The 57671-nt window shown below is 44.1% G+C and carries 56 protein-coding genes and 3 pseudogenes (1 of these 59 only partly in view); 15 read left to right on the forward strand and 44 right to left on the reverse strand.

The window, feature by feature from the left end; all coding sequences use genetic code 11:
- The 11 genes and pseudogenes from C1T29_RS21545 to C1T29_RS21595 all read right to left on the reverse strand — a co-directional run.
- A pseudogene (locus C1T29_RS21545) lies at positions 1 to 201 on the reverse strand (hypothetical protein); the annotation flags it as partial.
- 5 nt (positions 202 to 206) lie between these two features.
- A complete protein-coding gene (locus C1T29_RS21550; RefSeq protein WP_103749279.1) occupies positions 207 to 2024 on the reverse strand; it encodes a T7SS effector LXG polymorphic toxin in 1818 nt (605 codons plus the stop codon).
- A gap of 18 nt (positions 2025 to 2042) precedes the next feature.
- Positions 2043 to 2303 (reverse strand): YwqI/YxiC family protein, encoded by a 261-nt coding sequence (locus C1T29_RS21555; protein ID WP_003227825.1) that lies wholly within the window; start codon positions 2301 to 2303, stop codon positions 2043 to 2045.
- A gap of 8 nt (positions 2304 to 2311) precedes the next feature.
- On the reverse strand, positions 2312 to 2734 hold the full coding sequence (locus C1T29_RS21560) for a YwqH-like family protein (RefSeq protein ID WP_040081594.1): 423 nt from the start codon (positions 2732 to 2734) through the stop codon (positions 2312 to 2314).
- A 219-nt stretch (positions 2735 to 2953) separates the two neighbouring features.
- A pseudogene (locus C1T29_RS21565) lies at positions 2954 to 3058 on the reverse strand (hypothetical protein); the annotation flags it as partial.
- A gap of 58 nt (positions 3059 to 3116) precedes the next feature.
- A complete protein-coding gene (locus C1T29_RS21570; protein WP_040081592.1) occupies positions 3117 to 3902 on the reverse strand; it encodes a YwqG family protein in 786 nt (261 codons plus the stop codon).
- Between the two features lie 213 nt (positions 3903 to 4115).
- Positions 4116 to 5438 (reverse strand): UDP-glucose 6-dehydrogenase UglF, encoded by a 1323-nt coding sequence (gene uglF, locus C1T29_RS21575; protein ID WP_095432210.1) that lies wholly within the window; start codon positions 5436 to 5438, stop codon positions 4116 to 4118.
- 194 nt (positions 5439 to 5632) lie between these two features.
- Complete coding sequence (locus tag C1T29_RS21580; protein WP_095432211.1) at positions 5633 to 6397, reverse strand: tyrosine-protein phosphatase; 765 nt, start codon at positions 6395 to 6397, stop codon at positions 5633 to 5635.
- A 47-nt stretch (positions 6398 to 6444) separates the two neighbouring features.
- Positions 6445 to 7161, reverse strand: coding sequence for a tyrosine-protein kinase PtkA (ptkA, locus tag C1T29_RS21585; RefSeq protein ID WP_103749278.1), 717 nt, complete (start codon positions 7159 to 7161; stop codon positions 6445 to 6447).
- On the reverse strand, positions 7151 to 7897 hold the full coding sequence (gene tkmA, locus C1T29_RS21590; RefSeq protein ID WP_014665652.1) for a protein-tyrosine kinase activator TkmA: 747 nt from the start codon (positions 7895 to 7897) through the stop codon (positions 7151 to 7153). Before tkmA ends, ptkA begins: the two co-directional genes overlap by 11 nt.
- 233 nt (positions 7898 to 8130) lie before the next feature.
- Entirely contained in the window at positions 8131 to 8274 is a 144-nt protein-coding gene (locus C1T29_RS21595) for a YwzD family small protein (protein WP_003242876.1), read from the reverse strand.
- Positions 8275 to 8476: 202 nt separating this feature from the next.
- On the opposite strand from C1T29_RS21595, the gene C1T29_RS21600 reads away from it, so the two are divergent.
- Both C1T29_RS21600 and C1T29_RS21605 read left to right on the forward strand, forming a co-directional pair.
- A complete protein-coding gene (locus C1T29_RS21600; RefSeq protein WP_095432213.1) occupies positions 8477 to 10087 on the forward strand; it encodes an SWIM zinc finger family protein in 1611 nt (536 codons plus the stop codon).
- The gene (locus C1T29_RS21605; RefSeq protein ID WP_095432214.1) at positions 10074 to 12842 is read left to right on the forward strand and encodes a DEAD/DEAH box helicase; all 2769 of its coding nucleotides are present in this window, start codon (positions 10074 to 10076) and stop codon (positions 12840 to 12842) included. Before C1T29_RS21600 ends, C1T29_RS21605 begins: the two co-directional genes overlap by 14 nt.
- A 123-nt stretch (positions 12843 to 12965) precedes the next feature.
- Here C1T29_RS21605 and ywpJ read toward each other — a convergent pair whose 3' ends face one another.
- The 4 genes from ywpJ to ywpG all read right to left on the reverse strand — a co-directional run bounded on the left by ywpJ (position 12966) and on the right by ywpG (position 15629).
- Positions 12966 to 13823, reverse strand: a complete 858-nt coding sequence (gene ywpJ / locus C1T29_RS21610; RefSeq protein ID WP_014665655.1) for a phosphatase YwpJ — start codon at positions 13821 to 13823, stop codon at positions 12966 to 12968.
- A gap of 5 nt (positions 13824 to 13828) precedes the next feature.
- Positions 13829 to 14605 carry a transcriptional regulator GlcR gene (glcR, locus tag C1T29_RS21615; RefSeq protein WP_040081586.1) on the reverse strand — a complete coding sequence of 259 codons (777 nt, stop codon included), beginning with the start codon at positions 14603 to 14605 and terminating at the stop codon, positions 13829 to 13831.
- Positions 14606 to 14827: 222 nt separating this feature from the next.
- Positions 14828 to 15169, reverse strand: coding sequence for a single-stranded DNA-binding protein SsbB (gene ssbB, locus C1T29_RS21620; RefSeq protein WP_014665657.1), 342 nt, complete (start codon positions 15167 to 15169; stop codon positions 14828 to 14830).
- Positions 15170 to 15245: 76 nt separating this feature from the next.
- Complete coding sequence (gene ywpG, locus C1T29_RS21625; protein ID WP_014665658.1) at positions 15246 to 15629, reverse strand: DynA interaction protein YwpG; 384 nt, start codon at positions 15627 to 15629, stop codon at positions 15246 to 15248.
- Between the two features lie 174 nt (positions 15630 to 15803).
- Here ywpG and C1T29_RS21630 point away from each other — a divergent pair, with 174 nt between their 5' ends.
- The gene (locus C1T29_RS21630) at positions 15804 to 16214 is read left to right on the forward strand and encodes a YwpF-like family protein (RefSeq protein WP_014665659.1); all 411 of its coding nucleotides are present in this window, start codon (positions 15804 to 15806) and stop codon (positions 16212 to 16214) included.
- A gap of 57 nt (positions 16215 to 16271) precedes the next feature.
- Here C1T29_RS21630 and C1T29_RS21635 read toward each other — a convergent pair whose 3' ends face one another.
- The 3 genes from C1T29_RS21635 to C1T29_RS21645 all read right to left on the reverse strand — a co-directional run bounded on the left by C1T29_RS21635 (position 16272) and on the right by C1T29_RS21645 (position 24362).
- Entirely contained in the window at positions 16272 to 16910 is a 639-nt protein-coding gene (locus tag C1T29_RS21635) for a class A sortase (protein ID WP_103749277.1), read from the reverse strand.
- A gap of 102 nt (positions 16911 to 17012) precedes the next feature.
- A complete protein-coding gene (locus tag C1T29_RS21640; RefSeq protein ID WP_103749276.1) occupies positions 17013 to 22964 on the reverse strand; it encodes a SpaA isopeptide-forming pilin-related protein in 5952 nt (1983 codons plus the stop codon).
- Between the two features lie 321 nt (positions 22965 to 23285).
- Complete coding sequence (locus tag C1T29_RS21645; protein WP_103749275.1) at positions 23286 to 24362, reverse strand: response regulator; 1077 nt, start codon at positions 24360 to 24362, stop codon at positions 23286 to 23288.
- Between the two features lie 811 nt (positions 24363 to 25173).
- Here C1T29_RS21645 and C1T29_RS24940 point away from each other — a divergent pair.
- Both C1T29_RS24940 and C1T29_RS24945 read left to right on the forward strand, forming a co-directional pair.
- A pseudogene (locus tag C1T29_RS24940) lies at positions 25174 to 26487 on the forward strand (ATP-binding protein); the annotation flags it as partial.
- Positions 26488 to 26664: 177 nt separating this feature from the next.
- The gene (locus C1T29_RS24945; RefSeq protein WP_231516587.1) at positions 26665 to 27636 is read left to right on the forward strand and encodes a histidine kinase; all 972 of its coding nucleotides are present in this window, start codon (positions 26665 to 26667) and stop codon (positions 27634 to 27636) included.
- A 43-nt stretch (positions 27637 to 27679) separates the two neighbouring features.
- Here C1T29_RS24945 and mscL read toward each other — a convergent pair whose 3' ends face one another.
- Together mscL and fabZ are read right to left on the reverse strand one after the other, a co-directional pair.
- Entirely contained in the window at positions 27680 to 28075 is a 396-nt protein-coding gene (gene mscL / locus C1T29_RS21655) for a large conductance mechanosensitive channel protein MscL (protein WP_014665664.1), read from the reverse strand.
- 70 nt (positions 28076 to 28145) lie between these two features.
- Complete coding sequence (gene fabZ, locus C1T29_RS21660; protein WP_003221796.1) at positions 28146 to 28571, reverse strand: 3-hydroxyacyl-ACP dehydratase FabZ; 426 nt, start codon at positions 28569 to 28571, stop codon at positions 28146 to 28148.
- Positions 28572 to 28763: 192 nt separating this feature from the next.
- On the opposite strand from fabZ, the gene rapD reads away from it, so the two are divergent.
- The gene (gene rapD / locus C1T29_RS21665; RefSeq protein WP_103749273.1) at positions 28764 to 29828 is read left to right on the forward strand and encodes an aspartate phosphatase RapD; all 1065 of its coding nucleotides are present in this window, start codon (positions 28764 to 28766) and stop codon (positions 29826 to 29828) included.
- A gap of 21 nt (positions 29829 to 29849) precedes the next feature.
- Here rapD and flhP read toward each other — a convergent pair whose 3' ends face one another.
- The 5 genes from flhP to C1T29_RS21690 form a co-directional block, all read right to left on the reverse strand.
- Positions 29850 to 30659 carry a flagellar hook-basal body complex protein FlhP gene (flhP, locus tag C1T29_RS21670; RefSeq protein ID WP_069150466.1) on the reverse strand — a complete coding sequence of 270 codons (810 nt, stop codon included), beginning with the start codon at positions 30657 to 30659 and terminating at the stop codon, positions 29850 to 29852.
- 33 nt (positions 30660 to 30692) lie between these two features.
- Entirely contained in the window at positions 30693 to 31505 is an 813-nt protein-coding gene (gene flhO, locus C1T29_RS21675) for a flagellar hook-basal body complex protein FlhO (RefSeq protein WP_069838548.1), read from the reverse strand.
- 160 nt (positions 31506 to 31665) lie between these two features.
- Positions 31666 to 32667, reverse strand: coding sequence for a cell shape-determining protein Mbl (gene mbl / locus C1T29_RS21680; RefSeq protein ID WP_014665668.1), 1002 nt, complete (start codon positions 32665 to 32667; stop codon positions 31666 to 31668).
- A 165-nt stretch (positions 32668 to 32832) separates the two neighbouring features.
- Positions 32833 to 33114: a sporulation transcriptional regulator SpoIIID gene (spoIIID, locus tag C1T29_RS21685; protein ID WP_003221804.1), complete on the reverse strand. Its 282-nt coding sequence runs from the start codon at positions 33112 to 33114 to the stop codon at positions 32833 to 32835.
- A gap of 14 nt (positions 33115 to 33128) precedes the next feature.
- Positions 33129 to 33239 (reverse strand): protein usd, encoded by a 111-nt coding sequence (locus C1T29_RS21690; RefSeq protein WP_080478284.1) that lies wholly within the window; start codon positions 33237 to 33239, stop codon positions 33129 to 33131.
- Between the two features lie 224 nt (positions 33240 to 33463).
- Between C1T29_RS21690 and C1T29_RS21695 the strand changes: the two genes are divergently transcribed.
- Positions 33464 to 33877 carry a MarR family winged helix-turn-helix transcriptional regulator gene (locus tag C1T29_RS21695; protein ID WP_003235672.1) on the forward strand — a complete coding sequence of 138 codons (414 nt, stop codon included), beginning with the start codon at positions 33464 to 33466 and terminating at the stop codon, positions 33875 to 33877.
- Positions 33878 to 33898: 21 nt separating this feature from the next.
- The gene (locus C1T29_RS21700) at positions 33899 to 35089 is read left to right on the forward strand and encodes an MFS transporter (protein WP_014665669.1); all 1191 of its coding nucleotides are present in this window, start codon (positions 33899 to 33901) and stop codon (positions 35087 to 35089) included.
- A gap of 93 nt (positions 35090 to 35182) precedes the next feature.
- On the opposite strand, the gene C1T29_RS21705 is transcribed toward C1T29_RS21700, so the two are convergent.
- The 5 genes from C1T29_RS21705 to C1T29_RS21725 all read right to left on the reverse strand — a co-directional run bounded on the left by C1T29_RS21705 (position 35183) and on the right by C1T29_RS21725 (position 40924).
- Entirely contained in the window at positions 35183 to 36589 is a 1407-nt protein-coding gene (locus C1T29_RS21705; RefSeq protein WP_103749376.1) for a right-handed parallel beta-helix repeat-containing protein, read from the reverse strand.
- Between the two features lie 105 nt (positions 36590 to 36694).
- Positions 36695 to 38167: an allantoin permease gene (gene pucI / locus C1T29_RS21710; protein WP_103749375.1), complete on the reverse strand. Its 1473-nt coding sequence runs from the start codon at positions 38165 to 38167 to the stop codon at positions 36695 to 36697.
- 181 nt (positions 38168 to 38348) lie between these two features.
- Complete coding sequence (locus C1T29_RS21715; protein ID WP_103749374.1) at positions 38349 to 39707, reverse strand: MFS transporter; 1359 nt, start codon at positions 39705 to 39707, stop codon at positions 38349 to 38351.
- Positions 39707 to 40276, reverse strand: a complete 570-nt coding sequence (locus C1T29_RS21720) for a hydrolase (protein ID WP_095432218.1) — start codon at positions 40274 to 40276, stop codon at positions 39707 to 39709. The genes C1T29_RS21715 and C1T29_RS21720 overlap by 1 nt, the downstream gene beginning before the upstream one ends.
- A gap of 186 nt (positions 40277 to 40462) precedes the next feature.
- Positions 40463 to 40924, reverse strand: coding sequence for a hypothetical protein (locus tag C1T29_RS21725; RefSeq protein ID WP_095432219.1), 462 nt, complete (start codon positions 40922 to 40924; stop codon positions 40463 to 40465).
- A gap of 283 nt (positions 40925 to 41207) precedes the next feature.
- On the opposite strand from C1T29_RS21725, the gene amtB reads away from it, so the two are divergent.
- The 3 genes from amtB (at position 41208) to bcrC (ending at position 43533) form a co-directional block, all read left to right on the forward strand.
- Positions 41208 to 42422: an ammonium transporter AmtB gene (amtB, locus tag C1T29_RS21730; protein WP_014665677.1), complete on the forward strand. Its 1215-nt coding sequence runs from the start codon at positions 41208 to 41210 to the stop codon at positions 42420 to 42422.
- An 11-nt stretch (positions 42423 to 42433) separates the two neighbouring features.
- Positions 42434 to 42784, forward strand: coding sequence for a P-II family nitrogen regulator (locus C1T29_RS21735; protein WP_014665678.1), 351 nt, complete (start codon positions 42434 to 42436; stop codon positions 42782 to 42784).
- Positions 42785 to 42951: 167 nt separating this feature from the next.
- Positions 42952 to 43533, forward strand: a complete 582-nt coding sequence (gene bcrC / locus C1T29_RS21740) for an undecaprenyl-diphosphate phosphatase BcrC (RefSeq protein ID WP_014665679.1) — start codon at positions 42952 to 42954, stop codon at positions 43531 to 43533.
- A gap of 39 nt (positions 43534 to 43572) precedes the next feature.
- Here the strand turns inward: bcrC and C1T29_RS21745 are convergent, their stop codons facing one another.
- On the reverse strand, positions 43573 to 43995 hold the full coding sequence (locus C1T29_RS21745) for a VanZ family protein (RefSeq protein WP_069150471.1): 423 nt from the start codon (positions 43993 to 43995) through the stop codon (positions 43573 to 43575).
- Positions 43996 to 44104: 109 nt separating this feature from the next.
- Positions 44105 to 44977: a stage II sporulation protein SpoIIQ gene (gene spoIIQ / locus C1T29_RS21750; RefSeq protein WP_014481160.1), complete on the reverse strand. Its 873-nt coding sequence runs from the start codon at positions 44975 to 44977 to the stop codon at positions 44105 to 44107.
- A 142-nt stretch (positions 44978 to 45119) separates the two neighbouring features.
- Between spoIIQ and C1T29_RS21755 the strand changes: the two genes are divergently transcribed.
- Together C1T29_RS21755 and C1T29_RS21760 are read left to right on the forward strand one after the other, a co-directional pair.
- The gene (locus C1T29_RS21755) at positions 45120 to 45611 is read left to right on the forward strand and encodes a GNAT family N-acetyltransferase (protein ID WP_080488051.1); all 492 of its coding nucleotides are present in this window, start codon (positions 45120 to 45122) and stop codon (positions 45609 to 45611) included.
- Positions 45608 to 46126: a DUF5362 family protein gene (locus C1T29_RS21760; RefSeq protein ID WP_014665683.1), complete on the forward strand. Its 519-nt coding sequence runs from the start codon at positions 45608 to 45610 to the stop codon at positions 46124 to 46126. The genes C1T29_RS21755 and C1T29_RS21760 overlap by 4 nt, the downstream gene beginning before the upstream one ends.
- 257 nt (positions 46127 to 46383) lie before the next feature.
- Here C1T29_RS21760 and C1T29_RS21765 read toward each other — a convergent pair whose 3' ends face one another.
- Positions 46384 to 46821, reverse strand: a complete 438-nt coding sequence (locus C1T29_RS21765; protein ID WP_103749272.1) for a DUF5392 family protein — start codon at positions 46819 to 46821, stop codon at positions 46384 to 46386.
- 242 nt (positions 46822 to 47063) lie between these two features.
- On the opposite strand from C1T29_RS21765, the gene cls reads away from it, so the two are divergent.
- Entirely contained in the window at positions 47064 to 48512 is a 1449-nt protein-coding gene (cls, locus tag C1T29_RS21770) for a cardiolipin synthase (RefSeq protein WP_095432220.1), read from the forward strand.
- A 22-nt stretch (positions 48513 to 48534) separates the two neighbouring features.
- On the opposite strand, the gene mta is transcribed toward cls, so the two are convergent.
- Positions 48535 to 49308 (reverse strand): transcriptional activator Mta, encoded by a 774-nt coding sequence (mta, locus tag C1T29_RS21775; protein ID WP_103749271.1) that lies wholly within the window; start codon positions 49306 to 49308, stop codon positions 48535 to 48537.
- Positions 49309 to 49451: 143 nt separating this feature from the next.
- Between mta and C1T29_RS21780 the strand changes: the two genes are divergently transcribed.
- Complete coding sequence (locus C1T29_RS21780) at positions 49452 to 49835, forward strand: DUF5362 family protein (protein ID WP_040081566.1); 384 nt, start codon at positions 49452 to 49454, stop codon at positions 49833 to 49835.
- A 35-nt stretch (positions 49836 to 49870) separates the two neighbouring features.
- Here C1T29_RS21780 and C1T29_RS21785 read toward each other — a convergent pair whose 3' ends face one another.
- The 10 genes from C1T29_RS21785 to urtA form a co-directional block, all read right to left on the reverse strand.
- The gene (locus C1T29_RS21785) at positions 49871 to 50512 is read right to left on the reverse strand and encodes an NAD(P)-dependent oxidoreductase (RefSeq protein WP_103749270.1); all 642 of its coding nucleotides are present in this window, start codon (positions 50510 to 50512) and stop codon (positions 49871 to 49873) included.
- A gap of 67 nt (positions 50513 to 50579) precedes the next feature.
- On the reverse strand, positions 50580 to 50981 hold the full coding sequence (locus C1T29_RS21790) for an Rrf2 family transcriptional regulator (protein WP_014665691.1): 402 nt from the start codon (positions 50979 to 50981) through the stop codon (positions 50580 to 50582).
- A gap of 134 nt (positions 50982 to 51115) precedes the next feature.
- Positions 51116 to 52825, reverse strand: a complete 1710-nt coding sequence (gene ureC / locus C1T29_RS21795) for an urease subunit alpha (protein WP_095432223.1) — start codon at positions 52823 to 52825, stop codon at positions 51116 to 51118.
- Entirely contained in the window at positions 52822 to 53196 is a 375-nt protein-coding gene (gene ureB, locus C1T29_RS21800; RefSeq protein WP_040081563.1) for an urease subunit beta, read from the reverse strand. The genes ureC and ureB overlap by 4 nt, the downstream gene beginning before the upstream one ends.
- On the reverse strand, positions 53193 to 53510 hold the full coding sequence (gene ureA / locus C1T29_RS21805) for an urease subunit gamma (RefSeq protein WP_095432224.1): 318 nt from the start codon (positions 53508 to 53510) through the stop codon (positions 53193 to 53195). Before ureA ends, ureB begins: the two co-directional genes overlap by 4 nt.
- Positions 53511 to 53609: 99 nt before the next feature.
- On the reverse strand, positions 53610 to 54311 hold the full coding sequence (urtE, locus tag C1T29_RS21810; protein WP_095432225.1) for an urea ABC transporter ATP-binding subunit UrtE: 702 nt from the start codon (positions 54309 to 54311) through the stop codon (positions 53610 to 53612).
- Entirely contained in the window at positions 54308 to 55057 is a 750-nt protein-coding gene (gene urtD, locus C1T29_RS21815) for an urea ABC transporter ATP-binding protein UrtD (RefSeq protein ID WP_095432226.1), read from the reverse strand. Before urtD ends, urtE begins: the two co-directional genes overlap by 4 nt.
- Positions 55032 to 56102 carry an urea ABC transporter permease subunit UrtC gene (gene urtC, locus C1T29_RS21820; protein ID WP_095432227.1) on the reverse strand — a complete coding sequence of 357 codons (1071 nt, stop codon included), beginning with the start codon at positions 56100 to 56102 and terminating at the stop codon, positions 55032 to 55034. Before urtC ends, urtD begins: the two co-directional genes overlap by 26 nt.
- 11 nt (positions 56103 to 56113) lie before the next feature.
- Positions 56114 to 57016: an urea ABC transporter permease subunit UrtB gene (urtB, locus tag C1T29_RS21825; protein WP_095432228.1), complete on the reverse strand. Its 903-nt coding sequence runs from the start codon at positions 57014 to 57016 to the stop codon at positions 56114 to 56116.
- Between the two features lie 32 nt (positions 57017 to 57048).
- On the reverse strand, positions 57049 to 57671 hold the end of the coding sequence (gene urtA / locus C1T29_RS21830; protein WP_095432229.1) for an urea ABC transporter substrate-binding protein. 634 nt of this gene lie beyond the right edge of the window; 623 of the gene's 1257 nt are visible here — the last part of the coding sequence; its start codon lies beyond the right edge, outside the window; it ends in the stop codon at positions 57049 to 57051.

Here is a 57671-nt window from a genome sequence, read left to right on the forward strand (position 1 = left end):
ATCAATTTCTCCTGAAGGATTGTTTAAATCTCTAACTTCAATTTTTTTCAAACCTTTTATTTGATTAAATTCATCAGGTACTTTTATTTTCTCTGCGCATTTGCTCTTGTACCATTCGTCTAATTCCCTATTTACAAATAGACGATGAAGCAACTCACCGATTTCAGGGTATTCATTAATAAATCTGATTCCATGTTCCATATTTTTTAACCATCCCATCTTCTTGAAGGCTCGCCTTTTTTCGTCTGCTTACCAGTTACAGGATCAAACTCTCCTAAATGCTCTGTTCTTCTGCGGTTCCACTTTTCTAATTTGCCATGCTGGGAATCCCATTGCCAATTAAATCCATCTCTATCTGTCCAAGATTTTCTTTTTAATCTTTCTTTTATTTGTATCATACCTCTATCTTCCATCCAGTTAGTTGGTTCCTTTAAACGATATCCATTTGAATTGTCTCCAACTATCTTCTCTCTATCAGCTATCGCAGCATTGTATTCTTCAGTCCGTTTCTTTTTACTGTAGTTAGTACCATTATGAGCAACGTAATCATTTTGAGTCATCCCCTCAGGTTTTTCCAACCATTGGGGTTTTTTAGACTGGCTACTCGCCATCTTCACAATCCCAAGATCCTTAACAGCCGTCTTTTCCACATTGACACGGACTGTCGGGATTCCGAATGTGAAGCCGTCAGGAGTTACTGGGCGTTCTGCGTATACACGGACGTTTGTTGGGACTTTAAATTGTTTTACTTTTTCTAGGGTTTTGTTAGCTTTTTGAACTTTTGAATGGGTTGCAAGCGGGATGCCTTTATCAATGTGTTTCGCCAATGCACCAGCACCAACCAAACTCAATGCCGCTTCGAGCGCCCCCTGTTTCCGCTTCTCCTCAGACACTTTGTTTCCGAACATATCCCGGCCTGTGACGGCTTCTGAGAATCCGTTTGACGCTACAAGGCCGTATGCACCCATTTCTGTCATTTTGAGAATGTCTAAGGATTTGCCTGTTTTGTAGGCGTCTAAAGCGTGTTCAGCAGCGATAGCTGCTTTTCCGGTTTTGTAGATGGCTTTTCCGCCTTTGAAGGCGCGGCCTGCCCAGCCGACGACTGGTATAAATCCGGCTGCGGCCATAGCTCCTGCTGTCACACGTTCTGCGGTGGAGAGTTTTTCTCCGGTAACCGGATCAACGCCTTCGGTTGCTCTTTTATAATCATAATAGCCAGTGACTTCTCCAGTAAAGTTGCAAACTCCATCCCATGTTTTTTCGTACCATGGTTTGTTTGCTTCTTCCTCGGCTTTTTCCTGGAGACGTCTTGCTTCTGCTTGCTGGGCTTTTGCATCGATATAGGTGGTTCCTTGATTTTCTACTTCAATGACGCTTTTGTAGACTTCATTGCTGTGGAAGGCTTTTTTGTCATAGTACATAGGGGATGCGCTCTTCCCATTGCTGGTGGCCTGCATGAGAACAGAATATTTGGTGAGCACTGCGTTGTCCAGAGATTCTAAATTTTGATATTCAGTGGTCAGGGATTCATCAAGCTTATCGACAGCTGTGATCGTGTCACGTCTGATTTTTTGGGCATCGCCCATTTTATCTGCATAGTCGTCAAGCGTATACATATCGAGATCAATAATATTGCTGATGCCTGACAAAATAGAATCGATTTCTTCTTTATGAGCGGAGACAATCTCTGAGGCTTTCAGGTCTCCATTGGGCAGCTCATGATCCAAAAATGAAGTTTCCACATATGAATCATTCAGTTCTTGATCTTTAATATCGCCTGAAATGCCATTTAAAAACGCAATTTGAGCAGAGACAAGCGTCAGCCAGCTTTCGACGATTTCCGCCTGTCCCTGAAAGAAATCTTTAATATTGTCCGCGCCTTTTCCTTTAAAATTATCGCCTAAATCTGCAACTCCCTGAAACGCTTTTTTCAGCGTGTTCAGCTGCTCTTCAAGCGTCTCATATTGCTTTTTTCTGCTCTTCGCTTCTTCGATTAAAGATTTTGATTCAAATACTTTACTCATCGCACTGCCCTTTCTGTTCTATTTTACCGCTATCGCCTCGTCCTGCTCTTTGAGTGAATCTACGTTATCCTTTGTATCCTCAATATTTTTCTGTACCGCTTTTTTGTAATCTCCGAGCATGGTTTTGATGTTCTCCTCACGCTCATGATATTTTTTCGTATAATCGAGTTTGTTTTTTCCATTGGATCCCGCGGCGCCGATTGATACGTCAGCAAGCGCATCTTTGACAGAATCTAATGTTTTGATTACAGTATCGTATTTCAATTTAATTTCTGACATAAAAAAGATCACCACAATTTAATAGATTTAATTTGATTAACAGCATCCTCCAAGAATTCTTCACCCTTAGCAAGAGTATGACCAGCAAAATTCGCTAGCTTTAATTCTTTGTCATAGAGAAATTTCTTAGATTCCAAATGAATAATCTCCATCTGAATCGAAGCCATATACTCGTTATATTTATCATTCACAATCTTGGATGCTTCCGATTTCGCCTCTTCTCTTCCCTTGTCGAAATCATCCGCTTTTGTTCCCGTCCAGTGCTTGCCCAATTCTGGTTTGACAATTTCTTTGATTTCAGTGATTGCCTCTTCTTGCAGTGTGTCTATGTCCTTTTTTGCTTTTTTCAGCTTTTCGATCTTGTCTTCCACGTCGGAAATTTTTCCGTTAAGCGAACTTTTGATATCCGCCAGCATACTTTCATAACCCATCTGAATCACCTCTTAATACTCAAAAAGTCGTATGGAGGGGCTGATGAAGATAGACTTTTCCATACTTTATTTCCATATATTATATTTTAAAATAGCCAGAAGGCGGCTTAAATAGGGTAAACGGCTTAATTTAGGCTTATAACACTCTTAAAACATAGGTATATGCTCTTGTTTTTGTTCGTTATACAGCTAATAAAAGCGTTTTACAAAATGGAAATACCTAAAGTCATAGTAATAAAGGCACTTGAAAGAGGCAGATGTTGTTGATCTGCCTCTGTTCATGTTTATGTTCTTCATCGGTTCGGCCACGTCTGATTTTGTCATTTGGCTTATATTATTTCCGCTTCTGATCAGGTATGACCCTTTGGATCAAAAGCTTGTATTAGCTGCAGTCCCAGTTGTACAGAACGTTTGAAAAGTCTTTTTTTCTTAAATCGTCAGGTGTGATGAAAAAATTGGCGATGCCGACGTCTCCCCACATTGAATCGATATCATCGTCTGAATCAATTTGCAAAAGCATGATGGTGTGTTCTTTATATGCGTATTCCCGCGGATCATGCTGGGTAAAAGAAGCGTAGCCGCCAATTTTATGGCCAAATCCGTTTTCAGCCAGTTCATTATAAACGTCTTCTTCATCCTCGCCGAACTGGCCAAAGAACTCCATTGTTTCCATGCCCGTATACTGCTCAAATTGAAAATCTGTCGGCAGGACCCATTCCGAAGATTTCACAGGCTCAACTGCTGCTTCTGATAAAATCGGAAAATCACATTCGCCTGTGCCAATAAATGAAAAATCAGAAACAAGCTCGTCTTCGTTTTCTATGATATTTTCAAAATAGATTACTCTGAAATCCTTTTGTTCACATCGATCGTCAAAATTCAATCCATAGACATCATCATGAACAGAAATGTAGAACTGCAGGATACCCGAAGAAGGATAGCCGTCAAGCTGGGGAATGTGCGAGAAATTAATCTGCGCCAGAAGCTTCATCGGCTGTCCATTTTCATCAGTCGGGTATGTTTCATGCTTGGGGAAATAGGGATCACCGGCAATTTTACTGTCATATCGTCCTGTTTTCCCTTTTCGGACATTCAATTTTACGTATTCTTTCGCTGATTTCTCCAGCAATTCGCGGTACGGTCTCATTTTTTCAGGCAGATGATTCATCAGATGACTCTCCTTTTCCGGCCTCTCCAATAATTTTTGAAAGATTTTATTTTCTGGTTTTCTTCGTTTCTTCTAATGTTTTATCAAACGATTGTGTAAAGAAGCCCTAATTCTGCATACTTTTCCAAACAATAGTTAAATAGTAGCAAATGTATTCAGCACCCCGCAATAGACGAAAAAAAGACTGGTGCGCAACCAGCCTTTCTTTTTCAATTATTGAATTAAACCTGACGGCACAACCGCCTTTCGTCCGACAGAATAATACTCCACTCCTGCAGCCAAAGCTTCATCCAATGTGTAGCAGTTTCTGCCGTCAAATATGAGCGGCGTTTCCATCAAATCCTGATAAGCCTCTAACGGGAATTGTTTAATGTCAGCCCAGTCGGTTAAAATCATGACGGCGTCGGACCCTTTGACAGCTTCCTCGATCGTCTCTTTATATTCAACAGCTTGCGGGAGAACATGCTTTGCATGGCTAACTGCAATGGGATCGTAGGCTCTAATACGGGCGTCGAGCGCAGCGAGACGGTCTGCAATGACAATTGACGGCGCTTCCCTCATATCGTCCGTATTCGGTTTAAATGACAGGCCTAAAAGGGCAATCGTTTTTCCCGTCACCCCGCCAAGCCTGTTCAGCGCTTTATCAACCAGCATCGCCTGCTGATTGTTGTTGACTTTGATAACCGATTTCAGCAGTTCAAAATCATGCTCGACATTGCCGGCAATTTGCACGAGGGCGTTTGTGTCCTTTGGAAAACAAGAACCGCCGTAGCCAATGCCCGCTTTTAAAAACTGGCTCCCGATCCGCTTATCCTGTCCCATCCCGTAGGCGACCGCTTCGATATCGGCGCCGACCTTTTCACATATATTCGAAATTTCGTTTATAAAACTGATCTTAGTGGCCAGAAAAGCATTTGAGGCATATTTGATCATCTCGGCGCTTCTGATATCCGTTTTGTAAATCGGGATTTGAAACGGACGGAAGAGCTCCTCAAGCGTATCGGCTGTTTTCTTATCGGCTGTTCCGATCACGATCCTGTCTCCATGAAACGTGTCAAAGATCGCCGACCCCTCACGCAAAAATTCCGGATTGGATGCGACCGATATACTGATAGGCTCAGCTAGATGTTCAGTGATCAGTCCATTAATCAAATCGTTTGTCCCGACGGGCACTGTGCTTTTCGTTACCACAATGGCATCTCGTTTGACATGCTGTGCGATGCGTTTGGCCGCATCTGTAATTTGCTCCAGATTGGCGTGTCCATCGCTTTTCTGCGGAGTGCCGACCGCTATAAAAATGATGTCTGCCTGTGCCAAGCCTTTCTCATAGCTTGTTTCAAAGTTCAGCCGTCCATCAGCCGTATTTTTTCTCATCAGCTCTTCAAGACCAGGTTCAAATATGGGGGAAATGCCCTTTCTCATTTCATCAATCTTGTGAGCGTCAATATCAATGCAGGTTACATGATGTCCAATCTCAGAAAGAGAAACACCTGTCACAAGACCGACATAGCCTGTTCCGATGACTGTAATATTCATTGTTTCCCTCCAACAGTTAAATTGCTGCTTTGCAGCTTTCGTAATATCGTATGAGAACATCCTATCATGAATGCGAATGATCTCCCGCATAGCCTGTCGGGTACAGCCTGTACAGATTTCTGAAATGTGATTCAATCATACAATACACTATTATATCGCTCTCAAAAAGAAAGTGGTGAAATGAGAATCGGCTGTTAAAAGAGACCAAACAATTTTCTTCTTTTGACCGGCTGCGGAGGCTGTCTGAAGATGGTCTGATTCCGCAGGAGAAGCTCAGCATTTTCCGTCAGCATGTAAGGAAGGTCCGGACCGAATTCTTTCTGTAAAACATAAAGGGCCTCTTGAGTGTGAAAATTTCTCGTTTTCACATTATGGGCATCTGAGGCTACGAAATGGATCAAATTGGCTTCAGCCAGCCGGAGAGAAAATGCTTTCAGCTGCTTGCCGAAGGTCCCCGCAAGACTCCCTGAAGTAACCTGAGATGCTGCTCCTTTTTCCACAAGATGATACAGCAAGGAGGGGTTTTCGCGAATTTCCCTGTTGCGTTCAGGATGGGCGATAACCGGAATATATCCTTTCAGCTGCAAATCATAAAAAAGCTGCTCCGCATATCGGGGAACGTGATCAAACGGAAACTCAATCAAGATGTATTTTGTGTCATTCAGCGAAAGAAGCTGCCGTTTCGCAAGGTCTTGTTCCACATCGCCGTAGATTCTGATTTCCTGCCCCGGAAGCACATGTAAAGGGATGTTTTCTTTGATTAAACGTTTGTTTAACTGGTCTGCTGCTTCTTTGACTGCGGCTGGCTCGTTTTCATACACACCGTTTTTATGATGAGGTGTCGCAATGATCGTCCGGATCCCCTGACGAACAGCGGCCTTTGCCATTTCTATGCTGTCAGCTGAATCACCTGCCCCGTCATCCATTGCCGAAAGAATGTGACAGTGAATATCGATCATGTCCTAGCCCCCTTTTTCACAAAAATAAATAACGGGCACGATGCACGTTATTTATTTTGCATGAAATTGTCTTTGTTTCCGTAATAACCGTATTCAGAGTGCTTTGAAAGCTTTTTGCCGTTCATAATCGCTCCAAGGAGCTTGCTATTGCACGATTCAAGTGCTTCTTTCGCTTTTGCGGCTTGTTCTTTTTCTGTTTTCCCGCTTGAAATAACCAAAACAGAACCGTCTGCCACGTTGCCTAAAATCTGTGCATCTGCTACGGCAAGAATAGGCGGCGTATCAAAAATCACCATATCATATGCCACTCTCGCTTCGTCAGCAAGCTCCTTCATCCACTTCGAGGAGAGAAGCTCGGCCGGGTTTGGCGGGATCGGGCCGCTCGTCAGCACGTCAAGATGTTTTTCATTTGAGGCTTGCACAGCTTGCTCCATTGAACTTTTCTTTAATAAAACAGATGTTAAGCCAACCGTGTTTTCAAGAAAAAAGGCCGTATGTACTGTAGGCTTCCGCAAATCAGCATCAATCAGGAGCACTTTTTTTCCCTGTTGGGCAAATACGACAGCCAAATTGGCGGCCGTTGTTGATTTCCCTTCCCCCGGACAAGCCGATGTGATCATGACTGATTTCATTTGCCGGTCCACTGAAGCAAATTCGATATTCGTGCGAATCGTCCGATATTGTTCAGAGTTCAAGGATTTCGGTTCTGTCATTGCAATGACATTCCTGCGCATCCAAGAGCCTCTGCTTTTTCTAAGCGCCAAAATGTCCACTCCCCGCTTTTTCAGATTGGAAACCCTGTATGGCCTTTGCTGTTTTCTGCTCATTCGCAATGGTGGAAACCGTCCCTAAAACAGGTATGTCCAGCAGGGATTCGAGCTGCTCTTCCGATTTGATCGTATTATCCAAATGCTCAAGCAGGAAGGCCAGTCCGATGCTTCCCGCCAATCCGGCCGCAAACGCGATGGCAATGTTTAAAAGCGGCTTTGGCGATACAGGCGACGGATGTTCTGATACCTCGGCTTTTGACAAAATGCTGACATTATCAACATTCATAATGGATGTGATTTTGTCTTGAAAGACAGACGCGATGGTATTGGCAATATGAGCCGCTGTTTCCGCGTTTTCATCCCTGACCGATATGTTGACCACTTGAGAGTCCTGTTCGCTGGATACAGTAATTTTGTCATTCAGTTCTTGGGATGTCATCGACAGGCCCATTTCTTTAATGACTTCATCTAAGATGGCAGGGCTCTTAATGATGACATTGTACGTATTGATTAACTGAAGATTGGTTTGAACATCGTTAAATTGGACTTCTTTTCGGTCGTTTTTCGATTGATTGACCAGAATCTGAGTTGAATTTTCATAGATGGGTGTAAGTGCGAAGAAACTAATGAGTCCGCCTGCAGCAGTGGCAGCTGCGGTTACAATCATAATCAAAAGTATGCGTTTTGTTAACGTTGATAATATCTCTTTTAAGCTAGTAGATTCTCCCATGATACCTCCAAATCTCTTATAACATCCTTTTCCATCTACGATTATACAACGTTGAAACCGCATTTCTAAAGCTTTTCACGTGACATAATTCGACATTATTTTACAAAACGTTATGTTCCTTCATTTTATGTAAGCGCTTCACCAACTGTCTTGACACTGCTGCCTCTTTTTCTCTTATTCAGACAGTCACGTCATCTCGCATAAAAAAATCCCGCAAAAGGCGTGCGGGATTTTTATGTTGCATATCCATTTTTAATATGAGAAATCAAATTTTCAAGCATTTCCTTCGTCGTCATTTCAGATGACTGCTCACCAATTTCATGTGCATGCATCAAAATTTTCAGAAATTCTTCTTGATTCAATTTCTTTTCACTCATCTTTTTTTTCCTTTCAGCTTCCATAAGTTGAAAACACGATTATTATATGATGCCGGTTATCAATTTGCAATCTCTAATACATCATTCGACACATCCCATTTTTTATGTCCTTTTTTAGGAAAAACTTTTTAAGGCCGATGTGTTGCGATATAATAGAGAAATTGGATCTTTTTATTACGTGACTCGGTTAGGAGCGATAATCATGCTTCAGAATATGATTTCCAAAGACGATGTGCTGGCATCTGCTGAACAGTTAAAGGAACTTCTTCCTTACAATGAGGAAAATGTTCAGCTGATCAAAAAAGCCCTTATTTTATATCGGCAGGATTCAGTCTATCGTTTACAAGCAGTGAGTCCGACGGAAATTACGGCTTACGTGCAGGATGTTGTGCCTGTGCGGGTCACATTGAACTTGTTTGTCATAGTCAAAAGCGGCTGTTCATGTCCGTCCGGAAGAATCTGCCGCCATATGCTGGCTGTGTTTTTATATGTATATGCAATGTTCGAGCGAGTGGGTACTTTTACAGAGTATTGGCTGGAGAGGGAAAAGCTTGAGGAAAGCAAGGAGCTCGTCCGCCGCCAGTTTCAGGAAAAGGTGCTGCCGAATGAAGAATCGCTTTCAAGCTGGCTCACTTTTTTTGATTCAGAGTTTTCTCTCTGGCAGGCACGCACGCCAGAAGGCAGCCAAAACATGCAGGGCCTCTATTACGGCTACCTGTCCGCATTAAAAAAACATGCGCCGAACAAACCGGAGCTGAAAAGCCTGTATCAGATTCATTCTGCGATTGCGGTTTGGCTTCGCATGTTCACATTGATCGAAGCAGGCAAGCTGAACCCCGAACAAGATTTTTATTCCCTCAATCCGTACGTTGAACAGCTGATGGATACAATCTACAGCTCTATTGATAAATTAAAAACGTACGCACTGTCTTTTGCGCTCGATCCATTTTTGGATAAAACACCGGATGTTATCCGGCATTTGCTGTTGAAAGAAGAAATTTTCCAATATGAACGCATCCGTGTCTTTGGTGAAATTTGGAGTGCGCTGCTTTCGCGTCCAAAATGGGTGACACGCGAACAGGAGATATTGAAAAAAGAAGCAGGACGGCGTTTTTCTCCTGAATTGCAATTCGGGCGCCTGCATTTGGAGTTCCTGCAAAAGAATGATGACGTTATTTTTGCGGAAGTTGATCAATTCCCGCCGGAAGCGCTCCCTTATACGTTCCAATGGCTGAGTGAAATGACTGCCAAGAAGGACTGGAAACGGCTTAAAACATGGTACCAGCAAATTGAACCGATTGCGATGGGTTATACGAAGCTGGATAAGCCGTTTAAAGAGATTCGCGATGTGATCGGCGAGCTGTTCCTTCTGCTGAATGCCTATGTGAAGCAAACCAATGATCAAGCGCTGTTTGAACGCTATGCCGCGGGCTGTCTGCCGTATACGTTCACAGAATACAGCCATCATTTATATGAAAAAAAACGCTATGCCGAGTGGATTGAAATTCACAGCCTTGTCGGCTTTTCCATCAATGAAATGGATAAAATCATGCTGAAGGAAATTGGAGCGAGCGACCCAGAGGCGCTTATACCCGCTTACCATAGAGAAGTGTCCTTTTTTATCGATCAGAAGAACCGCAGCTCGTACAAGGAAGCCGCACGGTATTTGAAAAAACTGCGCACCCTGTACAGAAAAGCGAAGAGGCTGAAGGTGTGGGAGCGGTATATTCAGCAGCTGAGCTCACATTACAAGCGCCTGCGCGCGCTTCAAGAAGAACTGCAGAAAGGAAAGTTGATTGATGGCGAGTCTTAAAGAAATTCTCATCCACGTCGAACAAATGGAAGATGGATCATTTACGCTCTCGGCCTTTGATGAGAATGAGCAGCCTCTTCCCTACAGCCATATGAAAAAGCATTTGTTCCAGTGGCATGAATCCTCATTTTACGGAACCTTTCTTGAGGATGTCAGCTTCATCGGGACGACTGCTGTTCTGCTATCTCCATGGATGACTGTAGAGCTTCTCGGCAAAAACTCGTTCAACTCATTCAGCTCCGTGCAGCTTACAAAAGAAACGGAGCCGCTGATCGAGGCGGCATCGACCATCTATGAATTTATCGCAGACGGCGATTTTATGCCTGACTATGAAGCATGGACAAACGGTGTTTTTCGCTGGAAGGACCGCGACGATATATTGGAAGGCTTTACCGCGGAATGGTTTTCCGCTGCCGTTCAGGATTACATCCAATATGACGATGACCTGCGGGAAAAATGGGAACACATCAAGGAGAAATCGCCTGCGGTTACGACATTCCGCGGCCATTTTCTTGATGAAGAGGATTTTTTGGAGGGGATTGGCTGGATTGACGATCAATCTCCATTTACAGTCGGCTTGCGCTTAAATGAACCGGACTTTGACGGGGACGATTGGAAAATCGAAGTGTTTTTACGTGATAAAAAGAGCGGCGCTGTAGAATTTTTTGATGGGCTGAAGAGCCTCAAAAAATCGTGGCAGGCGTACAGCGATAAAATTGCGCGTGAGCAGGACCGCTTTCACAGAACGGTTCCGTGGCTGTCATTTGATTCCGGGACGACCCTGATCTCTGAGGAAGAAGCCTGGATCTTCCTATCAGAAGCAAGTGAGACGCTTGTCGATATGGGCGTTGAAATTCTGCTCCCATCCTGGTGGCAGATCGTCAGAGACAGCAACATGATGCTGAAGGCAAAAGTGTCGTCGGCCCCGCGCGGCGAGTCATTTGTCGGCATGAATGCGCTGCTTGATTTCAATTGGCGGTTTGCGACAAATGGAATTGAGCTGACTGAGGCTGAATTTAATGAGCTTGTCGCCAGCAACAGGCGCCTCGTTAATATACGCGGGCAATGGGTAAAAATCGATCCACAGTTTATCAAACAAATGAAACGCCTGATGGAAAAAGCGGAATCGGAAGGACTCCACATGTCCGATATTCTGGCGCGCGAACTAATGGATCAGGGGGAAGGCGGGCTTGAGGATTCAGATCTGATTGATACATCCGCTTTTGCCGGTATTCAATTTGATCTGTCCAAACAGCTCAGGTCACTGATTCGAAAGCTCACTGCCGCAGAAAACCTGCCGGAGCACGAAGTCAGCCCTTCTTTCCAAGGGACACTCCGCCCTTATCAGAAATATGGCATGAACTGGCTGCTATTTCTGCGGGAAAGCGGTTTTGGCGCCTGTCTGGCTGACGATATGGGGCTTGGGAAAACGATTCAAATGATCGCCTATTTCCTGCACGTGAAGGAAAGCGGCCGGCAAAAAACGCCTCATTTGATTATCGCGCCGACATCCGTACTCGGCAACTGGCAGCGGGAGCTTCAAACCTTTGCACCTGATCTCTCTGTCGCGCTCCATTATGGGCCGCGCCGTATAAAGGGTGATGATTTCGCCGCTCATTACGAAAACGCAGACGTGGTGCTCACTTCATACGGGCTGTCACATGCTGATTCGGAAGAGCTTTCTTCTGTGACTTGGAACACGATTTGCCTTGATGAAGCGCAAAATATTAAAAACGCGCATACAAAGCAATCACGCGCAATCAGAAAGCTGAAGGGGCTTCATCATATTGCGCTGAGCGGCACGCCGATGGAAAACCGTCTGACTGAGCTGTGGTCCATTTTTGACTTCATGAATAAAGGCTACCTCGGCAGTTTGACAGGCTTCCACAAACGCTATGTGCTGCCGATTGAAAAAGACCGGGACGAAAAGAGAATCGGACAGCTTCAGCAGTTAATCCGGCCATTCCTTCTGCGGCGGACAAAACGGGATGAAGAGGTCGCGCTTAACCTTCCTGAGAAGCTGGAAGAAAAAGAATTTATCCCGCTGTCAGCCGAACAGGCATCACTTTATGAGCAGCTTGTCAAAGACACTTTTGACCATATGACATCACTGACCGGCATGCAGCGAAAAGCGCTGATCCTCAGCATGCTCGGACGGCTTAAGCAAATATGCGATCATCCCGCGCTCTATTTAAAGGAAGAGCAAACCGAGCTGCTGGCTGGCAGATCAGTCAAGCTCGAAAAATTGCTGGAACTGATGACAGCGATCCGCGCCCAAAACGAAAGCTGCCTGATTTTCACGCAATACATTCAGATGGGGAACATGATGAAGCGGCTGCTTGAAAAAACGTTCGGGGAACCTGTGCAATTTTTAAACGGGAGTCTCTCCAAGCAGGAGCGGGATACACTCGTTGAGAAATTCCAGAGGAAAGAATATCCGACACTGATTCTTTCACTCAAAGCTGGAGGTACGGGACTTAATTTGACCGCCGCCAATCATGTCATCCATTATGACAGATGGTGGAACCCAGCGGTTGAAAATCAAGCGACTGACCGTGCATACCGCATAGGCCAAGAGCGCTTTGTCCACGTTCATAAAATGATTACGACTGGAACAATCGAAGAAAAAATTGATGCCATGCTCGAATCGAAGCAAACCTTGAACGATCAAATTATCCAAAGTGAACACTGGATTACCGAGCTTTCCACACAGGAGCTCGAAGAACTGTTTACATTAAGCGCAACAGCGCAATGATCATGACTAAAAAAGCTGGCTCTATAGAGCCAGCTTTTTTCCGTTCATAGCCGTCACGCCGAATTTCCAAGAATCCGTTACGCCGGTTATCAACAGGATACACTTTTGGTGCAGCACCTATACCTACAGCAAATGCTTAATCATATGTGCAACACCATGTTCGTCATTGGTCAAGGTGACAGCGTCGGCTATCGCTTTAATATCTTTCCGGGCATTGCCCATCGCTACCCCTTTTCCCGCAGCCTCAAGCATCGATTTGTCATTTAAACTGTCACCTACAGCCGCGGTTTCCTCGAGCGGAATGCTCAGCCGTTCCGCAAGCCTCTTCAGCGCCTGCCCCTTGGAAGCTTTGCGGGAAGAAAGCTCAAAGTTGTGCTCAGCCGAACTGACAAGCGTCAAATCTTCAGCGTGCTCATATCTTTTCCAGCCTGCCTCAAGCTTTTCTTTAAAGAAAGAAAAGCCGAGAATATTATAAAAATCGATTGGCTGATCCGCTTCAAACAGCTCTTGAAAGGAATTAATGTAAGCAAAGCCCGATTGGCTGTATTGCACCTCGGCCGCCTGCATAAGGACAGAAAGATCTGCTTCCGGATTTGCGCTTCTGAATCGGTCCAGTTCAACGTCTAGAAGTTCTCTGCCGTTTTGCGGTGTATAAATGGCTGAACCTGAGAATACCTCGTAATAATAGTTTTCTGATTCAAGCCATGAGAGAATGTCATACGCCCTTTGCTTATCAATGGTTTCGTGATGATAAAGCCTGCCGTCGGGATCGTGAATGACGGCGCCGTTTGCGCTGATGACCCACGTTTTGATCCCCAGCGGTTCAAAAATTGACCTGACATCAAAATGAGCGCGCCCAGTTGACACCACCACTTCAATGCCGTCCCGCTGCGCCTGCCGCAGTGCGTTTTCATTTTCCAAGCTCACCTGATGCTTGCTGTTGAGTAAGGTTCCATCTAAGTCAATCGCAATTAATTTCATGTTTGTCAGCCCTTTCCTTCATCCTGCTCTGTCACGAGAAGCTCCACGCCGTTGCGGTCAAGCAAGTCACAAAATGCCTGATTCGGCAGCCTGTCTGTGATCAAGAGATCGATTTCATTCAGCTCTGCATACTGATAAAAACTGGTGCTGCCCAGCTTCGAATGGTCTGCAAGCGCGATTACCTGCTTTGCCTGCTGAATCATTTTCCGCTTCACCATGCCATCTTCTTCATGCGCAATGGTAATGCCATGTTCGGAAATACCGACCACACCGATCACCGCTTTATCGACGTGGTAGCTTGAGAGCTTTTCAATCACAGAGGCGCCGTACAGAAAGCGGTGCTCCTTTTCCAGCTTGCCTCCCAGCAGATAAATTTCAATTCCTTCTTTATCGGACAGCACATCCGCAAGATTAATTGAGTTGGTGATTACGGTACAATCAACCGCTTGCAAATGCTTTGCACAGGCCTGAACGGTTGTCGAAGCATCTAAAATCACCCGGTCACCATCATGAATAAGCGATGCTGCAAGCCTGCCGATCTTGTTTTTTTCCTCTGATACTGTTTTCAAGCGGCCGGAATAGCTTTGAATTTTCTGATGAACAGTCGGCAAAATGGCGCCGCCTCTAGTGCGGATGATGACATTCTGTTCCTCCAGCTTTACTAGATCGCGTCTCGCTGTATCCCTTGACACTTTCAAGAGCGTACAGATTTGCTCTGTTGTAATTCGGTTATGCTGTTTTAAAAAATCCAAAATCGCTACTAATCTTTCTTCTTGATACACGCCCTCATTCCTTTTCTTAGCAATCATCTTTAAGTAATTATAAGTTTTTTATTAATTTTATTCAACATTATTAAGTGTTTTTAAGCAAAAATGCATCATAGGAACCAATTTTTCCTAAGTAAACAAAAAGAAAGAACCAGTCTGGTCGACTGGTCATTTTTGAGGGGATGATGCGGAGATCCGAATGAGTGAATGGATAGAAAACGGGAGGAGCGGGGGTTGTCAATCAGCAGCTTTTTCCCGGGGTTTAGGGTCCATAAAACGAACAGTGTCAGCCAATACTTCTGTTACATACACGTTAACCCCTTCTGCGTTTTCATAGCTTCTTGTCTGAATCCGTCCGCTTACGCCGACAAGAGAACCTTTTTGGCAATACAACGCGGTGTTTTCAGCTGTCTTTCTCCAAAGTGTGCAATTGACGTAATCAGCTTCGATTTCACCTGAAGCATTTTTGAAGCTGCGGTTCACCGCGAGCGTAACGTGGGCGACTGCCGCACCGGCGGAAGTGTAGCGAAGCTCGGGATCTTTTGTAAGACGTCCGACAAGCATGACCTGATTGAACATGCGATTCCTCCTCTCCTTGCGGTTGTATGTATTGTAAATGATGCAACAAGAAAAGAAAAACGCTTAAAAATGGCTTTCAGCCTCTGTTTTTATCTTTCGTTTTCATTTTCCCTTCAGCTAAAAACATCTTTTGCTTTTTCCCTTTAAAGAAATATGTACTTTTTAAAAAACGGAAAAAGATTTGCTTCGTCAGCCAATTTTGCGTATTCATGCGCACATAGGAAGAACCATCCCACGCAAACCACTGAAAGCTCAACTTTTTTTCCGGCATTGACAGCTTGATTTTATACTGCTCCATGCCATCTTGTGTTTCGTATAAAAAACTTATCCTTCCTTTTTTGTTCAGATGGACCTCAAACACTTCCTTACGGCTTAACATATATGTTACTTCCTTTTGAATCAAATGGTTTTCAGAAGGAGCGCCGTCAATATAAATTTCCTTTAAACGAAATTGATTCATACCACATCTCTCCGTAATCCATAGTCAGTTACAGTATAATGAAAAAATAGAAATTATTAAATGTTTCACTCATACAAAATTCTTTAGCCCCAGCATTGCAGCATTTTTTCCTCGAAAACGTTTATGTTATAATGGAAGGCAAGAAATCTTTGGAAGTAATCGGGGTGAGAAGAAATGAAAACCTTTAAACTGGTTGACCTGAATGTGGAACGAGTGGACAAGGAAGAACAATCAATTGAACAGTTTCCTCTTATTGACGGACTGATTATCAATAAAGAAGACGGTGAAAATCACTGGCTGATTGAAGCGCTTGTACAGAAAGAACATCTGTCTTTTTTTGAACAGCTTCAAAACAGCCAATCTGAAGCCAAAGTATTTGTAACGATTACGAAAAAAAGCAATCGCCCCGCCCAGCTGACAGCAGCAGTGAAAAATATCGTCAAGCTGGAAGAAAGCATACAGGTTTTACTCTACGGACAAATGGTCACAAGAAAACAACAGGGCACTGAGACCATACTCGAATCCCTTGTAAAAGAGGGCTATACAGGAACAAAACTTATTGAGGCATTTAAGCAAAAAATATAAAAAAGAAGCGAAAAAGCCGCCGTTCTAAAACGGCAGCTTTTTTTCACTCTTGCATAATTAATTGGTATGGCCAAAAGAATCAACCAATTCCCCTTTCACAACGAGGCGCCCTTCGGTTTTGACCGCCTTGTCACATGTGATTAACGTAATCTCCTTTTTGTTTGTCTCCTCAATTACATCTGCATCCATTTCCGATATGATGTCTTTAGATGTCACAGAATAGATATAATCCTTTTTAAAATCCGTGATAACAATTTGGGCACCTGTTTTTACGCTTTCCAGAGGTCCGAACAGAAGACTCTTTTGCTTCAAATGATGGCCCGCCAACGGATAATTCCCCTCGCCCATTTTTTGATCCGGGCGCATTGTTGCCGCTCCTATCAATAGATTTTCGTTGGTTGTTCCTTTTACGATCGGAAGCTCCAGATCGACGCTTTTAATCGTTATCCGTCCAATAACCGCTTTTTGATCGTGTTCAAAGCCGGCCTTTATGGCATCCATCAACTCAGGCGGTTCGATTGAATCAAATTCAAATTCCGCTTCTCTCTCATTATTTTTTTTCAGCTGCTCTACAGTTAAGGCCGACTCACTTTGGCTTTTGCTAAGATAGGCTATGATTCCTCCTTTGATATAAGGAGAAGAGATCAGCAGCAGTCCTAAAAGAATGAACACCGTAATGATCATTTTTTTGTACATGCAAAAAACCCTTTCTTATGCTTCCTTCTAAAAATGCGCCTTGTCAGTTTCACTTTTAAAAAAGCACCTGATCGGTTCTTCAATGATCAGGTGCCTTCCTATTTATCCTTTTCTTTGCTTCTTTCTTGAGGCAACAGCTAAGCCTCCGCCTGCCATAAGCAACAGGATGCCAATCATGGCCGTCAGCATGCTGTCTGTATCTCCGGTTTTCGGAAGGGTTTTGTCTGTGTTCGTCTGACCATTCGAGCTGCCATCTGTACCATTGGTTTTCGAATGATCTCCATCTTCTTTACCATTTCCGTCCGGTGTAGGTTTATCAGGATGATCATGTTTATCTGGCGTTGGTGTTTTCACTTTTTGATTAGAAACAACGATCTCAACAGCTTTTGACTGTCCTTTTTCAATTGTGAATTCAATCGGTGTTTCATCAAGTTTGTAACCTTCGGGAGCCTTTGTTTCAATCAACTGATAGCTTCCAGGCGCAAGGCCTTTTACAGTGAACTGTCCATCGTGATCCGTTTTCCAGAGTTCAGAAAGCTCTTTTCCATATCCGTCAGTTTTTACAGGCTTGCCGCTTTCATCCAATAACTTGAATTCAGCGCCTTCCAAAACGGTGATTTTATCATCTTGATCCACTTTTTTCACATTTACGTCACCTGGTGCCAATATGTTTTCCGCGGTGATTTCGACTGTTTTTGTGTCTGTGTTTGTGATCTTGAACGATATAGGAGTTTGGTTCAACTCATAATCTTTAGGCGCTTTTGTTTCCACAAACTGATATTCGCCAGCTTTAAGGCCGTGCACCGTGATTTGTCCTTTGTCATCGGTAACCAAACCGGACTTCAGCACTTTGCCATTGGCATCTGCCAAATTGAACTCCGCGCCTTGCAGAACTTTATTTTTATCATGCTGATCCACTTTGGTGAGAACGACAAGGTTCTTTGTATTAACCGCTGTCACTTTCACTTGCTCAGGTTTGCCGCCATATTCTGCTTTAATGGTGAATGACACTGGTTTTTCGGATAAAAGATATCCATCTGGCGCCTGTTTTTCAACAAATTGATAGCTTCCCGGCGCTAACCCGTCAACTTCAATTTTACCGCCTTCTTTTGAGACTAGATCGTCTCTCACAGTGTTCCCACCGCTGTCCGTGATTTTGAATACCGCACCTGCTAAGCCTTTTCCATCTTGGTCTTCCTTCGTCAGCTGAACCGATCCTTGATAGTTCACGACGATCCCGGCATCTGCGGATTTTGGCCTTCCTGCTGCTGATTCAGAAATGATAAACTCTTTTTTCTCCGTGTTCAGCACATAACCGTTTGGCGCTTTCGTTTCAACAAAGGCGTAGCGTCCCGGTGCAAGACCCGTAGCCTTCACTTTTCCGTCATTATCGGAAGTCAGCTCTTCTTGAACCGTATTTCCTTTTTCGTCGACAATGTTGAAAACTGCACCTTCAAGCTTCTCGCCTTCAGCATTTTCCTTCGTCAACTCAACGGAGCCTTTATGGTTAATGGCTACCCCGGCATCTGTAACTGCAGGCTTTCCTTCAAAGGAATCAGAGATCTCAAACTCAATTTTCTCTGTATTCAGCACATAGCCCGCTGGCGCTTTCGTTTCAACAAAAGCGTAGCGTCCCGGTGCAAGGCCTGAGGCTGCGACTTTCCCGTTTTTATCCGAGGTCAGTCCTTCTTGAACCGTATTGCCTTCGTTGTCGATAATTTTAAAGACGGTTCCTTCAAGCTTCTTGCCATCGGCATCTTCCTTCGTCAGCTCAACAGAGCCTTTATCGTTAACGACGATTCCGGCATCTGCGGCTTCAGGTTTTCCTGCTGCAGATTCTGAGATGGTAAATTCTTTTTTCTTTGTATTCAGCACATAACCCGCTGGCGCTTTTGTTTCCACAAAGGCGTAGCGTCCCGGCGCAAGGCCCGAAGCCTCAATTTTACCGTCTTTATCTGAAGTCAGCTTCTCTTGAACGACCTTCCCATCTTGATCGACAATGTTGAATACTGCGCCTTCAAGTTTCTGGCCGTCAGCATTTTCCTTCGTCAGTGAGACTTTCCCTTGATAGTTGGTCATTTTTCCTAAATTCACATCAGACACTTGATTCTTTTCATTCTTTGCGATTGAGAAGTGAATCGCTTTTGTATTTACGATAAAGCCTGCAGGAGCTTGTGTTTCTGTCAAGCGATAGTAGCCCGCCGGCAAACCGTTCATTTCTACTTTTCCGTTTTTATCAGATTTGATATCTGTTCGTATGAGAGTATAGGTGCCGTCATTTGACTTTTTCTCCAGCTTGAAAACAGCACCTGCCAAAGGGTTGTTTTGTTCGTCTTGTTTGATAAGCGTCACCTTGTTCTGTTGATTTACGACTTTGTACAGCGCTTCTGTCTTGGAGGAGTTGCTGTCTATTTTCACAGAGACTCCTTTTGCATAAGCATCACTGATGGTATATCCGTCAGGCGCTTTTACTTCTTTTAATACATAGGAACCATAGCGAATATTTCCAAATGCAAGCTTCCCGCCGGCATCCGTCGTACCAGTGCGGAGGAGCTGTTTGGAGTCCTCAGACCATAACTGGAATTCTGCTCCTTCTAGAGCTTTATCGTCCTCTCCAGTCTTAAAAATCGTCAGGCTTCCTTTTTCTCCAGATCCGGAACCGTCACCGCTTGAAATAGCAACAAAGATCGAGCTGCTGTTTTCTTTAGTCTGCTCCTTCACATTAGTTCCTGAAATGGACACCTTATTTTTAACATGGCCGCTCGTGCCGGCTATGTTAATCAGAGACCGGTATTTAATCACATAGGCACGGTCAATTTGTTTATAGCCGCCTATAAATGTCAGGACAAATGATTGTTCACCTGTTGTATTGTCCGTTTTGATGTGTAACGTGTAATCCTTGTCTTTTTGAAGCTCGAGATCGCCCGCGGTCAGATTTCCGCTGCTGTCTTTGACCACTCCGTTTTCATCATATTTTGCTTGATATACTTTAAAAGAATCTGCATCTAAAATTTGATTTTCATCCGGCGTGTCTGTGACTTTTACATCATCCAGCGTTGATTGGCTGGAGTTGATATTGATGTTCCAATCGATGTAGTTTCCATTTTGTTTGCCGCCTTTGAAAATCAGGCTTCCTCCGTTCGTAACTGAAACAGAGCCCGTCAACGTACGGTCTGCATAGCCGTCATTATAGTAGGTTGCCTTGTTTGTGTACTGATTCTGATCAATGACCTGTCCTTTGAGTGATGTCTTAAACTCAATCAGATATGGTACAGAATCGCCTGTTTTAAGATGTACCGTCAGAGTGCGTTCATTATTCGCAGAAGGCTCTTCGACATCATACTTGGAAGGATCAAGCGCGTCTCCTTCTGTGATCGAGCCGTTTTTATTGATCGTATAACTCTTAACGACAACGGAACCCGGCACAAATTGCTGAGGATCTGTTATGGCATCTTTGATATAAGGATTTTTCGTCGGCTCGCCGTTATAGTTGACGCCGATTTTCCACGTGATTTCCTTTGAAACCGCGTTGTATGAACCGTTTTTAAACCCATTATTTGAAGTCTGGTGATTCGGCGTAAAACCGCTTGATACTTTATTCGTGCGCTCATTGCCGTTTTGATCAGTCCATGTCGACTGAGCTGTATTCTTAACGATTTCGTTAGAATAATCGGCATTGAATGTTGTCGTATAAGTGATCTTAAATTGACTGTCTGTTTTTGCATAATCCCCGATCAATGCCAAAGTAAAGCCTTTATGATCCGTTTTTTTTGTTAACGTGTAGTCTTTGTCTTTCTGCAATGTTTTGTTGTTCGTTATGTCTTGAAGCTTGAACGATTCATCAAGCAGAACCATTCCGCCGCTTTCAAATTGATCATCCAAAGCCCAATTGTGCATCAAGTATTTATTTTTATTAACGGTAATCGTCCAATCAACCGTCTTCTTTTCATAATCTACGTTTGAATATCCTTTGATGAGATTCTGCTGAATGGCTATTCCGGAAGCTTCTTTTGAATCCCCTGTTCCGGTCACCACGCTATTGGTGTATGTTGTAGATTTATCAATGATCACTCCGCTGTTGACCTTTGTTTGATATGTGATTTTGTAAGCGCTGGTAATGGTTTTATTAAATTTGATTTCAAATCCGTTTCCATTATCGATCAGCGTGTAGTCCTCGCCTTCCTTTAAAGGCGATCCCGCTTGCTCCCCGCCATTCTGTCCGAAGGTAATAGGAACAACCTTCAAGGAATCTTTTACAAGATGCAAATCGCCAGTTCCAAAAGAATCTTTAATGCTGGCCTTGGATTGGTCGATCTGTTTCTCACCGTAGTTGTATACAAGAGCCCAGCTGAATGTTTGAGATTCTCCATCATAGCCTGTTGATGATTTCGCGATCATTTTTCCATATTTGGCTGCAACAGTGGCTTCTGCAGAAATGGGCTCCAGTTGATCTCCGCTGAATGCTGCTTTGTTCGTCAGCGTTATATTTCCGCCTTCACTCGGCTTCGCACTATTATCAATGTCGGTTTCGTATACAAGACGGTAGGCTGAATCAATTGTCCCGTCAAATGTGACATTTCCTTTTGAATCAACACTGTAGCCGGAAGAAACTTCATTTCCTCTGCTGACAGAACCGTCAATGTTCACATTGAGTTCATACACTTTAACTGAACGGTAGATTACGCCATCTGGAAGGCTCTCCGTGAGTTTGGCATTTTTGACTTGATCCAACTTTTTATTGACATCGACCGTCCATGTTACTTTACCAGGGTTGATGCCTTTATCCAGCACACCTGATTTATCAATGGTTTTACTCACATTGGGTTTAAAATAAACTGTTGTTTCAGGCGTATCGGCATTCACAGGGAATGGAATCTTTTGTGTGGTCGTACCCGTAATTTTTTTCTCGTTGAACTGCGTATTGATAACCAAAGTACCTTTGACATGAGAACTTTCTTTTATCTCGCTGTTAAATGTCATCACCACATGTCCGTTCGTATCAATAGAAAATGTCCCGAAGGTGGTGTCTCCGGCGCTTAACGGCAGGTTCACAATGTCATTATGCATAATAAATTCTTTAGGCAAATCAAATTCATATTTATCGCCGGCATTGATTGTTTTTCCTAAATCGTCAGGAATGGCCCAATCAATTGAAATTTTCACCGGAGAATTCGTATTGGCGCGATTGCCCTTGTCATATGGCTCTCCGTTTTCGTCCGTCAATGTCACGCCGGTTAAAATATTTTGCATGATTTGTTTTTCTTCAGTTTGCAAGCTTTTGAAAGCTGTTTGACTTGAGGATGACACTTTTTTTGAGTCATCACTCTTAGAAGATTCGCCGCTCTTAGAATCCGCTGATGGCTGCTGTTCTTCCTCTTTTTGCTCCTTGCTGGCTGAAGGTGCAGATTTGTCATCTGTCCCTTTCTGATCACCCGCAGTATCAGAAGAGTCGTTTTTTGGCTCTTCCTCGCCATCTGGTGTCTCCTCTTTCTTAACAGGGATGATCACCTGCTGGGTTTTGCCTCCCCCTAGCTGAAAAAGGGCTGCTGCTGTATGTTCATCGTCTTTTACGTCTGCAGTAAACTTAGCTGGCAGTGTAATGGTCCCCTTGGCATCAAGAGAATCCGCGGATGCAGTTGTTAATTTTACCGTCATGGTGCTGCTGCCCGCCGGCACTTGATAGCTGCCGATGACCTGATCAGCAGATTTGATCTCACCTTCTGCACCTTTATCAAAGGTAAAGCTTTTAGGTATCTCCACATTGATATCCTGTTCGCTATCTGCTTTTTTCAATGACCATTCATATGTCAGTGTCACGTCGTCCTCCGGTGTTAGTGCCGGTTCACTCCCTTTTGATCCGTCAACAATCCGGCCCTTGGCGTCCTTAACTGTTACCGAATCGAAGAATTGACTATCACTTGGCGTTACGCCTACAGCCTGTGCTGTAAGAGTATAGCTGGCGATCTGGCTGAAGAAGAAAAAGATAGCAAGGCTTATGATCATGACGATCCGCCCGCTTTTTTTCAGCCCTAAGGGAAAACTCCTCGTTCTCAACTTTTCATTCCTCCCTCTCATATCTATTTTTCACTTGCCGATTGATCCGCGAGACCATAACATCATGTCTCATCCCCCACAATGAACTGCTAATACCGAATGTGCTCCAAAACTAAGATTTGCCATCCGAACCAAACTACATTGTATGAAATGGAACTATACAATTTCTGTACAACTCAAAAATCATGTATGATTGAAGTGAATTGGAGAGTTGAAGATTCAACCAGGAGACATATGGCGAGGGCCTTCCCTTTAGCTGACATGCACAAAAAAACCAGTGTGCATCGAAAGGCAATCGACACATACTGGTTTGAGAGTTTTTTAATTAATTTGATCCTTCATTTGTTTGTAACGCTGATATTCTTTTATCGCCTCTTCTACCTTCCCGTTTTTGTTAAATAGCTGCAGCTTGAATTGCATGATTTTATGATCGCAAGGCTCAATTTTCTCGGCTTGCAGGCAAACGTCCATCGCTTGATGATCGTTCATTTCCTGAATATGATAATCGATCAGTTCATAAGCCTTTCCAAGCCAAAGCTGAGAAAGACGCGTCTTTTCCGGTTCTGCCCAAAGATAGCCGTGCTCCATTAGATAATGATTTTGATAGGACATGAAAATATCCATGTGCAGATGTAATGTAGCTGCATTTAGCGGCGGCGCCCCTTTTAGTGATTTTTCCCATTCCACAACATCGATTTTTGCGCCTGAAAGCCGAAGAATATATCCAGTATCAGTCTTCTCGATTGTTTGGCTGAAAGGGATCTGGCTGAATAATTTTCGTATTTGATAAATGGTCGAGTAAAGCTGGGTGCTTGCTTTTGAAATATCATAATGAGGCCAAAAAAGATCGATCAGCATGTCTTTACTGACCACACGGCCATGATTGTGAAGTAAAAATAAGTATATTTCACGTGCTTTCGACGTTCTCCACTTGACTGGAATGTTTGTTTTGGCACCCTTTAAGATTTGATGAAACTGCAGGCTTCCAAAGCATTGGATCGAAAAATGCGCCTCGGTGTTTCCTGTATTTTGTCTGAGCATATGATTCGTTTTGATTCGTTCAACAGTAGTCTCAAGCCGCTTGTATACGACAGGCTTCAGCAAATAATCAATGGCATTCAGCTCAAACGCTTTGATAGCAAACTCATTATAAGCCGTGATGAAAACGACTTGGATGTTTTCATTCATCGATTGAATGGCCTCAGCAAGCTCAATGCCATTTACCCCCGGCATTTCAATATCAAGAAACACCGCATCTACAGCAGGAGTCTCAGGATGCTCCAAGGCTTCAACCGGATCTTGATACGCCATAATAGATTGAAAGGCGTTTGTTCGTTCAAGCATTTTCTTAAAATGAAGCAATGCCAAGTGCTCATCATCAACAATTAACGCTTTCACAAAACATCCCACCCTATATGTAAAATCGAGATATCAGTAAATAACTTCTATTATATCATGACAAATAACCCCTTTATCTGGATTCTTTTTCTTTCTATTGTAGTTTTTGAAATTTTGCACTTACAATATTTATAAAAAAATAGGAATTTAGAATGATCTGATCCTATTTGAATAAAGGAGCCATGATATGAAAGAGAAATTCATCTTTACTTCGATTATTTTCGGTTACGCTGCATTCTTTATGGTTTTCATTGCCATTGACCATTCTTCCGGGTCAACGCTTCCTGAGGCAAGGCAAGGGGTCATGAACTTAGAGAATTGGGATTTTCAGAAGGATGGGAATGTACAGCTGAACGGAAAATGGGCATTGTATCCAAATCAGATTCTGTCACCAAAAGAGATCGCTACAGCAAAAGGAAAAGATCCTCTCTTCGTTGATGTTCCCAGCAATGTAAAGCTGTCCAAACAAGGTATGAATGTAGATTACGGAACATATAAGCTGACCATCAGATCAAAGCAAGACCATCAGGTATTCGGGATCAGCACGTCGTTTATTTACAGCGCCAATCGCATCTATTTTAATGGACAACGCATTGGCCAAAGCGGAAGCCCTTCAGATAATCCTGATTTCGCGGCACAAAACCGCCCATATACGAGCTTTTTTATGCTTCACAAGGGTGGCAATGAACTTGTTGTACAATTTTCGAACTTCGGAAAAACGCCGGGATGGGGAATCGCAAAGCCAATTACTTTTGGCACTCAGGACCAAATAGTGCGAGAAAACAAAATTTCCTTTCTTAATGATACGATCATGATTACAGCTTTTTTCATTACCGGATTATATTTTCTGGGCTTTTTCCTGCAAAGAAAAAAAGATAAACATTTGTTGTTTTTTTCTGTTATGTGTCTTCTGTTTTCGTTCATTATTCTGATGATCGGAAAAGAGCGGATTATATTTCTCCTTTATCCGTCAATTTCATTTTCATTGCTAAATTCATTGAGGGCCATCTCTACAGTGCTTGTCAGCATTGCGGTTTTTCTTTATCTCTATTTTGCTTACAGAGAGATTGTTTCAAAGCGTTTTATTCGCATAGCCACCGTTTCTTCCGGACTGGTCTTAGTCACAGATTTTTTAACCGTCGGTTTTATCGGCCATACCTCGTACATCTTACATTCTGTGCTAGCCGTCTCGACTCTGGTTTATATTACATATATTTTTACGATTGCTGCGATCCGCAAAATGGAAGGAAGCCTGTATCTGACCATCGCCTCTATATCAATGAGTGCTTTTGTCATTTTAACCACCATATCAGCTTATAGCGGCAAAACAGCCTTTTCCTTTAATTCGATTTATTCATTGCCAACAGTTATCGCTTTGCTGGCGATCGTTCTGCTAATGGCACAGCAATTCGCCGGGGCATTCCGTGAAAATGAAGTGCTATCGTGGAAATTGCTCAAAAGTGACCGTTTAAAAGATGAATTTATCGCCAAAACATCACATGAATTCAAAACACCGCTGAACAGCATCATTAATATATGCCAGACCCTGTTGGCCGGCAAAAGAAAAAGAACGATAGAAGAAGAGAAGGAAAATATGCAGCTCGTCATCCGCATGGGCTACAGGCTGTCCAATCTGGTAAATGACATCCTGGATTTAGAAAAAATAAAGCAGGGCATGCTTCAAATCCACCCGGTTCCTGTTGATATTTATACTTTAGTTTGTTCGGAAATGAATTTCTACAATCTTTTATCGAGACATAAAAACTTGAATATGGTGATTCATATCCCGGACGATCTTCCTTTAGTGCTCGCGGATGAAAACCGCTTCCGCCAAATCTTAACCAATTTAGTCGATAATGCAATCAAATATACAACAGAGGGCCAAATCACACTTTCTGCTTCAAGACTGAACGACAGCATGATCAAAGTGACAGTAATGGATACGGGAAGCGGCATTTCAGAAGCTGATCGCCAAACCATCTTTGAGTCTTTTCAGCAAGCCGAAGCGAATAAAGACGATGGTGCCGGTCTTGGCCTTAGCATTGTCAAACAGCTGGTTCAGCTCCAAAACGGAGACATTTGGGTCGAATCGAAAGAGGGAAAAGGTTCGGCATTCCATTTCACATTGCCAATCGCCCAAAATGAATCTGTATCTGAAACAAAGAAACGTCTTCCTGAATTGCATTCCAGGAAAGATCTGTCGGATATCTCATTTAGCACACCTTATTACTCTGAGCGTATTGACGCTCCAACCATTCTGATAGTCGATGATAACATTGACAGTTTGAAAATTTTGAGCGATATGCTTGAAGGTGTGCCCTACAATGTGATTGCTGCGAAGAATGGAAAGGAAGCATTAGAAATCATCTCTTGCACGAAGCTTGATTTGGTTATTTTGGACTTGATGATGCCGGATATGACTGGTTTTGAAGTCTGTATGAAAATTCGCGAACGATTCAGCATGGTCGATCTCCCGGTTCTGATGATTACAGCAGCCATTATCGGCCATGACAAATACAAGGCGTTTCATGCCGGAGCGAATGACATTTTGCAAAAACCTTATCATTACTCTGAATTTATGGCGCGTATTCAAAACCTGATCATGATGAAACATACAGCAAATCAAGCGACAAGAATGGAAATGGCATTTCTCCAATCGCAAATCAAGCCTCATTTTCTTTATAATGTCTTAAACACGATTATTTCTCTCACTCATTTGGATATTGAAAAGGCCCGGGAGGTAACAGAGGAATTTACCAACTATTTGAGAATGAGTTTTGACTTTCAAAATACATCTGCCATCAGTTCCTTCAGACATGAGCTTTCGATTATCAATTCCTACCTTTCTATAGAAAAAACGCGATTCGGCAATCGGCTTGAGGTTCTTTTCGATATAGATGAAGACATTGACTTTATCCTTCCGCCTTTAATGATTCAGCCCTTAGTGGAAAATGCCGTTCTTCACGGTGTCAGCAAGAAAAGAGGCGGAGGATGGATCAAACTGACAGCTAAAAAACAAAGCAAAAATGAGTATTACATCAAAGTAGAGGATAACGGTGCCGGGATGACTCCGGAAAAACAAAAAGATCTCTTATCTGCGGATTTTGATCGCAGCGTCGGATTAAAGAATATCAATCAGCGGCTGAAACATTTTTGCGGAAGCGAGTTGATGATCAGCAGCAATCCGGATGCAGGCACCTCAGTCTCAATGCTCATTCATCTCGCTGAAACAACGGAAAGCCCCGCGGGACTGAAGGACATAGAACGCACCTAAACGAAAATAATAAAAAAAGACGCCGTTTCTAACGGCATCTTTTTTATTCCGGCGACTTCGTTTGCTGCTTCAGCAGGTCTCTGATTTCTTTCAGCAGCTCCTCCTGCGCATCCGCAGCTTCCTCCGCCGCCTCTTCTTCTGCTGCTTCTTTTTTGCGCCTTAACCCATTCAAAGTCCGAATGACGATAAAAATGGAGAACGATATAATTAAGAAGTTCACAATCGTCTGTATAAAGCTGCCATACTTAACTACAGCATCGCCAAACGTAAACGACAGGCCTGAGAAGTCAAGCCCTCCCAGCAGTAAACCGACCAAAGGCATAATGATATCATTTACTAGAGATGTGACAATCTTGCCGAAAGCGCCGCCTATCACAACACCAATCGCTAGGTCTACGATATTTCCCCGCATGGCAAAGGCTTTAAATTCATTCCACATACAATCACCTGCTTTTCTATTTTTGTAAAGAAAAAGACAAATGTGCCCCTGGCCATCTGCATTTTTTCATTTATTCTCCGAGGGCAAAAGTCAGTTCAACTTCGCAAACGACTTCGCCATCAACTGTGGCAACGCCTTTTCCGCGCCCGATTGTGCCGCGGGCACGAATGATTTCAACCTCAAGGTGAAGCTGGTCACCAGGCTTGACTTGTTTTTTAAAACGGCAATTATCAATGCCTGCAAAAAAAGCCAGTCTGCCGCGGTTTTCTTCTTTAATCAGCATCGCAACAGCTCCGACTTGAGCAAGCGCTTCTACGATTAATACGCCGGGCATAACCGGATACTGAGGAAAATGTCCGTTAAAGAACTCTTCATTTGCGGTTACATTTTTATAGCCTTTCGCTCGTTTGCCTTCTTCAACTTCCGTAATCCGATCCACAAGCAAAAACGGATAACGGTGAGGAATAATTTCTTTAATTTGCTGAGTATCAAGCATTGTCTTGACATCTCCTTCATCTGCATTAGTATGTATAGCAATCATCAAAGATCCAATCTGTACATTTGAAAAGTATATTATGAATTAATCTCTTTTTCAACTGCACTAACTATGTAACCAACTGTCAATGAGAGCCGTCAAAAGTTATGATATGATAATTATAGATTTTACCAATAGCAAAGAGGTAGGAAAATGATTTCGAAGTTTATTGAAAAAAGAATGCTAAACATGTTAGACGAGTGGTATTCCGCAATGAGCAAACGCAAAATGAATCACGTTTGCACACTGAAAGAGAAAATTGACCAGCACCTTCCGAAGATCAAAAAGAACACAAAGCTTTGGGTGCGTTATCAATTGTTTCAGGCCCGCCATCAGCTGCTTTTTGAAAACCAGAACGGACTCGATTCATTGTTCGATGACCTATATGGCCTGGAAGACAAAATGGATGATGAATTGAAGTATTATCTGTATTTTTTCTCTGGATTATATGAAATGGTCAAAACAGCTCCGAAACATGCAGTACATCATTTTAAAAAAGCTGAACAGTACCTGGCCGCCATTCACAATACGTTTGAAGCCGCTGATTTATATTATCAAACCGCAGGCGCCTATTACTTGATGAAATCACCGCCGCTTTCCATCCAATACGTCAAAAAAGCATTACACATCTATTTGCACCAATTCGGCTATATTAAAAAGGTAATCACCTGTAAACTTTTGCTCGCCGTGAATTATATTGATCAAGAACGCTATGAAAAAGCTGAACAGCTTTTCAAAGAAATCATTAACAAAACCCAGCAACTACATGACGAAAACCTGCTATGCCACGCTTATTACAACCTTGGCTTTTTAAAAGCAACCGAAAAAAAAGACCAGGAGGCGCTTCTTTACTTTAAAAAAGTATTAAGGAATCGAGAATTTGAAACGAATTCTCCCGTCTCGTATCTGCACTGTGTGTACGAGTCTGTCAGAGCGCTGTTTAAAACAGGTAACATCACAGAAGCTAAAGCCGTCCTTCAAAAAGGAAAAGAATTATCTGAAAAGGTAGACATTCAAACCATTTATTTAAAATTAAAAACGCTTGAAGCACTCTACACCTCAGTGGAAGATCCCTATGAGCAGCTGCTCGAATATGTGATTGAATTAGAAAAAATCGAGGCGTGGGTGGATTTAGAAGTCCTGCTAGAAGATATTACGGAATACTACAAAAAAAAGGACGATTTCGAAAAAGCCGCTTTTTTTATCATGCGCGGCTGATTGAAAACGCCCATTTTCTTATTATCTGACTGAATTGATTAAACCGAGCATTTGATCTCCCATTGTGATCGTTCTGCTGTTCAGCTGATATGAACGCTGGGACGTAATCAAATCTGTCATTTGTTCTGAAATATCGACATTGGACATCTCAAGTGAGCCCTGCTGCATGCCGATGTTTTGTCTATTTGCGCCATTCAGCTCTTCAAAAGCTGCCGCATTATCAATAGAGAAAAGGTTATTCCCTTCCGATTTCAGCTCTTGAGGGTTATTCACTTGGACAACCCCAAGGTTAAACCGCTGGACCGCATTTCCGTTAGAGGCGGTTAACGTGCCGTTCTTATTGATGGTGATATTCTTCATTGAACTGTCGATGTTCACTGTATTACCGTTTTCATCAAGAACCGGATACCCGTTTCCAGTAACGAGCTGAAGCTGGTTGGCATTATTGGCTGAAGGCGTTAAATATAATGCTCCGTCTCTCGTATACTGGCGGTTTCCATTTACATTCACCTGAAGATATTGGTATGGTGACGTAAACGCGATATCAAGATCACGATCCGTCTTCTGAACGCTTCCTTGATCAGAGACAAGGCGTGAATTCATCATCGCTCCGACGCCAAGGCGCAAGCCGGGCGGCGTTTTTCGGGCTTTTGCCACTTCCTCGTTTTTTTCATCAACCTGATCGAATTGCTGTCTGACAAGCTCAGAAAAATTCGTATCTTTTGCCTTATAGCCGGTTGTGTTGCTGTTTGAAAGGTTGCTGCTGATGGTGTCAATCTGCTGCTGCAGCTGGTTTAAGGTTGTTGATGCCGTTAGCATTGACCTGAGCATGGTTCATGTCCCCCGTTTTTCTCTTCCGTTATCTTAAATTTTTCCGATTTCATTCGCTGCTTTATCCATACTTTTATCGTAAGCCTGAATAACCTTCTGATTCGCCTCAAACGATCTGTACGCTTCAGTCATTTCTGTATAGGCGCTCGTCACATCCACGTTTGAAAGCTCTGAGATGCCTTGTTTTAATGAATAGGATACTTGATTATTTCCAGCTGCGCTTGGCAGATCATTGCCGTCCGCCGTGCTGTACAAATCGTTTCCGTCCCTTTTCAGATTGCGGACATCTTCCGCCATTCTGACATCAATCTGGCCGGCTGTCCGTCCGTTTGTTGCCACAGTACCGTTTTCAGACACAGTGAAATTCTCATTATCAACAGTAATTGGCTGGCCATCCGTCGATAAAACAGGGCGTCCGTTGATCGTCAGCTGATTATTCTCATTTAGTGAAAATGTGCTGCTTTTTGAATAACGGATTCCATCCGCTGTTTGAACTGGATAAAAAAGAGCCGCGTTTTCATTGGTTTCCGCATTGATCGGAACTTGATTTTCGACCAATGCAATGTCTGTAGGCTGTTCTGTAGACTTCAGGCTCCCCTGTGTAAGGAGTGGCTTAAGCTCCTGCATGTACACTCCCGTATTCACGGAACCGATTTCCGTCCTCGATGTTCCGGCCGGAGATTTTGATTCAATTCTGCTGAGCAGCATCTCAGGGAACGCTCGCATCGAGCCTTGATCAGCTTTATATCCTGATGTATTTGCGTTTGCAATGTTATTTGAAAGCATTTCCGTTCTTCTTTGCTGGGCAATCATTGCTGATGTTGCTGTATATAATCCTTTTAACAAATTTCCCACCTCTAAAAATGGCATTTTTTCCAGTTGTCATATAGGAACGTTTGTTCTATAATAAAAATCAGTATTTTATCCTATTATCGTCATTTAATATCTTTTCGTGAAGGCTTTTCATAAAAAAACCTCATTCTTTTTCAGAATGAGGTTTGTGAAATCAGCTTAGTTTGCGTTTAGGAAGCTTGTCCATATTATCAAGCATGACACCTGTGCCGATGGCTACGCAATCCATAGGATTTTCAGCAACGAGGACCGGTACCCTCAGTTCTTCGGCAAGCAGCTGGTCAAGACCGTTTAAGAGCGCGCCTCCACCGGTAATAATCACGCCGCGGTCGATAATATCAGCAGAAAGTTCAGGCGGTGTTCTTTCAAGCACTTGTTTCGCAGCCTGAACAATAACAGCGACAGATTCACGAAGGGCTTCTTCAACTTCTTTACTGTTGACTGTAATTGTTCTTGGAAGACCGGAAACCATGTCCCGTCCGCGAATGGAAATTTCCTCGTGACGTGCGTCTGGGAAAACCGTTGCGACTTTAATCTTAATATCCTCCGCAGTACGTTCACCGATAAGCAGCTTGTACTCGCGTTTGATATAATTTAAGATTTCCATGTCAAACTTGTCCCCAGCCATTTTAATAGAAGAGGAGGTGACAATATCGCCCATTGAAATAACCGCGATATCCGTCGTACCGCCTCCGATGTCTACAACCATGTTACCGCTTGGCTGGAATATTTCCATACCCGCGCCGATAGCGGCAACTTTAGGTTCTTCTTCAAGGTATACATGTTTCCCGCCGCTTTTTTCTGCAGCTTCTTTGATTGCTTTTTGCTCAACAGATGTAATATTCGTCGGGCAGCAAATGAGCATGCGCGGCTTTGAAAACAGGCCTTTTACATTTAGCTTGTTAATAAAATGTTTCAGCATTGCTTCTGTTACTTCAAAGTCAGCAATAACTCCGTCTTTCAGCGGGCGAATCGCAACAATATTCCCAGGTGTACGTCCAACCATTCGTCTTGCCTCTTCGCCAACCGCCAGCACTTTGCCGCTGTTTTTATCAAGTGCAACTACGGAAGGTTCATTCAGAACAATTCCTTTACCTTTAACATGGATCAGTACATTTGCAGTACCGAGGTCAATACCAATATCCCTTGCAAACATCTATTTATATCCTCCTTGAAAATCTGTTTCACAGTAAATATCCACATTGTGCCCTAATTATATATATTATCATAAAATATAGAAAAAAAGTTGGAAGCACATTAAGTTCTTTACAAATTTTTGCGGATGTTTTATGAACGATTTCAAGAAGACAACGTCAGGCGATTATGATTGCTGAACAGGCTCTCCCTCGAGTATTTCATCTTTTTTATATTTGAGTTTTGTCGCTTCTCCTCCTCTTAAATGCCTGATGGATTTATGATAATCGAGTATTTCTTTCACTTCGTTTGCCAAGTCGGGGTTAATTTCAGGCAGACGCTCTGTTAAATCCTTGTGTACTGTACTTTTGGAAACACCAAATTCCTTCGCAATGACACGAACGGTTTTCTTTGTCTCCACGATGTACTTCCCTATCTTGATTGTTCGCTCTTTGATGTAATCGTGCACACCACTCGACCTCCCTAAAATGGATGTGAGAAGTGTGAAATGAGATCCGTATTCTGTAAAGAGTCATTCATTATGCCGCTTCTTTGTTGTATGGTTTTAAAAGTAAGTTTGTGAAATATGCCCACGATCCCTCACCTCAAACACTCTCTTTGTTAGGTTTGTAACAGTGTATTAGCATTCTTTTGGGAATATGCTAAAAACTCAATAAGGACAAGGGGTGAAACGAACTTTTTCAGCATCAGCAAACTATTTCGCGTCACTAAATTTTCATCTTTACATCTATTCACCGCTCCTGTAGAATGAAATAAGCAATTAGTTACTTAGGTAAGTTTTTTAGAAGGAGACAGACATGACCTACGTCAACAGACACCTCATTCATCAAATCAACCAAAGCGCCCGCCTGATTGCCAAGAAAGCCAATGAACAGCTGGAGCCATTCGGCCTTTATTCATCTCAATGGTCAGTTTTATATTGTTTGCGTACGATCGGACCAATGACTCAAAAAGAGATTTGGTCCTATTTAAATGTGGAAGCGCCGACTGTCACACGGACGATCAAACGCCTGGAGGAGAACGGCTGGGTCCAGAGACGGCAAGGTGAAGACAAACGGGAAAAACTTGTTGTCCTCACCAAAGAAGCCGAGAAAAAATACGAAGAAATCAATGTGAAAATGCTGAAATTCGAGGAAGAGCTGCTTGCAGATTTCCGGGATGAAGATAAAGAAGCCTTTTCTCATTTATTCCGCATGTTTTTACAACAATGATAATAAGGAAGTGACATACATTTGAAAAAAGCGGATGCGATATGGACCAAGGATTTTATTATGGTCCTGCTTGTCAATTTATTTGTGTTTGTGTTCTTTTATACATTTTTAACGGTATTGCCGATCTATACGCTGCAAGAGCTTGGCGGCACAGAATCACAAGGCGGGCTTTTAATCAGCCTGTTCCTTCTGTCTGCGATCATTACTCGGCCATTCTCCGGGGCCATTATTGAGCGTTTCGGGAAGAAAAGAATGGCGATTATATCGATGGCGTTATTCGCCCTATCATCTTTTCTGTATATGCCGATTCATAACTTTTCCCTGCTGCTCGGATTGCGGTTCTTCCAAGGGATTTGGTTCAGCATTTTAACGACTGTCACAGGTGCAATTGCCGCTGATATTATTCCAGCCAAACGGCGCGGTGAAGGGCTTGGATACTTTGCCATGTCTATGAACCTCGCTATGGCGATCGGGCCTTTCCTTGGCCTGAATTTGATGAGGGTGGTCAGCTTCCCTGTATTCTTTACAGCCTTTGCGCTGTTTATGGTTGCGGGCTTACTTGTTTCGTTCTTGATAAAAGTGCCGCAAAGTAAAGACAGCGGCACGACTGTATTCCGTTTTGCGTTCTCGGATATGTTCGAAAAAGGCGCACTCAAAATTGCGACGGTCGGTTTGTTTATTTCTTTCTGTTATTCAACTGTTACATCATATCTGTCTGTATTCGCCAAATCAGTTGATCTTTCGGATATCAGCGGATATTTCTTTGTTTGCTTTGCGGTGACAATGATGATTGCACGTCCGTTCACAGGGAAACTGTTCGACAAAGTCGGACCTGGCATTGTCATTTACCCATCAATCCTGATTTTCTCTGTGGGACTCTGCATGCTGTCCTTCACACACAGCGGCTTGATGCTTCTGCTTTCAGGAGCGGTTATCGGGCTTGGATACGGATCAATCGTTCCATGTATGCAAACATTGGCGATCCAGAAATCTCCGGCTCACCGCTCAGGTTTTGCAACGGCAACGTTCTTTACCTTCTTTGACAGCGGAATTGCTGTAGGGTCGTATGTATTCGGATTGTTTGTAGCATCTGCCGGCTTCTCTGCCATTTATTTATCAGCGGGGCTGTTCGTTTTAATTGCTCTGCTTCTCTACACGTGGAGCCAGAGAAAACCTGCTGAGGCTGAAGGAAAAGTGTCTATCGCAGAATAACTTGTAAGACTGCCGGGAAATCCCGGCAGTCTTTTTTGTATCTAAAAAAAGGCGTCCCGCTCGGTTGAACGAGAGAACGCCGCTTATGGCATATTATTCAATGACTTTCCGCGCAGGTGAATCAGGATCTAGCGTAAAGTCATACGACTCTTCATCACGATACATCGGATCGGCATATATGGATTGCTGATCGTTATTTGTTGCTTTTCGATACGACGAAAACGAATCATATTCTTTCTTTTTCCACATCCATATTCCGTCTTGATCCGCTTCCTTGTGGTACACGTTATGATTGACCGTATTTCCTTCATTTTCTGTAAAATCGTTTCCGATAAATAATCTGGAATCACCGGCCGTCAAGATATTCTTTTCAATAGTGTTGTTTTTCGTATCGTACTGCAGCAGCAGCTGTCCGCCGTACAGTCCCTTTGTGTCATTCCGGTACATAATATTGCGGGCAATCAGAGAATTGCTGGTGCCGCCCCGCTTTTTGTCGTATCCTCCGATTGAAATACCGGTGTACGCATTGTTGTACACTTTGTTATTTGTGATCTGAATGGCATTTGCATACTTTCCTTTGTGTTCAGATGTTGCTTCAATCCCAATATCGTTATCGTAAACTGTGTTGTTCTTAATCTCGATACCGTGTCCGCCATCGACATAAATCCCGCCCGCTGAGTAGTCGTCCCCATAGGCAGGATTGCCGTAAGTCGAGTTTTGATAAACCGTATTGTTTTCCACGACACCGTTTCGCACGTAATCGTTTTTATCCGCGGTTCCCTCATAACCAATTAGGTCAATCCCGATGTTGTTATTATTGCGGACCACATTGCCTGCAACAGTGAAGCCATCGATATTACCGTTCAGCACAACTGCTTCACTCGCTCCAAGCGTCAGTTTCTCAACTGTATTGTCCTCGATTCGGATGTCCTTCATGCTGCCAGTCCCATAAACTGCGATTCCGTGGGCATTTCCTTCATCCGCTGTTGTTTTAATCCCCTGGATATGATTATCCTTGATGGCGATATGACTGCTGGACCCTGACACATAAATCCCCATAGCAGTTGCTTCCTCAGATGAAACAGAAAGATCTTGAATCGTTAAACCGCTGATGGCAATGTCATGTTTATCGTGAATGCGAATCAGCGGTGTTTCATATTCAGCGTTCGCAACGGATTCACCGGTAATCACGACGTTTTCATTTTCATAGTTTCGGAACGTGATAGGCTTTCCGTTCGTACCGCTGTGCTTCACATCAAGGATTTCATGATACGTGCCCTCCCGAATCATGACGGTTGTGCCGGCAGCAGCCTTCTCAGATGCGTGTGCCAATGTACGAAACGGTTTTTCTTTTGTTCCTTCATTTTGATCACTGCCATTTGGCGAAACATATAGGCAGTCTTCATCTCTTTCCTCATTCGCTTTTGTCTCATCAAAAACGAAAGCAAAGATGCCCAAAGCTAAAACACCTGCCAAAAGAATAAAATACCTTTTTCTCATTTTCGATTCCCATTTCGTTTTAGAATAGATTTCTAAAACCATTATAAATGCTCTATTTATGGAAAACCATTTCAAAAATATGAAAATATACCGTTTATATAGATCTTATTCAGCCTGGCGGACCTGTGCAGGTTCAACCGTTTCAATCGCCGACGATGCAGGCGGGTGAACACGCATCAGAACAATGTAGAAAAGAAAGGAGATCAGCACACCTACAAACCAAGAGATATCGTATAAGCTCTTCAATGCAGGAACATACATGCCAATCAGCGAAATCAGCGCTCCTAACATTGTGGCTGCGAACGCACGGTAATTGTAGCCCTTCCAATACACATACCGTCCTGTTTCGGAATACAAGTCATCTACCGAGAGCTCACGTTTGCGAATGATAAAATAATCGGCCATCATCACGCCTGCCACCGGTCCAAGCATGCCGCCTATTAAGCCGAGAAACGCATACACGCTTGTCGCACTCTCCATCAGCTTCCACGGAACCGTAAATAAAGCGAGCAATGCTGTGATAAAGCTGCCACGTTTGAAATTGATATATTTCGGCAGGGCATTCGCTATATCATAAGCGGGCGATACGATGTTCGCCGCGACATTTACAGAGATCGTGGCGATGCAGAGCGTGATCACGGACAAGGCGATGACATAAGGGTTATCAAACCGCGCCAAAATATCGACAACATCCCAAATCGGCTCTCCGAACGCAACCTGCGAGCCGGAGGTCACCGTAATACTTGCGAAAGCAAACAGCGCGAATGTTCCCGGCAAACCGTAAAATTGCCCTTTGATTTGCTCCTTTTGCGTTTCAGCAAACCTTGTAAAATCAGGTATATTTAAAATTAATGTCGCCCAGATGCCGATGATGCCGGTCACTCCGGCAGCAAACGGCCAGAATGTTTCTGAGAACGTATGGAACTTTCCTGGCTGAGAGTATATCGGCCCCAATCCTCCGGCAATATCGACGGCCCACCATACCATGCCGCCAAATACCAGATACACTAAAGGCCCTGCCCATACCTCAAAACGTTTAATTGACTCCATGCCATGATGCAATACGAGTAAATGAACGGCCCAAAAGAATACAAAAGAAAGCAAACCAGACAAGTGAATGCCGAGAATGTTCCACTCGCCGCCAATTTCTCCCCAGCCCGGCCACATATTCAAAAGCAAAATGTTCAGTGCCGTGCTGCCCGCAAAGGTCTGGATACCAAGCCACATGATGGCTGTAAACGCCCTCAGAAGCGCGGGGATATTTGCGCCGTATATCCCGTAAGAAGCCCGGATGATCACTGGAAACGGCAGCCCGTATTTTGTCCCCGCATGGCCGTTTAAGGCAAGAGCGCCAAATAAGATAAGCGATGCCGTAATAATGATCGCCAGCACCTGCCAAGGCGAAAGGCCGATCGCAATTAATCCTCCCACCGTCGCGTATGTCGGTATATTATGTATACATCCCATCCATATGGAGGCAAAGTTCATTGCTCTCCATGTCCGTTTTTCCTGCCCCAAAGGCACCAGATCTTCATTGCTCAGCCTGTTGGATTGCTGCTGACTCTCTTTTAATTTCATAGCCGGCTCCCCTTTCGTTATTGTCTGCTTTCCATCGCATGTATCGTTTTCTGACATTCGATGTCACTTAATATAACTGAAGAATCAGACAATAACATTGGCTATGATGTACAATTTTCTTATTTGTATTTGAACAGCCTAAACAAGAAAAAGAGACAGCCCCTCAGAGCCCGTCTCTTTATTAAGATGCAGTTTTCATTAATGCAGCAAATCTCACAGCCATTAACAGGCTTGCTCCGCCCGTGATGATCATAATGATTCCCATCATATCAAAATGGGCTGCCGTGATTTCTTTACCAAAAAGAATGCCAAGAATTACCGAAGACAAAATCGATCCTAGGTAACGGCAGGTTTGAAACAGTCCGGAAGTCGTTCCTACCATATTGGAAGGACTCGTTTTCAGCATTGCTGCCTGAAGCGCGACATTTCCCAATCCGTAGCCTATACCCAAGAGCGATAGAATGAGGCCTTTCCCGATGATCTCGACATTGATAAAAAAGATGGTTAAGAGCACAGCTCCAACCGTCATCAAAAGCGCTCCAACAAAGATTGGCTTGACGACACCTGATCGGTCGATCCATTTGCCCGTAACAGGTGACACAATGATGCTCATTCCAGACATAAACAGCATAAACAGGCCGCTCGTTTGAACAGAAAGATGCATTTCATCCTGAAAATAACTTGGCAGACCAAAAAATAAACAATAGAAGAAAACATTCAGCAAAATAAATTGAACATATACGGCTGACAGGTTTCGCTGTGTTTTAAACAGACGGACATCAATGAAGGGCTTATCCGTTTTCAGCTCGCGCCAGACAAACGCACAGAGCAGAAGCACGCCAAGCACACCTTCAACCGCATGCGGCGTTGTGCTGAACGACAGAAGGAAGGATAGAAGGAAAATGATTCCCCCGGCAAATAAAACAATTCCAAGAATGTCGAGCTGCCGAATAATCGTTTTGATTCCTGTCCCTTTTTTCTGGTCTTTCGGGAACATATACAGGCCCAAAAAGAAGCTGAGGATAATAAACGGCAAATTAACGATAAAGATCGCCGGCCAGCCGCCCCACACAATTAAAAACCCGCCGACTGTCGGCCCCAGCGCCGTCATGGCGGACGCAAAGATAGAAAGTACAGCCAAGGCTGAAGCTTGGCGCTCATGAATATGATTCCGAATCAATCCGACACCTGACGGATAAATCGCACTGCTCCCCACCGATTGAAACAGCCGCATGACTAATAATGTCATAAATGTTGGCGCAAACGGTGCTCCGATGGCTGAAACCGCTACAAGAATAAGCCCGAATAAAAACAAGCGTTTCCGCCCAATTAAATCACCGAGCTTTCCCGTTACAGGCTGCGCTACGGCACTTGCCAGGTAAAACGAGGAAATCAGCCAAGAAACCGTTGTAAACGAGAGGTGAAACTCATGCTGGATGCTATGGAGCGCGAGAGAAATCATAGACGAGTTCAGCGGATTCAGCATTGTTCCCGAAGCCACCGCTGTTAAAAATACAACCCGGCTTTTTTTCGATAACATCATTTCACTTGTTCCAGAAATTCTTCCGTTGTCCGCGATTTACCGATTCTCGGGAAAATAAAGCGCAGTGTAGCTTCATGCTCTTCATCGCTAAACGTGGACATGGCATCTGTAATAAAAATCTGCTGATAGCCAAGCTGAAAGGCCTCGCGCGCTGTACTTTCCACCCCAATGTTCGTTGCAATGCCGCACAATACAATCGTATCAATGCCTCGGCGTCTCAGCTGCAAGTCTAAATCTGTGCCAAAAAACGCACCCCACTGCCGTTTTGTCACCGTGTAATCTCCATCCTGCACACCGATTTCCGGAACAAATTCGGCCCAGTCCGCCGGCATCTCCCCTGAACCTGCCTGCGCAGGCTCATCCGTTTGCGGCTTCAGGGCGTCCACTCCATCGTGAAAGGCTACATTTACAAAGCTGATGAACCCGTTCTGTTTCCGAAATTCTTCTACAAGCTTTTTCGCGTTCGGGACAACCTGGCCGCTTTGATCAATCGGCACAATCCCCTTTTGTAAATCAATGATCACCAATGCTGTTTTTTGAAAATCAATGTTGAGTGTATTCATCATACGTCTCCTCCTGATGCTGTTAGTGTTTCTCACATTGCATATTTTACTCTTCACACTGCCTAAGTTCTTTTTTGATGCTTGTGAAATTCTCAGAAGGAGCGTTTTCTCATGATTTTTCTTTTATGTAATAGTAACAGGTTGTGCATACGAACAAACCGGCAAGCACTGTAATCATAAGGGGCGTCATCACTTCATCACCTGCCTGCCGTCTATCGGTTCCTGCTTGAAAATGCCTATGAATTTGCGGCGATCCATCCAAAGCAGGATGAGACACATAACCATTAATATCGTGCTAAGATCCTGCACGCCAATATCAAAACAATAGTTAATCAAGACGATGTTCACTATAATGGGCATAAAAATAACTGCCCCTAATGCAGCCGTTCGCGGAATCAGTAATAAAACAGCTGCTAAAATTTCACCAAAACCTATAAACAGTTCATAGACATGAGAATAACCGAAAAATGCCCACGCGATGGTAAACCCCTTCCCGGCAGCCGCCTCGATTTCAGGCGTCACCTCGCCAAACTGGCCAATCACCACTTTCGCCAAACCATACACGAAAAAATTAAAGGCTAAAAACAATCGGAACGTCGCGGGAATCGACTTGCGCACCGCTCTCCTCAACCTGCCGCCTTTATTCATCACCCATCCCCCTAAGTGTATTATTTGATGTAGTACAATTAATACAATATATAGTATTCTAATTAATGTCAATTCCCTTTTCCGTTCATATGAACATCTTCTTTTATAGATATAAAGTCTTATATCATAAAAAAATGCTGTTCTCCTTTCTTTCCATCCTTCGATAACATTCCCTGAAAAACCATGTTAGGAAATCTTACATGAAAATGTTTTATCATTCTTTTTTCTCTATAATGAAGAAATATAATAATTGCTTTTTATTCTGAAAGATACGGAGGAATGAGACATGCAAATGGGCGATACAGTTTTTATGTTCTTTTGCGCTTTACTCGTGTGGCTGATGACCCCGGGATTAGCGTTATTTTATGGAGGGATGGTAAAAAGCAAAAATGTGCTGAGCACTGCCATGCACAGTTTCTCTTCCATTGCCATCGTTTCCATCGTTTGGGTGCTGTTCGGATATACACTTGCCTTCGCACCAGGCAATTCCATCATCGGCGGACTGGAGTGGGCAGGCCTCAAAGGGGTCGGATTTGATCCGGGAGATTACAGCGATACCATTCCCCACTCGTTATTCATGATGTTCCAAATGACGTTCGCTGTCCTGACTACAGCGATTATTTCCGGGGCTTTCGCAGAGCGGATGCGATTCGGCGCTTTTCTTTTATTCTCGGTTTTATGGTCCTCCTTGGTTTACACACCCGTAGCGCATTGGGTATGGGGCGGCGGCTGGATCGGCCAGCTTGGGGCGCTCGATTTCGCTGGCGGCAATGTTGTTCATATTTCTTCCGGTGTGGCAGGACTTGTTCTTGCTATTGTGCTAGGCAAACGGAAAGACGGCACAGCGTCTTCTCCGCATAACCTTATTTACACCTTCTTAGGAGGAGCCTTGATTTGGTTCGGCTGGTTCGGCTTTAACGTCGGCAGCGCTTTGACCTTAGATGGCGTGGCCATGTATGCCTTCATCAACACAAATACTGCGGCAGCAGCCGGAATTGCCGGCTGGATCTTAGTCGAGTGGATCATTAATAAAAAACCGACAATGCTCGGAGCGGTATCTGGCGCGATTGCCGGGCTTGTCGCCATTACGCCGGCAGCCGGATTTGTCACACCGTTTTCTTCCATTATTATTGGCATCATCGGCGGGGCCGTATGTTTCTGGGGTGTATTCTCGCTGAAAAAGAAATTCGGATACGATGACGCGCTTGACGCCTTTGGCCTGCACGGGATCGGCGGGACATGGGGCGGAATCGCGACAGGATTATTCGCCACAACCTCTGTTAACTCAGCGGGAGCAAATGGGTTATTCTACGGTGACGCAAGCTTAATCTGGAAACAAATTCTCGCCATAGCCGCCACTTATGTTTTTGTATTTATTGTCACTTTCGTTATTATTAAATTTGTAAGCCTCTTCCTTCCCCTTCGTGCAACCGAAGAAGAAGAATCACTTGGGCTTGACTTAACGATGCACGGGGAAAAAGCATATCAAGATTCTATGTGAGGAGTGACGTTATGAGCGGTCAAATGTTCAAGGTAGAAATTGTAACGCGTCCGGCAAATTTTGAAAAGCTGAAGCAGGAACTCGGAAAAATCGGTGTCACCTCTCTCACCTTCTCCAATGTTCACGGCTGCGGCCTTCAAAAAGCACATACGGAGCTCTATCGAGGGGTAAAAATAGAAAGCAATGTATATGAGCGTCTAAAAATTGAAATCGTGGTCAGCAAGGTGCCTGTTGATCAAGTGACTGAGATCGCTAAAAGGGTGCTGAAAACAGGATCGCCGGGTGACGGTAAAATATTTGTCTATGAAATCAGCAATACGATCAACATCCGCACAGGCGAAGAAGGACCTGAAGCACTTTAATGGTTTAGAAGAGATCCGAAATTCCGGGTCTCTTTTTTTGCCCCCCATAAACACCGCGCCCTCTTCGAATTCTCTTCAAGCGTCATTCTTTCTGACAAACTCTTTTTTGATTTGAAACTTTTTATGAGTATAATGAGTCTATTATTAAAAATGTAAAAGGTGATTATTTGAACTACGAAATTTTTAAAGCCATCCATGGTCTATCTCATCACAATTCCGTTCTCGATTCTATTATGGTCTTCATCACGGAATATGCCATTGTCGCCTATGCCCTTATCCTATTGGCGATCTGGCTGTTCGGGAACACACAAAGCAGAAAAAACGTACTTTACGCAGGCATCACAGGAATTGCAGGTCTTGTGATCAACTATTTGATTACACTTGTTTATTTCGAACCGCGCCCGTTCGTTGCGCATACTGTGCATACATTGATACCGCATGCTGCGGATGCTTCATTTCCAAGTGACCACACGACAGGTGCATTAGCGATTTCTATCGCGATGCTTTTCAGAAACCGTAAAATCGGCTGGCCGCTTGTCATTTTCGGGCTTTTGACAGGCTTTTCGAGAATTTGGGTGGGACATCACTATCCGGTAGATGTATTAGGCAGCCTCGTTGTCGCCATCATTATCGGGTTCCTATTCTTTAGATTTTCAGAACTGCTTCGCCCATTCGTCGATTTGGTCGTGAGGATCTATGAAGCCATGATCAATAAACTGACGAAAAAACCAACCGATCAAAATTTCTAAAAAGACAAAAGCCGGCGTCTTTAACCAAGACAGCCGGCTTTAATATTTTTCATACATCTCTTGTTTTCTCCGCTTCGCCAACACATATAAACCATAAAACAATCCAATTCCCACAGCATCGATGAGCACATCCCGAATGCATCCATTCCTGCTGAAGAAGAGCTGAAGAACTTCTGTGAAAAAAGCAAACGCGAATGAGCCGGCTGCTGCTGATCTTATGCTGCCCCGCTGTTTCCACAGCAAATAAGTCAGCACAAAGAAGGAAAACGCGTGCCCGATTTTTTGAATACACGCTTCAGGTACAGTAAGCTCAGTAAAATCCATAACGAAAAATTGAGACAGGTCAGGGTGCGGCTGAAAATGAAAAGCCACCGTTTGCGATACGACCATACCGCTGAAGCTTTCCGTACAAACAGAAAGCAGGATAAAAAAGATCCAGCCTGCAAGCAATAGGCGGTTCATGACATAACCTCCTTTATAGTCTACGTGCCTATGTGTAACTACATAGACGATTAAATAAAGCAGAAAGTAACAAAAAAAACGCCCATCACACGGATAGACGTTTTCTAGATTAAGACTGTTCAGTGTCTTCTGTTGTGCTGCTTTCTTTAGAACCAGATTTGTCAGTTGAATCGTCCTTTTTCTCACCGGACTTTTCTTCTGTTCCTTTTTCAGTTGATCCATCCTTTTTTTCGGAAGATTGCTGAATGGATTCTTCTGTTTCTTGTGTGGCAGCTTTTTCTTCAGCAGCTGCTGCTTTTTCAATAGAAGAAACCGGCTTGTCCATAAAGTTTAACGGATTCATTGCGACTCCATCCTTACGGATTTCAAAGTGCACGTGGTTTCCGCTGTCTTCACTGTAAAGGTTCTTGCCAGATTTTCCGATCACTTGGTTTTGTTTTACTTTGTCACCTTGCTCAACACTTACTTCAGAAAGGGATTGATACACAGTCGACAAACCGTCGGCATGTTCAACTTCTACAACATATCCCAGCACTGGATCTTTTTCAGCTTTGACAACCGTACCGCTCAGAGAAGCAGAAACATCGAAATCTTTTCCGTCTTTCTCAGCTAAGTCAATTCCTTTGCTTAGGCTGTACGTGTTATTATAGGTAACGAGTGCTGCTTCTTTCTCTTCTTTTGCGGCATCGGTTTCATAGAACTTTTTCACAACAGAAACGTTTTCAGAATCAACAACCGGCATTGCGACATTTTCCATTGACTTTCCTACTTCAACTGCATCGTCGTTGTTGTCATATGCAGAGTTTCCGCCGTTATCAGCTAACTGATCCTTCACTTCATCATTTGATACTGATTGATACCAAAGGACAGCTGTTAAAATGACGGCCGCACTGACTAAGTAAATTGCAGGGAACACCCAGCGTTTACGAAAAAACTGCTGAAGTTTTTTGACTTGAGAAGTTTTCTTTTCTTCCTCTCTCATTGTTTCATCACCTCAGCAACATTCTGAACACTTTTCTGAAAATATATACACCTATCCAAAAAAACTTTTTTTAGATGTAGTTTGCGCAGACTAAAACGAAAATATGTCATTTTTTTGAGAGGAGTGCCTAATACGCATGAACATGACATTGCGTCTTGCTGAACATAAAGATCTGGAGGCTGTTGTTGCGATTTATAATTCAACGATCGCTTCTCGAATGGTAACAGCCGATACCGAACCGGTAACTCCTGAAGATCGGATGGAATGGTTTTTGGGACATACAGAGTCACGTCCGCTCTATGTTGCCGAGGACGAAAACGGAAACGTCGCTGCCTGGATCAGTTTTGAAACATTTTATGGAAGGCCGGCCTATAATAAAACAGCGGAGGTCAGCATATACATTGACGAAGCATGCCGCGGCAAAGGTGTTGGATCATTTTTGCTTCAGGAAGCGCTCCGCATTGCGCCGGATCTTGGCATCCGCTCACTTATGGCCTTCATTTTCGGACATAATAAACCAAGCCTGAAGCTGTTTGAAAAGCACGGGTTTGCTGAATGGGGACTATTCCCCGGCATCGCCGAAATGGACGGGAAAAGATACGATTTAAAAATTTTAGGGAGAGAGCTGTCATGATTAGTTTGGATAAAGATGAAAACGAAATGGAAAATCATAATGAAGAAAACAGCCCCGTTGAGCAGGAGACTGCGCCTGCGGAAAATGAGAGCCGCCAGCTGAGCGCCTCTGCTGTCAAGTCGCTATCCGCCATTGCCAAGTGGGGCAAAATTTCCGGCATCTTGTTCATTATTATGGGATCGCTTGTTACACTGTCTGCTTTAATGACAGTAATTGGCGCCATTCCGGGCGTACTGCTCATTATTTCAGGCGTATTTTTAATGCGCTCGGCAAAAGCAGCCGCTGAAGCCGAAGGAAATTTAGCCGGCAGCGCTGGCGAAAGCATGCTTGAAAATTACGCGACATTTATTAAAATGCAGCTGTTTTACGCAGCATCCAGTATCGTCACCTGCCTGATCGGAATTATTGTAGCCATTTTCGTGCTGGTGATAATCGGCATTGCTGCTTTTGAAAATACCCCTTCGTATGATGATCCGGATTCTTACTATTATGAGGACGATCCGGTGTTTGAATAATGATGAAACAGGACAGGGCATGAGTTCCAGATCAAACGGAACCATGCCTTTTTTATTTGTCGATTTCCGTAAAATTGTCAATCAAAGCAGGCTGGCGTAAACACCAAGTCTTGAAGCAAGCATACAATCAGACATCACTAGTAGAGGAAAATCACCCCAGACATAAATAACAAAAAAAAACTGTCCATGAGGTCTGGTATCTGCATACAAAAAAACACCCGGATTGTCTGGAAAATCCAACAATCCGGGTGCAGCTTTTATTCATACATTTTCTTGCGTCTGTCTTCCTCAGTTAAAAATTCAACAAAACTCCGCATCGCAAACGGTTCTTCCTTTATCTGTCGTGCGTAGGAGTTTTTCCGTTCTTCTGAAAGGATGTCGCTCTTTTTGATCCTGTTCAGCATATAGATGTGAACCGTTTTTTGGATTTGTTTGTGCTGATAGCCTGCCTCTTTAAAAAACGCCAGCCCGAGCGCCGCCAAAAGAGCGAATATGCCAGCACTGATCAGGGACTCCCTGTCAGCTGAAGCGTGAAATAGAAAAGCAGCTAAATTAAAGAGAGAGAATGCAGCAAGCGGAATAGCAAGAAAACGGTAAACGACGGTTTTTTTCATGAAAGGCTGTACGGCCTTTTGAATTTTTTGCATTTCTGTTTTGATGAACCCCGGCATTTGTTCGACTCTGTAAAAGTTCATGTTATCCTCCCCCTTTATTTGTTGCTGCAAGGCTTCACGAACGTTATCATATGTGTTTATTTTAACGCAGGTGCAAGCCGGTTTTAAAGAAATCTGCCCGTATTTTCACGAAGAATCTGGATCGCCGCTCTTTATTCTTTTAAAATGTGAGTGTTATAATTTGTAATGGGAATCAGATCACTGTTATTCATGGAATACTAATGGCAATCTTCTTGATAAATATGAATGAGCGGGGTTACAAAGTGAGTATTTCTTCCATCCTTTTATCACTTTTTTTCATTTTAAATATTCTTTTGGCGATCATTGTCATCTTCAAAGAACGGCGCGATGCCAGCGCATCTTGGGCGTGGCTGCTTGTTCTTTTCTTTATTCCCGTTTTAGGCTTTATTTTATACCTATTATTCGGCCATAATCTTAGACGCAAGCATTTGTTTCAATGGGAAGACCGAAAAAAGATTGGAATCGAAAGGCTGTTGAAGCATCAGCTTGAAGATTTAGAAACCAAGCAATTCCAGTTCAACAACCGTGCAACCTTTGATAATAAAGATTTAATTTATATGCTGATCATGAATAACCATGCTGTGTTTACAGAGGATAATTCAGTTGACGTCATTACAGACGGACGGGATAAATTTCAGCGGCTGCTGAATGACATTTCAAAGGCTAAGGATCATATCCACTTACAGTATTATATTTATAAAGGTGATGAATTAGGCAAAAAATTGCGGGACGCTCTCATCCAAAAAGCGAAAGAAGGTGTTCAGGTCAGAGTGCTTTATGATGAACTCGGGTCCAGAACGCTGAGAAAAAAGTTTTTTAAAGAGCTTCGCGAGGCTGGCGGGCATGTGGAGGTCTTTTTTCCTTCAAAGCTCAGGCCGATTAACCTGCGGCTGAATTACCGGAACCACCGAAAGCTTGTGATCATAGACGGCATGACCGGGTATGTCGGAGGTTTTAATGTCGGAGATGAGTATCTGGGGCTTAATCCGAAATTCGGTTATTGGCGGGATACGCATATCAGGCTGCAAGGGACGGCCGTGCACGCCATCCAAACACGGTTCATCCTTGACTGGAACCAAGCTTCACATCACCATACGCTGACATATATTCCGAATCACTTTCCTGATTACGGCCCAAAAGGCAACGTCGGGATGCAGATTGTCACAAGCGGCCCTGATTCGGAATGGGAACAAATTAAAAATGGCTACATCAAAATGATTTCGAACGCCAAGCGTTCCATTTTGATTCAAACGCCTTATTTTATCCCGGATGCAAGCCTTCTGGATGCTTTGAGGATCGCGTGCCTATCGGGTGTTGACGTCAATATTATGATCCCGAACAAGCCTGATCATGCCTTCGTATACTGGGCCACGCTTTCATACATCGGCGATCTGCTGAAAGCCGGAGCGACTGTCTATATTTATGATAACGGCTTTATTCATGCGAAAACAATCGTGGTGGATGACGAAATCGCTTCAGTCGGCACAGCGAACATTGATGTCCGAAGCTTCAGGCTGAATTTTGAGGTGAATGCATTTATTTACGATATCACCATTGCTAAAAAACTGGTTTCAACTTTTAAAGAAGATTTGCTAGTATCCAGAAAATTCACCTATGAGGAGTACCTGCAGCGCCCGTTGTGGATTCGAATAAAAGAATCTGTCTCACGGCTGTTGTCGCCGATCTTATAAGATGCGCCAAAAAACCCGGCCTTTACGGCCGGGTTTTTTCTTGATGGTTACAGTAAATAATGATCGCCTCACGCAAAAAAGCGGCAAGACCTTCTCCATATTGATTGATCGAATCAGTAAATCGCGCGTCAGTGATATACACTTCTCCAAGTCCCCTGAAAATGTCGAGTGTGCAATCGTAATGATATTGGCAAATATGATCGCGAAATGCCCCCACTGTGGCCTGAACCTCTGCATCATCGGGCCCATGTTTCATTCGTGCCGCAATTCGTCTGTAAATCGAATCGAATTCAGACATGATCGAGCGCCAATCATCTGCCGAGTAAGAAGACGTCCTTTTCTCTGTTTCTTCTGCAATTTCCTTTCCATACAGCTTTCTGACTTCATCAGCGTATGTCTGCTGGTGCTCTTCAATGTCTTTCATGCTTAATCCGGCAAATAAATCCTGTTTATTCATCGTTCCCCCTCCATCAACGGACAAAAGCGTCCTGTCTATTGTTTGAATCATTTCTTCCATTCTTTGTTTTTTCTTCATCAATATTTCCTTTTGCGACTGAAGCGCCGCTTTCCGGTCAAAATTCGGATGATCCAGCATCTCTTTAATTTCATCCAGACGAAACCCGATTTCCTTGAAAAATAAAATCTGCTGCAGCCGTTCCAGATCTGCGTCACTGTACAATCTATACCCAGCATCAGTAAGCGCTGAAGGAATCAGAAGCTCAATATGGTCATAGTGATGAAGCGTCCGAATGCTGACGCCCGATATTTCCGCCACTTGTTTGACTTGATATTTCATACATAACACCCCTCTTTTTTATCGTAAACAATCACGCAGCGTTAGGGTCAATCCCAAAAATGTTGTTTTCTATATACAAAACTTCTCACAAATAGTGTATAAAAGAAAAGTGAGTATTTTTTTGTAAAGGGGAGCTACTATACATGAATCCTGAAACAATGAACAAAACCCTCATCAGCATTTCAAAATGGGGAAAAGCTACAGGCATTTTATTTATTATTATGGGCGCAATTACCGCGCTTTCAGGCGCGTTCTTTTTTCTAATCGGTGCCGTGCCGGGCGTGCTTCAAATTATTTCCGGTATCTTTTTGATGAGGTCAGCTAGAGAAGCAGGCCAAATGGCTGAACACAATAGCGGACAGTCTGAAGACTTAATGCTGGAGAATTACGCGAAATTCGTAAAGATGCAAGGGATTTATTTGATCGTAAGCATTGCTGTATCCATTCTTGCGATTATCGCCTTCTTTATCTTTTTCATGCTTGGGATTGCTGACGGCATATTCAGCGATACGTACAGCACTTATTAATGAGAAAAACCCGGAGCTGGCTCCGGGTTTTTTTATTATTCCGCTTCGCTTACCACTGTGAAGCGCTCATTTTTGTGTGCAGGTTGTTCAAGCTCATCCAATACGGCAATGGCATAATCTGCATAGCTGATATAGCTGTCGCCTTTGCCATTTACGATGACATTGTCTTTCCCTTTTTGGTAAGAGCCAGTCCGTTTTCCTGCCGGATCAAAAAATGCCGCAGGACTGAGGAATGTCCAGGAAATAGAGTCTGTCTGCTGCAAGTCTTTCAGGTTCTCGCCTTGATTTGATGCAGTTGGCAAATATTCTTTCGGAAATTCCGGCGTATCCATTAAACGGGTTGTTTTGGCTTCATCAACAAACAGGCTTCCCGCTCCGCCAACAACAAGCAATCTTGTGTGCTTCGCGTCTTTTAATATGCTGATGAGTGCTCTGCCTGCTTCTACATGAAGATGTTCCTGGCCGGGCGCTGCCCCAAAAGCATTTACGACCGCGTCAAAAGGCTTGATGTCTTCTGCAGTCAGTTCAAACACATCTTTCTCCAAAACCGCTACGTCCTGTTCCTGCACTTTTGAAGCATTTCGGACGATGGCAGTCACTTCATGGCCTCTTGTTTTCGCTTCTTTCAAAATCTCATTTCCTGCTTTTCCGCTTGCCCCGATAATTCCAATTTTCATTTTTCATTTCCTCCTTATTTGTAACAATTTTAGTTACATGTTAGCGGTGAGAAGTCATCCCTTTTGTCTAAAAGAGATGATTCATAACATCTTTTAATGACTTGCTTGCCAGTTCATTTTCCATCGCTCTTTGGACACTTTCAAACGTTTCATCCAGGGCGTTCTGAATTTTTTTCCCTACCGGACATTTCGGGTTTGGGTTTTCATGAACCGCAAAGAGTTCTTCTTGCTTTTGGACAGCCCGGTACACTTCTAAAAGAGAAATATCCGCCGGATCTTTTCTGAGGCTTGCACCAGGCACACCTGCGCGTGAGGTGAGAATATCAGCTTTTTTCAGCAGGCTGATCATTCTTCGGACCACTACCGGATTCGTGTTGACACTGTCAGCAATGATTTCTGAAGATGTTTTTTCATCCATCGAGATGAGGGATAAAATATGAATGGCAACAGCAAGACGGCTGTTAATCATGTTTTTTCACCACCGTTGTAACTATAATAGTTACATTTAGTTCGTTTGTCAACATCTAATATACACTAAATACACGTGTTTTGTGCACCGTTTTTAGTCAATATAACGGCCGGATGCACTCCGGCCGCGTCTTATCAGAATAAAAAATATCTTTGTCCAAGCGGAACATAATCGACAGGCTGGCAAGACAATTCCTCCCCATCAGCGAAGACCTGATAGGTTTTTGGATCAACCTCGATCTTCGGCAAAGCTGAGTTCAATTTCATATCCAGCTTGCTCAGCTTTCTGATATTTTTGACAGGAGAAATTCTTTTTTGCAACCCTAAGCTTTCCGCCACACCCCGCTCTATGCTTGCCTGAGACATGAATGTAATCGAAGTTGAGTTGTTGGCTTTTCCGTAAGACGCATACATTTGGCGCATGAAAACCGGTTCAGGAGTCGGGATGGAAGCGTTCGGATCTCCCATTTGCGCACGTGCAATCATGCCGCCCTTTAAGACCAGCTCCGGTTTTACACCAAAAAATACCGGGTCCCACAGAACGAGATCGGCAAGCTTCCCTTTTTCCACCGAGCCGACTTCATGGCTGAGCCCGTGCGTAATTGCCGGATTTATCGTGTATTTGGCAATGTACCGTTTTGCGCGCACATTGTCGTTTCCATTTTCGCCAGCAAGAGCGCCTCGCTGCTTTTTCATTTTATCGGCTACCTGCCACGTTCGAATGATCACTTCACCGACCCGTCCCATCGCTTGGGAATCCGATGATGTCATGCTGATCGCACCGATATCATGGAGAATATCCTCCGCGGCAATCGTCGCAGCTCTGATTCTGGAATGGCTGAACGCCACATCTTCAGGCACTTTCGCATCTAAATGGTGACAGACCATCATCATATCAAGATGCTCATCCATCGTATTAACGGTATAAGGAATGGTTGGCGTTGTAGATGACGGCAGAATGTTCGCGTAAGAGGCGAGCTTCATAATATCCGGGGCATGTCCGCCGCCTGCACCTTCAATGTGATAGGTATGAATGACCCGGTCCCCAATCGCGTCGAGCGTGTTTTCCAAAAATCCCGCTTCATTAATCGTATCTGTATGGATGGCAACTTGAATATCAGCCTCATCCACAACTTCCATACACGTTTTAATGGCGCTTGGCGTCGTGCCCCAGTCTTCATGAAGCTTAAGGCCGATGGCGCCGGCTTCCACCTGCTCGATCAGCGGCGCTTTATCGGATGCATTCCCTTTCCCTAAGAAGCCGACATTGATTGGAAATGCTTCGGCCGCTTCCAGCATTCTCGCCATATACCATGCGCCGGATGTACAAGTGGTCGCTTTGCTGCCTGTTGCGGGTCCTGTTCCGCCTCCCAAAAGGGTCGTCACACCTGAAGAAAGCGCAACTTCCATCTGCTGTGGACAAATAAAATGAATGTGTGTGTCCACTCCCCCGGCTGTTAAAATTTTGCCTTCACCGGAAATCACCTCTGTACCCGCTCCGATGACCATATGCGGATCGACACCATCCATGATATCAGGATTTCCGCTTTTTCCGACGCCGACAATCCGGCCATCCTTCACACCGACATCCGCTTTGACAATGCCTTTGTAATCCAATAGCACGACGTTGGTGATAACCAAATCCAAAGCGCCGTCCTTCCCTGTAATTCTGCCGTTTTGGCCCATGCCGTCGCGGATCGTTTTTCCGCCGCCAAAGATCATTTCTTCACCGTATACTGTGAAATCCTTTTCGACTTCGATCCATAAATCCGTGTCGCCCAATCTGATTTTATCGCCCGTTGTCGGGCCAAACAGCTCCGCATATTCCTTCCGTGACATTTTCATCGGATTACACCCTCCATCCAGCCGGCTTGTTTTAAGTTGGCCAATGTTTTTTCTTTGCCGCGTTCATCGATAAACGTGTCGGCCATTCCGTTCAGGCCTCTAATTGTCTTGCGTCCTCCGATTTCCACAAGTGTGACCGTTTTCTGCTCTCCAGGCTCAAAACGGACCGACGTGCCCGATGGAACATCAAGGCGCATGCCGATCGCCAGCTCACGGTCAAATAATAAAGACCCGTTTGCTTCCGCAAAATGAAAATGCGAGCCGACTTGAATGGAGCGTGATCCGGTGTTTTTTACCGTAATCTCCCGTGTCTCACGGCCTTCATTAATCGTTATCGTTCCCTCAGCAATTTGAAATGCCCCCGGCTTCATGACTTCACCTCCGCAGAAATTGGCTGATGTACCGTAACAAGCTTTACTCCATCCGGGAATGTGGCCTCCACCTGAATGCTGTCCAGCATCTCAGGCACACCCTCCATCACATCTTTTTCCATTAACACATGGCGGCCGGCTTCCATCAGCTCTGCTACTCCCTTCCCATCACGCGCGCCTTCCATAATAATGCAGGTGATATAAGCGGCAGCCTCAGGATAGTTCAGCAGAACGCCCCGCGCCTTTCGCTGTTTGGCTAATTCCCCCGCTGCAAAAATGAGCAATTTTTCTTGTTCAACCGGTGTCAGTTTCATCTGTAATCCTCCTTCTTTTGTCATATAAAGCGGATGCGGTTACTACGAATTTTTGGAGCATGCAGGCGGGACATCACCTCCCTTTCTTCAAGTACCGGGTCATACGGTAAGATGCCTTTCAAAGCGGCGTGCCGTTTCTTCATCGGCCTTTCCATGGTCGACAACCGTTCCCCTGTCGATCACATAAAGGTAGTCAGCACATGTTAACGCGTTTTCCAGACTGTGCTCGACTAAAACAACGGAAATGTCTTTTTTTCTGGAAATTTCTACGATAACTTGTCTGATTAGTTCGATAATTGATGGCTGAATTCCTTCCATTGGTTCATCAAGTAAAATAATTTTTGGATTTCCCATCAGCGCTCTGGCAATTGCAAGCTGCTGCTGCTGGCCTCCGCTTAAATCGCCGCCTTTGCGGTCAAGCATCTCCTTTAAAACAGGAAACCATTGAAAAATGTCTTCCTTGACCTGCCCCGTTCGCTCCTTCTTCGGAAGCGGCTCTTCCCCAAGCAGCAGGTTGTCACGAACAGTTAAGGAGGAAAAGATGTCTCTTCCCTGCGGAACGTACGCAATTCCCGTTCTTGCCCGTGTTTCCGCCTTTTCGTTTTGAACAAACGTTTGATTAAAACAAATATCCCCCTTTTTTGCCGGAAGCAGGCCTATGATTGTTTTCAGCAAGGTGGATTTGCCGACTCCGTTTCGGCCTAATACAGCGACAATCTGCCCCTCGCGAACCTCCATGCTGAGGCTGTGCAAAACCATCGATTGATCGTAACCGGACGTTACATTCCTGACGGCAATCATGACACACCGCTCCTTCCTAAATACACCTCTGCCACCTCTTCATTGCTTGTGATGTCATCCATCGACCCTTCACAAAGCACTTTGCCTTCATGCATGACCGTGACTTTTCTGGAAAACGAGCGCACAAAATCCATATCGTGCTCGACAATCAGAACAGTGCACGTTTTTGCAATTTCTTCAAGCAGGGCTCCGGTTTTTTCCCGCTCCTTTCCTGTCATGCCGGCAATCGGTTCATCCAGCAGCAAAAGCTTCGGCTCCATGGCGAGCTGCATGCCGATCTCAAGCCATTGCTTCTGTCCGTGTGACAGGCTGCCAGCTGTTAGATCCCATTTGTCATCTAACCCAATCAGCCGCAGGATGTCTATGATCCTGTCACTTTGCTCTTTTGTCATACGAGCTGTCAGCAGTGAAAGGATCGTTTTTTTCTGTTTCATGGCAAGTTCGAGGTTCTCAAACACAGTCAGCTGCATAAAAACACTCGGAGCCTGAAACTTTCTGGCGACCCCCAGTTTGGCGATCTGATATTCCCGCGCTTTTGTCAGTTCATTCGTTTCTTGAAATAGCACTTCGCCTGAATGCGGCTTCGTTTTTCCGCAAATGATGTCCAGCAAAGTCGTTTTTCCGGCGCCGTTCGGCCCAATTAAAAAATGGATATCACGTTCCTGCACGCTGATATCAACGCCCTGCAAGGCCCAAAATCCGTCAAACTCAACCTTCACGTCACGGCAGGTAAGTATCGGTTTCATAAGTAGCCGCTCCTTTCTTTTTCGAGGAAGAAAGCTGGGTTCTAATCTTCTCGAACAGCCCGATAATCCCTTTTGGCATATAGAGCACCACAATGATAAACAGCGCGCCGAGGAAGTACAGCCAAATGTCAGGGTAATATTCGCTTAAATAGCTTTTCATGCAGTTCGTTAACAGCGCGCCAAGCACCGCCCCGAAAATGGAGTGCCTGCCGCCGATTGCGACCCACAGCACCATTTCCACCGAAGGGATGATGCCCATCATTTCCGGCGAGATCATCCCATCCTGAAGCACAAACAGCATCCCGGCAATCCCCGCCATCGCAGCAGATACACAGTAAATAAACACTTTAAAAACGGTGGAGTGATATCCGAAAAAACGGACTCTGCTTTCTCCGTCGCGCACCGCCTGCAATAGCCGCCCAAAACGGCTTCTCGTCAGAAACAAAGCAAACATGACAGAAACACCGAGGAAAAAGACTGTCGTAAAATACAAAATCTGCTTTATTGCAGGATCGGCCAGAGCATATTGAAAAACGGTAAAGAAATTCGTGAGGCCATTCGTGCCGCCGGTGATGTCCTGGCTGCCGATGAACAGTGTGACAACAACAACCACAACAGCCTGAGAGATCAACGAAAAATAAACACCCTTTATGTTGTTGCGGAAGGTAAAGTAACCGAGTGAAAAGGCCAAAAAAACAGGAACAATAACGGCTGCAGCAATCGCAGCAAAAGGATGCCTGAACATTGCCCATATCCACGGCAGTTCACTGACGCCGGTCCACTCCATAAAATCAGGAATGCCTGACGGTGAGGCTTCTATTTTTAAGTACATGGCCATGCAGTAAGCGCCCAACCCGAAAAAGACGCCATGTCCCAAACTCAAAATGCCTGTATATCCCCAAATCAGGCAAATGCCGACCGCCACAATCGCGAAGCATAAAAACTTCGCCAACAGCCCTAATCGAAACTCCTGCAGAAAGAACGGAGCGGCGATAAAAAGGGCAAACATCACCAGATACGGACTGAATTGTGAAAACCGCTTCATCCGGTTCCCTCCTAATCAAGTAATCTCGTTCTGACACTCGCAAGACCTGAAGGCCGCCATTGCAGAAAGAGAATAATAAATGCAAACACGACTACCTTTGCAATCGTAGCGCTTGTGGAATACTCAACGAATGTGCTCAGCAAACCGATCGTCACCGCGCCGATAATAGTGCCTTTTAATTTGCCAATTCCGCCTAATATGACGATCATGAAGGCATCGACGAGGTATGAGGAACCGAGAGTAGGCCCGATCGAACCAAGCAATGTGAGTGAGCTCCCCGCGATACCGGCCAGTCCGCTTCCGAGCGCGAAAGCCAATGTATCTGTTTTTCTCACAGATACGCCGAGACACGATGCCATGCTCCGGTTCAGCGTAACTGCCTGCATCCGCCGCCCCGCAGAGGTTTTAAATAAATAGAAACCGAGCAGTGCCAGCGTAAAAAGAACGAGCGCCAAAATAAACAGCCTTTTATACGGAAAGGTAACCGAAAACAGCGTCACCCCTCCCGTCAGCCACTCAGGTGATTTGACGGCCACATTCGGCGCGCCAAAAATTGATCTTGCTGCCTGCTGCAGTATCAAGCTCACCCCCCACGTCGCCAAAAGGCTGTCGAGCGGACGGTCATATAATCGCCTGACAATCACTTTTTCAATGACAATCCCAATAAACGCCGCAACCGCAAACGCCATGATGATCGCGATTAAAAAATAGTAAGAAAACAGAGAAGCCGGCAAATAGCTTAAAAACAGCTGCTGAACGACATATGTCGTGTAGGCTCCTGCCATAATCAGCTCACCGTGCGCCATATTAATCATGTTCATCAAACCGAATGTAACGGCCAATCCAATCGCAATGAGAATTAAAATAGAACCGAGACTGATCCCGTTAAATAATTGAGTAACGACGACAGACATGCTCCGCCTCCTCCCCCGCAAACGGCTTTGATTTATTTAGATAACCCCTTTGCCCAGTCGTACGTTTTTAAATATGGATCAGGTTTTACCGGTTCACCTGAGTTCCATACTTCTTTAAACTGTCCATCCCCCGTGATTTGCCCGATTCTGACCGTTTTGTAGAGATGCTGTGTATCACCGTCAATTTTCACTGTGCCGCCCGGGGCCTTGAATGAAATCCCGTCAGCCGCTTTCTTCACCTTATCGACATCAAAGGACTTGGCTTTTTCAACTGCCGCTGCCCAGAGATAGACCGCATTATAGCCGGCTTCAATCGGATCGCTCGTCACCCGGCTATCGCCGTTCATTTTTTTATAGTTCTTCACGAATGTTTGATTTTCGCTCGTATTGGTTGTCTGGAAGTAATTCCACACCGCATAATGTCCTTTTAGCACATCAGGGCCGATCCCCCTAATTTCTTCCTCAGCGACACTTGCCGACATGACAGGCATATCATCAGCCGATATCCCCGCATCTTTCAGCTGTTTGAAAAACGCCACGTTGCTGTCGCCGTTTAATGTGTTAAAAATGACATCGGGCTGTTTTTCTTTGATTTTGCTGACGAGCGTACTGTAATTGGTGTGGCCTAGCGGCGTATACTCTTCACCGGCAATTT

The sequence above is a fragment of the Bacillus sp. MBGLi79 genome (assembly GCF_002953915.1).

Excerpts from the sequence above, each read along its gene's own strand:
- C1T29_RS21550 (WP_103749279.1), bottom strand. The coding sequence starts at position 2,024 with ATGAGTAAAGTATTTGAATCAAAATCTTTAATCGAAGAAGCGAAGAGC.
- C1T29_RS21555 (WP_003227825.1), bottom strand. The coding sequence starts at position 2,303 with ATGTCAGAAATTAAATTGAAATACGATACTGTAATCAAAACATTAGAT.
- C1T29_RS21560 (WP_040081594.1), bottom strand. The coding sequence starts at position 2,734 with ATGGGTTATGAAAGTATGCTGGCGGATATCAAAAGTTCGCTTAACGGA.
- C1T29_RS21570 (WP_040081592.1), bottom strand. The coding sequence starts at position 3,902 with ATGAATCATCTGCCTGAAAAAATGAGACCGTACCGCGAATTGCTGGAG.
- uglF (WP_095432210.1), bottom strand. The coding sequence starts at position 5,438 with ATGAATATTACAGTCATCGGAACAGGCTATGTCGGTCTTGTGACAGGT.
- C1T29_RS21580 (WP_095432211.1), bottom strand. The coding sequence starts at position 6,397 with ATGATCGATATTCACTGTCACATTCTTTCGGCAATGGATGACGGGGCA.
- tkmA (WP_014665652.1), bottom strand. The coding sequence starts at position 7,897 with ATGGGAGAATCTACTAGCTTAAAAGAGATATTATCAACGTTAACAAAA.
- C1T29_RS21595 (WP_003242876.1), bottom strand. The coding sequence starts at position 8,274 with ATGAGTGAAAAGAAATTGAATCAAGAAGAATTTCTGAAAATTTTGATG.
- C1T29_RS21600 (WP_095432213.1), top strand. The coding sequence starts at position 8,477 with ATGCTTCAGAATATGATTTCCAAAGACGATGTGCTGGCATCTGCTGAA.
- C1T29_RS21605 (WP_095432214.1), top strand. The coding sequence starts at position 10,074 with ATGGCGAGTCTTAAAGAAATTCTCATCCACGTCGAACAAATGGAAGAT.
- ywpJ (WP_014665655.1), bottom strand. The coding sequence starts at position 13,823 with ATGAAATTAATTGCGATTGACTTAGATGGAACCTTACTCAACAGCAAG.
- ssbB (WP_014665657.1), bottom strand. The coding sequence starts at position 15,169 with ATGTTCAATCAGGTCATGCTTGTCGGACGTCTTACAAAAGATCCCGAG.
- ywpG (WP_014665658.1), bottom strand. The coding sequence starts at position 15,629 with ATGAATCAATTTCGTTTAAAGGAAATTTATATTGACGGCGCTCCTTCT.
- C1T29_RS21630 (WP_014665659.1), top strand. The coding sequence starts at position 15,804 with ATGAAAACCTTTAAACTGGTTGACCTGAATGTGGAACGAGTGGACAAG.
- C1T29_RS21635 (WP_103749277.1), bottom strand. The coding sequence starts at position 16,910 with ATGTACAAAAAAATGATCATTACGGTGTTCATTCTTTTAGGACTGCTG.
- C1T29_RS24945 (WP_231516587.1), top strand. The coding sequence starts at position 26,665 with ATGCTTGAAGGTGTGCCCTACAATGTGATTGCTGCGAAGAATGGAAAG.
- mscL (WP_014665664.1), bottom strand. The coding sequence starts at position 28,075 with ATGTGGAATGAATTTAAAGCCTTTGCCATGCGGGGAAATATCGTAGAC.
- fabZ (WP_003221796.1), bottom strand. The coding sequence starts at position 28,571 with ATGCTTGATACTCAGCAAATTAAAGAAATTATTCCTCACCGTTATCCG.
- rapD (WP_103749273.1), top strand. The coding sequence starts at position 28,764 with ATGATTTCGAAGTTTATTGAAAAAAGAATGCTAAACATGTTAGACGAG.
- flhP (WP_069150466.1), bottom strand. The coding sequence starts at position 30,659 with ATGCTCAGGTCAATGCTAACGGCATCAACAACCTTAAACCAGCTGCAG.
- mbl (WP_014665668.1), bottom strand. The coding sequence starts at position 32,667 with ATGTTTGCAAGGGATATTGGTATTGACCTCGGTACTGCAAATGTACTG.
- C1T29_RS21695 (WP_003235672.1), top strand. The coding sequence starts at position 33,464 with ATGACCTACGTCAACAGACACCTCATTCATCAAATCAACCAAAGCGCC.
- C1T29_RS21705 (WP_103749376.1), bottom strand. The coding sequence starts at position 36,589 with ATGAGAAAAAGGTATTTTATTCTTTTGGCAGGTGTTTTAGCTTTGGGC.
- pucI (WP_103749375.1), bottom strand. The coding sequence starts at position 38,167 with ATGAAATTAAAAGAGAGTCAGCAGCAATCCAACAGGCTGAGCAATGAA.
- C1T29_RS21715 (WP_103749374.1), bottom strand. The coding sequence starts at position 39,707 with ATGTTATCGAAAAAAAGCCGGGTTGTATTTTTAACAGCGGTGGCTTCG.
- C1T29_RS21720 (WP_095432218.1), bottom strand. The coding sequence starts at position 40,276 with ATGATGAATACACTCAACATTGATTTTCAAAAAACAGCATTGGTGATC.
- amtB (WP_014665677.1), top strand. The coding sequence starts at position 41,208 with ATGCAAATGGGCGATACAGTTTTTATGTTCTTTTGCGCTTTACTCGTG.
- C1T29_RS21735 (WP_014665678.1), top strand. The coding sequence starts at position 42,434 with ATGAGCGGTCAAATGTTCAAGGTAGAAATTGTAACGCGTCCGGCAAAT.
- C1T29_RS21745 (WP_069150471.1), bottom strand. The coding sequence starts at position 43,995 with ATGAACCGCCTATTGCTTGCAGGCTGGATCTTTTTTATCCTGCTTTCT.
- spoIIQ (WP_014481160.1), bottom strand. The coding sequence starts at position 44,977 with ATGAGAGAGGAAGAAAAGAAAACTTCTCAAGTCAAAAAACTTCAGCAG.
- C1T29_RS21755 (WP_080488051.1), top strand. The coding sequence starts at position 45,120 with ATGACATTGCGTCTTGCTGAACATAAAGATCTGGAGGCTGTTGTTGCG.
- C1T29_RS21760 (WP_014665683.1), top strand. The coding sequence starts at position 45,608 with ATGATTAGTTTGGATAAAGATGAAAACGAAATGGAAAATCATAATGAA.
- C1T29_RS21765 (WP_103749272.1), bottom strand. The coding sequence starts at position 46,821 with ATGAACTTTTACAGAGTCGAACAAATGCCGGGGTTCATCAAAACAGAA.
- mta (WP_103749271.1), bottom strand. The coding sequence starts at position 49,308 with ATGAAATATCAAGTCAAACAAGTGGCGGAAATATCGGGCGTCAGCATT.
- C1T29_RS21780 (WP_040081566.1), top strand. The coding sequence starts at position 49,452 with ATGAATCCTGAAACAATGAACAAAACCCTCATCAGCATTTCAAAATGG.
- C1T29_RS21785 (WP_103749270.1), bottom strand. The coding sequence starts at position 50,512 with ATGAAAATTGGAATTATCGGGGCAAGCGGAAAAGCAGGAAATGAGATT.
- C1T29_RS21790 (WP_014665691.1), bottom strand. The coding sequence starts at position 50,981 with ATGATTAACAGCCGTCTTGCTGTTGCCATTCATATTTTATCCCTCATC.
- ureC (WP_095432223.1), bottom strand. The coding sequence starts at position 52,825 with ATGAAAATGTCACGGAAGGAATATGCGGAGCTGTTTGGCCCGACAACG.
- ureB (WP_040081563.1), bottom strand. The coding sequence starts at position 53,196 with ATGAAGCCGGGGGCATTTCAAATTGCTGAGGGAACGATAACGATTAAT.
- ureA (WP_095432224.1), bottom strand. The coding sequence starts at position 53,510 with ATGAAACTGACACCGGTTGAACAAGAAAAATTGCTCATTTTTGCAGCG.
- urtE (WP_095432225.1), bottom strand. The coding sequence starts at position 54,311 with ATGATTGCCGTCAGGAATGTAACGTCCGGTTACGATCAATCGATGGTT.
- urtD (WP_095432226.1), bottom strand. The coding sequence starts at position 55,057 with ATGAAACCGATACTTACCTGCCGTGACGTGAAGGTTGAGTTTGACGGA.
- urtC (WP_095432227.1), bottom strand. The coding sequence starts at position 56,102 with ATGAAGCGGTTTTCACAATTCAGTCCGTATCTGGTGATGTTTGCCCTT.
- urtB (WP_095432228.1), bottom strand. The coding sequence starts at position 57,016 with ATGTCTGTCGTCGTTACTCAATTATTTAACGGGATCAGTCTCGGTTCT.